A 53,215-nucleotide genomic window follows, 5' to 3' on the forward strand; every position below is an offset into this window, starting at 1 on the left:
CTGCTTTTTAATCGTCAATTCGGCATTTCAGGTGGCAGATCGCGGATCGACGCCGCGGCTTGCGCGATTTTTGCACCGATTGCACCCCACGCAGGCTTGCCCTAAGCCTGTCGCGACAGGACGGAGGCATCATGACGGTTGCGGTCATCATCGTGGCGGCGGGGCGTGGCACGCGCGCGGGCGCGGGGGAACCCAAGCAATGGCGGATGCTGGCCGGGGAGCCGGTGCTCGCCCATACCGTGCGGGCGTTCCGGGGCGTGGGGCGCATCCTCGTCGTGCTGCATCCCGAAGACATGCGGCGGGGGCTCGACCTTTTCGGCGGCACGGTGACGCTGGTCGCGGGGGGTGCTGCGCGCGATGCCTCGGTCCGGGCGGCGCTCGATTGCCTTGAGGGGTCGGATGTGACGCGGGTGCTGATCCATGACGGGGCGCGGCCGTTGGTGCCCGCAGGGGTGATCCGCGATGTGCTGGCCGCGCTCGACGATTCCCCCGCCGCGGCCCCTGCCCTTTCGGTCACCGATGCGCTCTGGCGCGGGGCCGACGGGCTGGTGACCGGCACGCAGGACCGCAGCGGTCTTTACCGTGCGCAGACGCCGCAGGGCTTCCGCCTACCCGAGATCCTCGCGGCCTACCGTGCCCATCCGGGCGGCGCCGCGGATGATGTCGAGGTCGCCCGTGCGGCGGGCCTGCCCGTGCGCATCACCGAAGGCGCCGAGGACAATCTGAAGATCACCTGGCCGCGCGATTTCGCCCGCGCCGGGGCGATCCTGAAGCTCAGAAAGGATCACGAAATGGATATCCGCACCGGCAATGGCTTCGACGTCCATGCCTTCACCGAGGGCGATCACGTCACGCTCTGCGGCGTGAAGGTGCCGCATGCGCACGGCCTGCTCGGCCATTCCGACGCCGATGTGGGGATGCACGCGCTGACCGACGCGATCTATGGCGCGCTGGCCGAGGGCGACATTGGCCGCCATTTCCCGCCCTCGGATCCGCAATGGAAGGGCGCGGCCTCGCGCATCTTCCTCGAACATGCGGTCAGGCTGGCGGCGGAACGCGGCTACCGGATTTCCAACTGCGATGTCACGCTGATCTGCGAGAGGCCCAAGGTGGGTCCCCATGCGCTTGACATGGGGGCGGCGCTTGCGGGCATCATGGGGATCGAAACGGGGCGGGTGTCGGTCAAGGCGACGACCTCGGAACGGCTCGGCTTCACCGGCCGCGAGGAAGGCATCGCCGCCATCGCCACCGTCACCCTGATCGGAGAATGACCATGTCGCCTGCGGTTCTGCGCTTCATCAACACCTTCGGTTATATCGGCACGATCACCCCCGCGCCGGGCACATGGGGCTCGCTCGCGGCGGTGCTGCTGGGCTGGGCGATCTCGCATTTCCTCGGCTTCTGGGTCTTCGTCGCGGCATTGGTGGCGGTGATCGCGCTCGGCTTCTATACGGTGGCCGAGGGGCTGCGCGACACGCCGACCGAGGATCCTTCGGAAATCGTCATCGACGAGGTCGCGGGTCAGTGGATCGCGCTGCTGTTCCCGCTCGTCGGCTTCTGGATGCGCGGCGTGCCGATGGTCTGGCCGGGTCCCGTCGCGGCCTTCCTGCTGTTCCGGCTGTTCGACATCTGGAAGCCATGGCTCGTCGGACGGGCGGACCGCTGGCATACGCCGGCGGGGGTGATGCTCGACGACATCATCGCCGGGATCTTCGCCGGGATCGTGACGATCATCCTCGCCGGGCTCTATCACGGGGTGCTGATGCGATGAGCGCCACCGAGATCCTCGACCGCGCCAAGGCCAGGGGCTGGCGCATCGCCACCGCCGAAAGCTGCACCGGCGGCATGGTCGCCGCCGCGCTGACCGACATCCCGGGATCCTCCGCGGTGTTCGAGCGCGGCTTCGTCACCTATACCAACCTCGCCAAACAGCAGATGATCGGGGTGAGGGCCGAAACCCTCGCCGCCCATGGCGCGGTGTCCGAAGAGGTCGCGCGCGAAATGGCCGAGGGCGCGCTCGCCCATTCCGATACCCATCTGGCGGTCTCGATCACCGGTATCGCCGGCCCCGGCGGGTCCGAATTCAAGCCCGAGGGCCGGGTCTGCTTCGGTCTCGCCGTCACCGGACGACCAACCTTCACCGAAACGCGGGAATTCGGCGCGATCGGCCGGGCGAATGTGCGGGCAGCCTCACGCGACCACGCGCTCACCCTGTTGCTGGGCGCGCTCCGCGACGAATGATCTCCGGGCTGCTGCCGTCGTTTTTCCATAAATATCCCGGGGGTGAATTTGCGCTCTGGCGCAAAGAGGGGGCTGGCCCCCTTGAACCCGCATAGCAAACACTCTGCGGCAGTCATGTGGGCGGCGAACCTGTTCCCAGACCGAGGCGCTTGCGAAGATGGACAGGCGAAGAAGGGGGCCAGCCCCCTCGCGCGTTCCGCGCTCACCCCCGGGATATTTATGGAAACACGAAAGGGAGGAAGGCGCGGAGCTTCGGCCGGGTGAATGAGGAGGCGGCGTCTCAGGTGGCGGCCTTGCCGTAGAGCGCCTCGGCGCGTTCCTCGAAGGCGCGGACGATCTTCTTCATCGCCTGATCGAAGACCACGCCGATCACGCCCTGCAAGAGCGCGTTGCGGAATTCGAAATCGACGAAGAAATCGACGGTGCAGCCGCCTTCGGCGCGGTCGGTGAACTGCCACCAGCTTTTCATGTAACGGAACGGCCCGTCCAGATATTCCGTATCCACCCGGCACAGCATCGGGAACAGCGTCACGCGCGAACCGAATCTTTCGCGGAAGACCTTGAAGGAAATCACCAGATCGGCTTCGAGAATCTCGGACCCTGCCTCCGGCCCCGGCCGGCGCGAGCGGATCCGCGCCGCCGAATTCCACGGCAGGAACTGCGGATATTTCTGCACATCCGCCACAAGATCGTACATCTGCCGCGCCGTATAGGGCATCACGCGCTTTTCGGTATGTGTCGGCATCTGTCCCCCGTATCGGCGCGGTTTGCATCGTCCCTTTGTTGCGCTAAAGCGGAAGGGAAATGCAAGGGCCCGAGACCGCAGGAAAGGCAGATAGATGTTGCAGCACACCACCGATGGGCGGGTCTATGAAATCAGCCAGATGATCTCGGCCAAAAGGATCGCGGCGCGGGTCGAGGCCCTGGGGGCCGAGATCTCGGACAGTTTCGAGGGCACCGACCGGCTGGTGGTGATCGGGCTGCTGCGCGGCTCCTTCGTCTTCATCGCCGATCTGATCCGCGAGATATCGCTGCCCTGCGAGGTGGATTTCCTCGAGGCCTCCAGCTACGGCAACACCACGACCTCCTCGCGCGAGGTGCGCATCCTCAAGGACCTGCGCGGCAATATCGGCGGGCGCGACGTTCTGGTGGTCGAGGATATCGTCGACACCGGGCACACGATCTCGCAGGTGATGGAATTCCTGCGCTCGCGCGGGCCGCGGCGGATCGAATGCTGCGCCATGCTCGACAAGCCCTCGCGGCGCGAGGTGGACGTCCATGCGAAATGGACGGGCTTCGAGATCCCCGACAGGTTCGTGGTGGGCTACGGGCTTGATTTCGCGCAGAATCACCGCAACCTGCCCTATATCGGCACGGTGCGCTTCCTCGATTCGAGCGAAGAGGAGAGGTGATCTGTTCTGGCTGCTGAAGATGGCGGAATGGGTGCGCCATCCGCCCTCGAAGCGGCGGGTGATGATCGCCGCCGTCGTGCTGGCGATCGCGGTGGCGATCGTCGCGGCGGACGGGCTGGGGCTTTGGCCCGACTGGGCGCATATGACGCGCCCGCCAAGGACGCCGGCCGGCTACTGACTATTCGCCGTCGCCGGCGAGCAGCGGCTCGATCTGGTCCTCGGCCACTTCGGGGGTGACGGGACCGGCAAAGCGGAAGATCACCGTGCCCTCTCCGTCGACGACGAAGGTTTCGGGCACGCCGTAGACCCCCCAGTTCAGCGCCATCTGCCCCTTGGGATCGGCCCCCATCCGGGCGAAGGGATTGCCCATGTCGTCAAGGAAGCCCTGCGCCTTGTCGGGATCGTCCTTGTAGTTGACGCCAAGGATCGTGACCCCCTCCTTCGCCAGCGATTCCAGCTGCGGATGTTCCACCCGGCAGGGCGCGCACCACGAGGCCCAGAAGTTCACCAGCTTGATCTTGCCGTCGCGCAGGTCGGCATCGTCGAAGGTCTGCCCCTGCGGCAGCGGTTCCAGCCGCACCGCGGGGGCGGGTTTGCCCTGAAAGGCGGTCGGCAACTGCTCGGGGTTCTGCCGCTGCATCCCCCACCAGAAGGTCGCCGCCAGCCCGGCAAAGATCAGCGGCGGCAAAAACATCAAGGGTCTAGCCATCCTTGCGCATCCGTTCTTCCTGCGCGCCAAGCGCGCGTTTCGCCCGTGCCGCCTGCCACAGCGACACGCCCACCAGCACCGCCAGGAGCACCAGCGTCGCGCCCCATGCGGACAGCACCGTCATCGTGTATCGGCCAAGATCGGGCATCATGCCAGCCGCTCCCTCTGTTCCAGCGCGCGCAGGCGGCGCAGACGGATTTCGGTCCTTGTGCGCAGCAGGACAAGCGCCACGAACAGCAGCACGAAGCCCGCGATGCAGACAAGCAGCGGCACCCAGTAGACATTGGCGATATGCTGCTGCCGGTCGAGGCTGAGTGTCGCGCCCTGATGCAGCCCCTGATTCCAGAAATTCACCGCATAGCGGCTGAGCACGGCGAAGACCGATCCGACAAGGCACAGGACCGAGGTCAGATCGGCCGCCGTCTCTGTATTCTCGATCGCGGGCCAGAGCGCCATGTAACCCAGATAGAACAGGAACAGGATCAGGAACGAGGTCAGCCGCGGGTCCCAGGCCCACCACGTCCCCCACATCGGCTGGCCCCAGATCGCCCCGGTGATCAGCGCGATCAGCGTCATCACCGCGCCGATGGGCGCCGCGGCCTTGGCGGCCAGCGCCGAGACGTGATGGCGCCGCACCAGCCAGATCAGCGAGGCGACCAGCATCATCACCCAGATATTGATCGCCATCATCGCCGCCGGAACATGCACGTAGATCACCTTGACGGTGGAGCCGAAATTCTCGGCGTCAGGGGTGAAGAAAAAGCCCCAGACCAGTCCCACCGCCAGCGAGATCCCCGCGAGGATCGAGGCAACGGGCAACAGCCGGCCGGAAAGCCGCATGAACTTGACGGGGTTGGCGTAATCCCAGAGCGACATGGAAAATGGCTACCTTTCCGCTGGTGGCGCGACAAGTCACGAAAACGTTTCACTAGGTCTGCCGCAGGTTCATCCGGATCGCGGCGGCCGAGGCGAAGGGCATCAGCGCGATGGTCGCGGCGGTGATGCCCGCAAGCATCAGGAGCGGCACCTCGACCGTCCGCCCCTCGGCGCCCCGCCGCACGAGTTCGGCGCCGAAGATCAGCGTCGGCACGTAGAGCGGCAGCACGAGGAGCGAGAGCAGCAATCCTCCCCGCCGCAGCCCCACCGTCAGCGCCGCGCCGAAGGTGCCCAGCACCGACAGCGCCGGCGTGCCGACGAGCAGCGACAGCACCAGCCAGCCATAGGCGCCTTGCGGCAGATGCAGCAGCACCGCCAGCACCGGCGCCGCGATGGTCAGCGGCAGCCCCGTGGTCAGCCAGTGCGCCAGCGCCTTGATGGCGACCACCGCCTCCATCGGGATCGGCGCGGTGGCGAGCAGATCGAGCGATCCGTCCTCCTGATCCAGCGCGAAGATCCGGTCGAGCGACAGCAGGCAGGCGAGCAGCGCCCCGAGCCAGAGGATGCCGGGCGCGATCCGCGCCAGCACCCCGCCCTCGGGCCCGACGCCGAAGGGCACCAGCGTCACCACGATCAGGAAGAAGACAAGGCCGAGGCCAAAGCCGCCGCCCGCCCGCACCGCCAGCCGCAGATCCCGGAGAAGAAGGGCGATCATCCGAAGGCCTCGTCGAAACCATCCAGCCGCCGGATCCGGGCGCGGAACGGCGACAGGTCGAGCGTCCCGGCCGCCAGCCCCGGGTCGATATGCGTGGCGATCAGCGCGCCGCCGCCGCCCGCCAGATGGTCACGCACCACCTGCCCGAAGAGCGCAACCGAGTCAGCATCGAGCGAAACCGTCGGCTCGTCCATCACCCAGAGCGCCGCGCCGGTAACCAGAAGCCGCGCAAGGCCAAGGCGCCGCTTCTGCCCCGCCGAGAGGGTGGCGGCGGGCCTGTCCGCCAGCGCGTCGAGGTTCATTCGGGTGAGCGCCGGGGCAATGCCGGCGGTCCCGTGCAGCCGCGCCCAGAAGGTCAGGTTTTCCCGCACCGTCAGCGCACCCTTCAGCCCGTCCGCATGGGCGGCATAGGCAAGGCCCGCCGGGGCGGACACCGTTCCCGCGACAGGCGGCTGCAACCCGGCGATGGTGCGCAGGAGCGTCGTCTTGCCGATCCCGTTCGGCCCGCGCAGGATAAGCGCCGCGCCGGAGGCCAGCGTGAAATTCACCCCCTCCAGCACCGCCATGCCGCCGCGCGAGACGGTCAGGTCGCGGACGGTCAGCAGATCGGCCATCAGCGGCTCACGCGGCCGGGTCCGGCATCGGCAGAAGCGCCGTGGCGACGGCGCGCCCCTCGGACAGCAGCACGTTGTAGCTGCGCGCGGCGGAAGGCGAAGCCATCGGCTCGCACATCATCCCCACCGCGTCGAGCGCGGCGACGAAGGGCTTCGGCAAGAAGGCGATCTCCGCCCCCGTGCCGACGAACAGCAGGTCCACTTTGTCGGCAAGTTCGACCAGCGGGGCCAGATCGTCATAGCCACCCCATGAGGTGACCCCCTCGGCATGGACCACCACTCCGCCGCGCCAGACCACGCCGCCGACCCGGAAGAACCCCGGGCCGTAGCCGTCGATCGGCAGGGCCGAGCCGAAGTCAGCCTCGGTTATCGGCATCCAGCACCTCGACCTTGTTGCCGAAGATCTTCGCCGTGGGGTCGATCTTCTTCTTGTCGCGGTCGACGCCCAGCATCAGCACGATGTTCTTCGAGATGAAGATCGAGGAATAGGTGCCGACGAACACCCCCCAGATCATCGCGAAGACGAAGCCGCGGATCACGTCGCCGCCCAAAACCAGCAGCGGGATCAGCGCCAGCAGCGTGGTGACGCTGGTGGCCACGGTGCGCGACAGCGTTTCGTTGACCGAGAGGTTCATCACGTCGCGCAGCGGCATCGACTTGAACTTGACCAGATTTTCACGCAGCCGGTCGAAGACCACCACCTTGTCGTTGACCGAATAGCTGAGGATCGTCAGCAGTGCCGCGACGATGCTGAGGTCGAATTTCAGCTGCAGGGCGACGAACAGGCCGATGGTCAGGAACAGGTCATGGATCAGCCCCACCACCGTGCCGATGGCGAACTGCCATTCGAACCGGATCCAGATGTAGATCATGATGCCGATCACCGTGGCGATCGCCGACCACACGGCCGTCCAGATCAGCTCGCCCGAGACCTTGGGTCCGACCGATTCCGTCGAGACGATCCGCACGTCGGGATCGACGGCCTGCAACGCCTCGGCCACCCGGGCGATGCCGGTTTCGCCCATCGCACCGGGATGGTCGTCCTGCGCCTGGATGCGGATCGAGGCGACATGCTGGTCCGCGCGGAAGGCGGGGTCGAACACCTCGGAGATCAGCACGTCGCCGAAGTTCAGCGGTTCCAGCGCCGCGCGATAGGTTTCGATCTGCAACGGCTGCGAGGTTTCGGTGCGGATCGTCGTGCCGCCCTTGAAGTCGATGCCGAAGCTCAGTCCCGGCCAGAACATCGACAGCGCCGACAGCACCGTCACCGCGATGGCCGCCCAGAAGGTCAGCCACTGGTGGCGGAAGAAGTCGAACTCGGTATGGGTGGGAACAAGTTTGAGACGGAATGCCATGATCTTCGCTCCTCACACGACCAGCGTTTTCGGCCGGCGCCAGTGATACCAGTCGGCGATCAGCATGCGCACCAGCCACAGCGCGGTGAAGACCGAGGCGACGATGCCGATCAGCAGCGTCACGGCGAAGCCGCGCACCGGACCCGCCCCCAGCACGAACAGGATCATGCCCACCATGAAATGGGTGACGTTCGCGTCGATGATGGCCGACATCGCCTTGTCGAAGCCCAGCTCGAAGGCGCGCACGGGGTTTCGCCCGCGTCGCAATTCCTCGCGCACACGTTCAAAGATCAGCACGTTGGCATCGACCGCGGTGCCGATGGTCAGCACGATCCCGGCGATGCCCGGCATGGTCAGCGTCGCGCCGATCAGCGACATGAAGGCGATGATGAAGATGATGTTGAACGCCAGCGCAAGCGAGGCGAAGACCCCGAAGAGGCCGTAGGAGGCGACCATGAAGGCCACCACCAGAATGAAGCCCGCGATCGAGGCGTAGATCCCCGCCTGCACCGTATCGGCGCCAAGCTCCGGCCCGATGGTGCGTTCCTCAAGGAAGGTCATTCCGGCGGGCAACGCCCCCGCGCGCAACAGCAGCGCCAGATCCGTCGCCTCCTGCACCGTGAAGCGGCCGGTGATGATCCCCGAGCCGCCCGCGATATGGGTCTGGATCACTGGGGCCGAGATCACCTTGCCGTCGAGCACGATGGCGAAGGGCTCGCCGATATGGTTCGCGGTATAGTCGCCGAAGGTGCGCGCGCCCGTGGTGTTGAAGCGGAAGCCCACGGCGGGCATGCCGTTCTGGTCGGTTTCCGGCCGCGCATCGGTCAGCTCGTCGCCCGAGACGACGGGCAGCGTGTTGAGGATATAGTAAAGCCCCTGCTCGTTCGCGTCGGGCAGCACTTCCTGCCCCGCGCCCGGCGTCTGCTCGGCCGAGGCGGCGCGCCCGACCACCTGATGGAAGGTCAGCTTCGCCGTGGTGCCGATCAGCGCCTTTAGTTCGGCGGCCGAGCCGATGCCGGGCACCTCGATCAGGATCCGGTCGGCGCCCTGCCGCATGATCGTCGGCTCGCGCGTGCCGGCCGCATCGACGCGGCGGCGCACGATTTCCAGCGACTGCTGCATCGTGCGGTCGTCGGCCGTGGCCTTTTCCGCGTCCGAAAGCCGGATGGTGATCGTGTCGCCCTGCCCGCTGACGTCGAGGTCGTTCTGCCCTACGCCGGTCAGCGTCACCACCGGCGTGGCCAGCGTGCGCGCCACCTCGACCGCGCGGGCAAGCCCCGCCGCATTGCCGATCTGGATCTTCAGCTCGCCCGGATCCGACGGCAGCCGCCGGATCGAGCCGATCTGCGCCCGTTCCGCCGCCAGCACCCGGCGCAGTTCCGGCCAGAGCGATTCCATCCGCGCCTTGTAGACATCGCCCAGATGCACCTCGGCCAGCAGATGGGCGCCGCCGCGCAGATCGAGGCCGAGGTTGACCAGCCCCGAGGGCAGCCAGCTCGGCCAGCCATCCACGGCGGCGGCCTGTTCGTCGGTCAGCGTGCCGCTGCGTTCCTGCGCCGCAAGCGCGTCGTTATGCGACTCGACCTTTCCGTAGAACAGGTTCGGCGCGCCGAGGATCAGCCCGATCACGCAAAGACCAAGGATGACGATACGCTTCCAGAGCGGGAACTGCAGCATGTGACTGGCCTTCCTGAGCCTTATTCGGCGGTGGCGGCCGGTTCGGTCTTCGACAGGACCTGGGTGATCGTCGATTTCACCACCCGCACCTTGACGCCCGAGGCGATTTCCACCTCAAGTTCGCCGTTTTCCTTGACCGAGGTCACCTTGCCGATGATGCCGCCCTGGGTCACGACCTGATCGCCGCGGCGCACCGCCTCGATCATCGCGCGGTGTTCCTTGACCTTCTTTTGCTGCGGACGGATCAGCAGGAAATACATGATGACGAAAATCAGGATCAGCGGCAGGAACTGACCGAAGGCGGCCATGCTGGAAGCGGCGCCACCGGCGTCCTGTGCGTAAGCGGGAGAAATGAACATGATATGGTCCTCTTGATTGGGGCCGTGTGGGGGGAATTGCCCCCGGATGGTCGGCGCGCACCCTATCCGCGGCCCCGGGATATGGCAAGGCACGAGCGGGCACCTCGCGGTTGTGTCAGCCGGACGTCATTTCGCCGGCAGCGCGCGCTCGACCAGACGGGCGAAATAGCTGGCGCCGATGGGCGCGGCCTCGTCGTTGAAGTCATAGGCCGGATGGTGCAGCCCCGCCCCCGGCCCGATGCCGAGGAAGACGAAGGCACCCGGCCGCGCCTCCAGCATGTAGGAGAAATCCTCGGCCCCCATGTCACGCTCCACATCGTCGCGCACGAGGTCTGGGCCGGAGATTTCACGCGCGACATCGGCGGCGAAGGCGGCGTTCGAGGCGGTGTTGACCGTGGGCGGGTAGCCGCGTTCGTAGCGGATGTCGACGCTGACGCCGAAGGCCGCCGCCTGCCCGTGAACGATGGTGCGGAAGCGGTCCTCGACCATGTCGCGCACCGCCGGATCGAAAGAGCGGATCGTCGCGCTGAACCAGCCGCTTTCGGGCACGACATTGTTCGCCGTGCCGACGTGGATTTCGTTGATCGAGACGACAAGCTGGTCGATCGCCGAGGTGTTGCGGCTGACGATGGTCTGCAGCGCCTGCACCATGGCGACGATGGACAGCACCGGATCGATGCAGACCTCGGGCGTGGCGCCGTGGCCGCCCTTGCCCGTGACCGTGACCCATGCGGTGTCGACGGCGGCCATCACCGGCCCCGGCCCGGTTTCAAAGGCGCCAAGCGTCAGGTTCGGCGCGTTGTGCATGCCGTAGACCTGACTGATGCCGAACCGTTCCATGATGCCGGCCTTCACCATCACCTCGCCGCCACCGCCCTCTTCCTCGGCGGGCTGGAAGATCAGCGCGACGGAGCCCGCGAAATTCCGCGTCTCGGCCAGATATTTCGCGGCGCCAAGCAGCATGGTCATATGCCCGTCATGACCGCAGGCATGCATTTTGCCGGGGTGTTCCGAAGCCCAGTCCTTGCCGGTCGTTTCCGCCAGCGGCAGCGCATCCATGTCCGACCGCAGCCCGATCACCGGCCCCGGCCCGCGCCCGTGGATCAGCGCCACGATCCCCGATGTGGCGATCCCTTCGTGAATCTCGTCGACGCCGAATTCGCGCAGCTTCCCGGCGACAAAGGCGGCGGTCTGCGGCAGATCGAATTCCAGTTCGGGATGCCGGTGCAGCCAGTGCCGCCACGCGGTCATTTCCGGCGCGAAGGCGGCAATGCGATTGATCACGGGCATGATGGACCTGTCGTAATGGAACGGTTAGACCCTATCTGGCCCCGAAACCGGGCTGGCACAAGAGAGAAGAGGCCCCCCGATGAGCGATCCGACCGATCCGATGCTGTTCGACGATAGCGGCGATGCGGGCGCGCAGATGCGCCGGCTGAAGGCGATCATGGCCTGCCTGCGCGATCCGCAATCGGGCTGCCCCTGGGATCTGGAACAGGATTTCGCCTCGATCGCGCCCTATACGATCGAAGAGGCGCATGAGGTCGCCGATGCGATCGAGCGCGGCGCCTGGGATGAGCTGGAGGGTGAGCTGGGCGATCTGGCGCTTCAGGTCGTCTATCACGCGCAGATGGCGGATGAGGCGGGGCATTTCGACCTGACCGCCGTGCTACGTGCGATCTGCGCCAAGATGATCGCCCGCCATCCGCATGTCTTCGGCAACGAAACCCGCGACAAATCCGCCGCGCAGCAGACCGAGGACTGGGAGAAGATCAAGGCCGCCGAACGCGCGGGCCGCGCGGAAAAGGGTGTCCTCGACGGCGTGGCCTTGGGCCTTCCGGCGCTGACCCGGGCGCTCAAGCTGCAAAAACGCGCGGCGCGGGTGGGCTTCGACTGGCCCACGACGAAAGAGGTGATCGCCAAGATCGCCGAGGAGGCGCGCGAACTCGAAGAGGCGCGCGAAGTCCTCGGCCCGGCCGAGATCGCCGAGGAATACGGCGATCTGCTGTTCGTGATGGTCAACCTCGGCCGGCATCTGGGGCTTGATCCCGAGGCCGCGCTGCGCGCCGCGAACGGCAAGTTCGCCCGCCGCTTCGGCCATATCGAAAGGGAACTCGCCAAGCGCGGCAAGACCCCCGCCGAAAGCGATCTGGCGGAAATGGACGCGCTCTGGGATGCGGCGAAAGCAACCGGGATCAAATGATCCCGCATGGCCCGATCGGCCAGCTTTCCCTGTATCCCCCTCGGCCCCCGAGGAGCGCTTTCCCGTCGGCTTTCCATAAATATCCTCGGGGGTGCGGGGGCAGACGGCCCCCGCCGCGACGGCCCGGCATGAAATCCCGCCGGGCTCCGGGCCGCCCGGCTCAGGCCGCCGCCCGGTCCACCTCGGCCAGCGCGAGATCGTAGAGCGCCAGCCCCGCGCCTTCGCGCGTCGCGCCCTCCGACAGCACCCGGCGCCAACCCCGCGCACCGCCGCGCCCGTGGAACAGGCCCAGCATGTGCCGCGTCACCTGATGCAGCCGCCCGCCGTGGGCCAGATGATCGGCGATATAGGGTTTCATCGCCTCGGCCACCCCAAAAGCCTCCGCCCCCGCGCCCTGCCCCCAGATCTCGCGATCCGCGGGGCCGAGAATATTCATCGGCTCCTGATAAGCCGCGCGGCCGATCATCACCCCGTCGAGCCCGGCGGCAAGCTGCGCCTTCGCCTCATCCAGACTGCGGATGCCGCCGTTGATCGAGATATGCAGATCCGGAAATTCCGCCTTCATCCGATGGACCAGCGGATAGTCGAGCGGCGGGATCTCGCGGTTGTCCTTGGGGCTCAGCCCCTGCAGCCAGGCCTTGCGGGCATGGATTATGACGCGCCGCACCCCCGCATCGCGGATCCGGCGCAGGAAATCGGGCAGCACCACGTCCGGGTCCTGATCGTCCACACCGATACGGCATTTCACCGTCACCTCGACCGGCGCGGCGGCGATCATCGCCGCCACCGCCCGCGCCACCAGATCGGGCGTCTTCATCAGCACCGCACCGAAACAGCCCGACTGCACCCGGTCCGAAGGGCAGCCGCAGTTCAGGTTGATCTCGTCATAGCCCCAGTCGGCGGCGATCCGCACCGCCTCGGCCAGCTCGCCGGGTTCCGATCCGCCGATCTGCAGGGCGACCGGATGCTCGGCGGGCGAGAAATCCAGCAGCCGCGCGCGGGAACCATGGATGATCGCCGGCGCGGTGATCATCTCGGTATACAAAAGCGCGCGCTGGCTGATCTGGCGGTGGAACATGCGGCAATGGCGATCCGTCCAGTCGATCATCGGCGCGACGGACAGGGTCATCGCCTTGCTTTCGCTGATATCCTTGCCACCGTTCCGCATGGGTTCCGCTTTGTTCCTTGCACCGCCATTGGTTCGCCGGTGTTCCAGCCCCGGCGCCAGACCGGCATATGGCCTTGTTCCCGGCATATCTCAAGACCGTCCTTGCGGGCCGTCCTCAGGCAGGACGGCCTCGTCGGCTCCGGTCCAGCTGCTTCAGAACCGCCGCCACGATCGCCTCGGGCCGGTCTTCCTGGACCAGATGCCCCGCGCCGGGAACCGCGATCACATCCCGATCCGAGATCAGCGCCGCAAGAGCCTCGCCCTTTTCAAAGGGAATCCAGTCGTCGTTCCGCCCCCAGAGAACCGTGACTGGACAATCCATCCGGGCGTATCGCCCCTCGACCTCATCCGTGTATCGCTGGTCCATCTGCGCGATCTGGCGATAGAACGCGGGCTGCCCCACCGGGCCGAGCCACGGCACGCTGTAGATCTCCAGCGCCTCTTCGGACAACGGATTCTTTGCGGCGGTTTGCAGATAGGCGCGCAACAGCGCCCGGTGCATATAATCCGGCATGCCCGAGAAGGCGGCTTCATGCAGCCGCACATGTCGGACGAAGGGCGAACCCCACGGCGCCAGCGCAACGGCATCGAAGATCGTCAGCGAGGCATATCGCAAGCCGTTCAGATAATAGGCGCGCAGCGCCGTCGCCCCGCCGAAATCATGCGCAAGGACATCCGGCCGCCCGATGTCCCATTCCGCGAACAGGGCCGCCAGAACCCGGTTCTGCATGGCAAGGGACACATCCTGCCCCGCGCGCATTTCGGACAGCCCGTAACCGACCAGATCGAAGTAATGGATCGTCCGGCGATCGGCGAGTTGCGGCACGATCCTGCGCCAGACCTGCGAGGAAAAGGGTGTGCCGTGAATGGCGACAAGCGGCGGGCCACTGCCGATCCTGCCCCAGCGGACGGCATTGCCTTCGATGATCGTGGTGTTCGGCAGTTCGAGCATTCCGATGCCTCACATCCGGCTGCACGACAATATGTGGAGGGTCGTGAACAGGTCAAACGCCGGGCGCGGTATCGGGATTTTCGGGGAGACAGACCGCAGGGTCATCTGGAGCGGGTAGCGGGAATCGAACCCGCGCCAAGAGCTTGGGAAGCTCGTGTGATACCATTTCACCATACCCGCATCACGAGGCGTTCTCTAACCAAACCCGCCCGGGATGGCAAGACGCCATCTGCCGGAGGTTGTGGCTTTTCTTCGTCCGCTCATCCGATCCGGGCGGCAGATCGGGCAGCAGGCGCCCGCTTTCGCACCGGATGATGGGATAATTGTGCATTATTCAGGCAGACGCGGAACGCCGCCGCGTTATTGCCGCGCTTCCGGCGCGGGCATTTCCAGAGGTTTTCCGGACCGCATAAGCTGGGAATTATCTGGTCCCCGGACCAAAAATCATTCCACGAGGAGGCGTTTCATGCCGCAGGTCCCCGATCCCGTCGAACAGAAGCTCCCGGTGAATCAGCTGATGCCGCTGGCGCTGCAACATGTGCTGGTGATGTATGCCGGCGCGGTGGCGGTGCCGCTGATCGTCGGGCGGGCGCTGAACCTGTCGCCGCAGGAGGTCGCCTTCCTCATCAGCGCCGATCTTTTCGCCTGCGGCATCGCGACGCTCATCCAGTCCTGGGGCTTTCCGGGGGTGGGCATCCGGCTGCCGGTGATGATGGGGGTGACCTTCGCCTCGCTCGGGCCGATGTTGTCGATCGCGGCAAGTTCGGACGCCGGGCTTCTGGGGATCTTCGGCTCGGTGATCGGGGCGGGGATCTTCGGCATCCTGATCGCGCCTTTCGTGTCACGGCTGCTGCCATTGTTTCCGCCGGTGGTGACCGGCACCATCATCCTGATCATCGGGGTGTCGCTGATGCGGGTGGGCATCAACTGGGCGGGCGGCGGACAGCCGACGATCACCCGGGTCGTCGACGGCGTGCCGGGCGCCTTCCCGAACCCGGATTACGCGGCGCCGCAGGGGCTGATGATCGCGGGCTTCGTGCTGCTGTTCATCCTCGCGCTGCTGAAATGGGCAAGGGGCTTCGTGCGCAATGTCGCGGTGCTTCTGGGCATCGTGGCGGGCTGCGTCGTTGCCAGCGTTCTGGGCCTGATGCATTTCGACCGGGTGGGACAGGCCGACTGGATCGGTCTGGTCATGCCCTTCCATTTCGGCATGCCGACCTTCCATCTGGTGCCGATCCTGACCATGTGCATCGTGATGATCGTGGTGATGATCGAATCGCTCGGCATGTTTCTGGCGCTTGGCGAGATGACCGGGCGCAAGGTCGACCGCGCCGCGCTGACCCGGGGGCTGCGCGCCGATGGTCTGGGCACGCTGATCGGCGGCATCTTCAACACCTTCCCCTACACGTCGTTTTCACAAAACGTCGGGCTGGTCGGCGTGACGGGGATCCGCTCGCGGTGGGTGACGGTGGCCGGCGGCGGGATCATGATCCTGCTCGGACTGATGCCCAAGATGTCGGCGCTGGTCGAATCGGTGCCGCAGGTGGTGCTGGGCGGCGCGGGTCTGGTGATGTTCGGGATGGTCGCGGCGACGGGGGCACGCATCCTCGGCACCGTGGATTTCAAGAAGAACCCGAACAACCTGTTCGTCGTGGCGATCTCGGTGGGCTTCGGGATGATCCCCATCGTCGCGCCGAACTTCTTCAGAAGCCTGCCGCACGACCTGCATCCGCTGCTGGAATCCGGCATCCTGCTGGCGGCGATCTCCTCCGTCCTGATGAACCTGTTCTTCAACGGGATCGTCAGCGAGAAAGAGGCGGAAGAAGAGGCAACGAAGGCCGCGACGACGGCCGAGCACGCCTGAAACGGAAAGGGCGGCCCTTGCGGCCGCCCCTGCGCGTTCAGGCCAGATGCGAGAGGAATTCCCCGACCTCTTCCTCGGTCGTCGCCCAGGAACAGACGAGCCGCGCGGCCAGCAATTCGTCATCGTCGCCATCCAGCGATTGCTCGAACGGCCAGAGGTAATATTGCGCCCCGGCATCGCGCAGGCTGCGATGCACCCGGCGCGGGAAGCGGGCAAAGACGGCGTTCGCCTCGGTCGGGTGCAGAAGCTCCGCCCCCGGAACGGCGGCGATCCCGTCCGACAGCCGCGCCGCCATCGCATTCGCATGCCGCGCAAGGCCCATCCAGAGCCCGCCCGCCAGATAGCCCAGCATTTGCGCCGCAAGGAAACGGTTCTTGGAGAACAGATGCCCGGCCCGCTTGCGCCGCAGCTCGAATTCATGGGCGCGGGCGGGATCGAAGATCACCACCGCCTCGACCCCCATGCAGCCGTTCTTGGTGCCGCCGAAGCTGAGCACGTCCACCCCGGATTTCCACGTCATCTCGGCCGGCGTCGCGCCGGTCGCGGCCAGCGCATTGGCAAAGCGCGCGCCGTCCATATGCACCGGCAGATCGTATTCCCGGGCAATCCCGGTCAGGACGCGGACCTCTTCGGGGGTGTAGACGGTGCCCGCCTCGGTCGCATTGGTGATCGAGAGCATGCCGCGCTGCACATGGTGGATGGCGCCGCCCGCATGGGCGATCACCGGGCGCATCAGCTCGGGGTCGATCTTGCCATGCGCGCCTTCCAGCAGCACGAGCTTCGCCCCGTCGGCAAAGAATTCCGGCGCGCCGCATTCGTCTTCCTGAATATGGGCATGCCGGTGGCAGAAGATCGCGCTCCACGGATCGGACAGCAGCGCGCAGGACAGCGCATTCGCCGCCGTGCCCGTCGCCACCAGATAGACCGCCGCCCCGGGCGCCTCGAACAGATCGCGGATCTTCGCCCGCACCGCGTCGCTCAGCGCATCGGCGCCGTAGGAGGGCACATGTCCCTCGTTCGCGGCCTGAAGCGCGGCCATCACCTGCGGCGCGACGCCGGCGGTATTGTCAGAAGCGAAATGCATCAGGGTTCCTCAATGACATATTGATCCCAGTCCTCTTCCGGGACCGCGGTTTCCGAAACGGTCCAGCCGCGCACCGAGGCCCCGGCCTCATGCACCGTCTCGCGCGAGCCGGAGATGAGGTAGTGCCATTCGGGCAGCGGCTTTCCCTCGAACCGCAGCCGGTAGGCGCAGGTCCGCGGCATCCAGTAGGCGATCTCGGCGATCGTCTTCGGCGTGAGCTGCACACATTCCGGCACGTATTTGTGGCGCGTTTCGTATTTCATGCAGCGGCAGGTCTCACCATCCAGTAAACGGCAGGAGACGCGGGTGAATTCCAGCTCGCCCGTATCCTCGTATTCCAGCTTGTTCAGGCAGCATTTGCCGCAGCCGTCGCACAGGGCTTCCCATTCGCCCGGAGTCAGCCGGTCGAGGGGCAGGGTCCAGAAATGCGGGCGCAGCGCGGTCATCGGCACAACCTGACGCATCGCGGGGCGAATGGAAAGCCCGCCCCTGTCACATGTCGGCGCATCACGTGGCGGAGAGGATGTCGCGCGCCCGCGCCACATCCCTGTCCATCTGGGCGATCAGCGCGGGCAGGCCGTCGAACGTCATTTCGGGCCGCAGGTAATCGACCAGCGCGATCGACAGGTGCTGGCCATACAGATCGCCGCGGAAATCCAGGATGAAGGTTTCAAGGTTGGGCGCATTCTCCCCGAACATCGGCCGCACGCCAAGGCTCGCCGCGCCCATGTAGCTGCCGGCATTCGGCCCGGTCAGCACATCGGCCTTGACCGCATAGACGCCGAGCTTCGGCAGATGCAGCCCCTGCAATCCCATGTTCGCCGTCGGAAACCCCAGATCCCGGCCGCGTTTGTCGCCGTGGATCACCGGCCCCTCGATGCGGTGCAGGTGGCCGAGCATCGCCGCCGCATCGCGCGGCCGCCCCTCGGACAGGGCCAGCCGGATCGCGGTCGAGGAAATCTCGATCCCGTCGAGCCGCTTCAGCGGCGCCACGGTGACGTCGAAGCCAAGCTGACGGCCGAGCACGGACAAAAGCTCGCTATCGCCCTGCCGCCGCGCGCCAAAGCGGAAATCGCGTCCGACGGCGACATGGCGGACACCCAGCCCCTCGGCCAGCACCTCGCGGGCGAAGGTCTCGGCGGTCATGCCGGCGAGTTCGCGGTCGAAGGGCAGCTGGAACAGATAGTCGACGCCCAGCTTTTCCAGACGGTTGGCCCGCGATTCGGCGTTCATCAGGCGAAAGGGTGGCCCGCCGGCGGCAAAGACCTCGCGCGGATGGGGCTCGAAGGTGATGATGCCCAAGGGCCCCCTGCCCCGCGCCAGATCGATCACCGACTGATGACCGAGATGCAGCCCGTCGAAATTGCCCATCGCCACCGAAGCGCCCCGCGCCGCCTCGGGGATGTCCCGCCACCGGGTGAATATCCGCATCCGTCCCCGCTTCCGGCCTGCCGGCCGGCTCGTCGTTCTTTGGCGGGCGCGCGAGCGGCGCCTCGCCCCTGACCCCCTATCGCTCAGCAGACCGGCGGTTTCAAGGGGCGGCGGCCCGGCAACCGGCATCCATGGCGCGCGGTTGCCGATCCTTTGGGCACAGGCTCAGCGCAGCATGCCGATCGCGTATTGCGGCGCCTGATCGCGCGTCCGCAGCCAGTCGTTCAGCAGCTCCTCATTCGGGTTTTCCGGATCCGGGCCGAATTGCCCCGTCGCCAGCCCGCCGGTCACGAAAAGCGCGTCGATATCCTCGCCGCGCGCACCGGAGATATCGGTGTTGATCCCGTCGCCGATCGCCAGCAGGTTCGGATCGCGCGGGCCGCCAAGCGCCGCAAGCCGCCGCCGCGCGAGATCGTAGATCGGCGGATGCGGCTTGCCGAAATACAGCGCCTCGCCGCCCATGTCCTGATACAGCGCCGCCAGCGCCCCGGCGCAATAGATCCGCCGCTCGCCCATGTCGACGACGACATCCGGATTGGCGCAGAGCATCTTCAGCCCGCGCCCCTTGGCCAGCAGGAACTGCGGACGGTAATCCTCGGGCACCTCGGTGATCTCGTCAAAGGGGCCTGTGCAGACGATCCCCTCGGCCTCGTCAAAGGGCACCCGCTCGATCGCCGCCTGACCCTGCCATTCGGGCGGGATGTCATCGAAGAAACCATCGTCCTTCGACGGGCCAAGGTGCCAGACCTTCTGCCCGACCGCACCCGCGAACATCGCATCCTGCGCCGCGTCGCCCGAGGTGACGACCAGATCGTAGGCATCCTTCGGCACGCCCATGCGGTCGAGCGAGGCGATCACATAGCGCGAGGGACGCGGCGCATTGGTCAGCAGCACAACCTTGCCGCCCCGCGCGCGGTATTCCTGCAACGCCGCCACGGCAGGGGCGAAGGGCGCGACGCCATTGTGCAGGCAGCCCCACAAATCGCAAAACAACGCATCATAGGGTTGGGAAATCGCGGCGAGCGAAGGAACGATCCGGGTCATGTCTGCCTCAACTGTCTGGAACGGCGGGCCTGAACCCGCGCTTTGCGTCTTGACGCACCGGATGTATGGCACGCTCCGCCCCAAAGGCAAAGCGGACAGACCGCGAAAAAGGCGGGAACCGACCGGCTGGGGAACGATCCGTCAGCCGCCGTTATGGATCGCCTCGTTCGCGATGACACGGGCGATCCCCGCCAGCACCAGCGACAGCACGATCAATCCCGCGACCGTCGCGAGAAAGCCGATGGCCGAGACCACCACGGCCAGCACCGCGATATTCAGAACGACGAGCGGCAGAATCCACCATCCCGGACGAAACTGCATGATTGTCTCCCCAAGCCAATACTCTTTACACAAACCGTCTTCGGCGCGGTGCCTCACCAAAGAATTAACAAAAACGCTTGAACAGGCTCTTACTGATAAGAGTTTGCGACAAAGGTTAACAAACGCAAAGCGAATATAGACGTCAGCCCCTGCGTTTGGCAGTTTCCCTGCATGATCAGGTCCCTCCTCACCCCCGTTTCCGGTTTTTCGATCCTCGCGCTGTGTCTTGGGGCACTGTGTTTCGGCTTTGCGCTGACGCCGGGGCTGGTGCCGCATCCGGGAACGGTGCAGGGCGCGCTGGCGGGGGCGAGTTTCGCGGCGGGTTATGGAATCGGGGTGGGGCTGGTGCTGCTGTGGCAGGCGTTGGGTCTGCGGGTCTGGCTGCGCCCCGGCCCGGCGGCCCGGCAGACGTTTTCGTGGCTGGTCCTCGCGGCGATCCTCGGGGCCACGTGGCTCCATGCCGATGCGCAGGAGGATCTGCGCGGCCTGATGGGGCTTCCGCCCGACGGGCCCTTGCGGATCGTGACGCTGTTGCTGACGGCGGTGCCGGTGGCGGCGGTGCTGCTGATCCTCGGGCGGCTGTTCCGCTCGGCGATGCTGACGGTGGCGCGCGGGCTTTCGCCGCTGCTGCCGGAACGTCTGGCGCTGCTGCTCGGTTTTCTGATCGCGGTGCTGCTGTTCAGCTTCATCGGCAATGACGTGATCGTGCGCCGCATCCTCGAAGCCTTCGACGCGAGCTATCAGGCGCTGGACGAAACCCTGCCCGCCAGCGCCGATCCGCCCTCGGACCCGCTGAAAACCGGCAGCGCCGCCTCGCTCATCCCCTGGGGCGGGATCGGGAACGAGGGGCGGCAGCGCGTGCTAGATCCGCTCGACGCGGCGGCCATCGGCGCGATCACCGGCGCGCCCGCGCGCGAACCGCTGCGGGTCTATGTCGGCCTCGGTTCCGCCGACACGCCCGAGGCGCGGGCGCGGCTGGCGCTGGACGAGGCGATCCGCATCGGCGCCTTCGACCGCAAGGTGCTGGTGATCGCGACGCCCACCGGCACCGGCTGGATCGACCCCTCGGCGATGATGCCGCTCGAGGTGCTGACGGGGGGCGATGTGGCGACGATCTCGGTCCAGTATTCCTACCTGCCCAGCTGGCTGTCGCTGCTGACCGTGCCCGAATACGGCGAGGAAACGGCCAAGGCCGTCTTTGCCGCGATCCACGAGCACTGGCGCGCCCTGCCCGAGGACCGCCGCCCGCAGCTCTACCTCTTCGGGCTGAGCCTCGGCGCGCGCAATTCGGATCTTTCGGCGGATTTCTACGACCTGATCGGCACGCCCTATCAGGGCGCCTTCTGGGCGGGGCCGCCGTTCGGTTCGCGCAGCTGGGTCGACATCACCCGCGCGCGCCTGCCCGACACGCCGCAATGGCTGCCCCGGTTCCGCGACGGTTCGGTGGTGCGGTTCCTGAACCAGTATGAGATGCCCGATCGCGGCAAGCCGTGGGGGCCGCTCAGGATCGTCTATCTGCAATATGCCTCGGACCCGATCACCTTCTTTTCGCCCTCGATCCTGTGGCAGGAGCCGGACTGGATGAAGCCGCCGCGCGGGCCGGACGTGAGCCCGGACCTGCGCTGGATCCCCGTCATCACCTTCCTGCAGATCGGCTTCGACGTGATGACCGCAACCACCACGCCGCGCGGCTTCGGCCATGTCTATGCCGGGACCGATTACCTGAACGGCTGGCTCGCGCTCCTGTCGCCCGAGGGGCTCAGCGGCACCTGGGACGATGCGGCGCTCACGCGGCTCCGGGCGGCGATCGCGGCACGCGGATTGTAGAACACCACCCGCCGCCGCCTCCCTTTCGTGTTTCCATAAATATCCCGGGGGTGAGCGGCAAAGCCGCGAGGGGGCTGGCCCCCTGCCGCCCTCTCAGCCCATGCCGGCGGTTTCGGTTTTGAAGCGCGTCTCCCGTCCAACCCGCAAAACCCGCCCGGCCAATATGGCAATGACCGAAGCGCCAAGGCTGAACAGCGCCCCCATCTTCGCCGCATCCTGCACCGCACCCGGCGCGAAGGCGACCGAGGCCACGAACAGCGCCACGGTGAACCCGATCGCCGCGACGCAGCCCAGAACGAACAGATCGCGCAGCGTCATCCCCTCGGGCAGGCCAAGCCGCAATCCCCGCGCGGCAAAGGTGCCCATCGCGAAGATGCCCATCGGCTTGCCGATCACCAGCGCCGCCAGCACGATCCATGTCGGCGCGGAAATCGCGCCGAATTCCACCCCGGCGTTGAGCAGACCGAACAGGAACAGCACCCCCTCGACCGGCGGCTTCAGCGCATGCTCGATGCGGTTGAGCAGATCCGGCCGATGGCTCTCCCCCGCCGCGAAAACGCCGAAGTCGGTATCGGCATGGGGAATCGTCGGCACGATCGGCAACAGGCCGAGCGCGGGATGGATGCCCGCCTGCTGGAAGCCATACCAGCTGATCGCCCCGGCGATCAGATAGGGCCAGAAGCCAAGCCGGTCGCGCACCCAGCTCGACACCGGCCGGTCCGCCCGCCCGGCGTCGAGCCGCCGCGGCAGCCGGTTCGCCAGCCCCCAGACCCCAAAGGCCGCGACCAGCGACAGCAGCAGCCACGCGGGCGCAAGATCACCCGACGGGTAGAAGATCGCCAGAATGATCAGCCCGCCCGCGTCATCGGCGATCGCCAGCAGCAGCAGAAACCCGATCGCCGGATGCCCCGCGCCAAAGACGATCCGCCCCACCAGATAGCTGAAGGCGATATCGGTCGCCGTCGGAATCGCCCAGCCATGCGCGATCTGCCCGAACAGCCCGAAGGCCGCCGCCAGCCCCAGATAGACCGCCACCGGCCCAGCCATGCCGCCAAGCGTGGCGATCAGCGGCGTCAGCGCCTTTTTCCCGCGCAGCGGGCCGCCCTTCAGGGCCACCGCCTCCCAGACCTCTTTCCCCGCCAGCGCGAAGAAAAAGGCCATGGCCATGTCGTTGACCAGATAATGCAGCGTCAGCACCCGCTGCCCCGTAGCCGCATCCATCGCGCCGATGGGCGATCCCGTCAGCAGCGGCAGATGCACCAGATGGTGGTAGCTTTCGGGCGCCACATTCGCCCAGACCAGCGCGACCCCGGCCCCGGCGATCAGCAGAACGGAATAGCGCGAAACGAAGGACCAGACTTTGTGCATGCGGCGTTCCCTTGGGTTTCCGACGAACCTAGCCGGAACCGCCCCGGCCGCAACCCGGAACTGAAACGGGGCTGGACAGTTGTCGCACGACGCCCGATCCTTGGGCGTCAATACGATACTGGAGAGTTCAAGATGAAAACTGCATGGATGGCGATGACCGCAAGTCTGGCCGGGGCCGCAAGTCTGGCGGGAGCCCCCGCGATGGCGGCCCTGTCCGGTTTTCACGACAGCGCCGCGCAGATCGCCGTCATCACCACCAGCACCCCTGTCGCCGACGCGATGAAGCAACTGCCGATCGAGGGGCTGAAGGCCACCGGCAAGCGCGGCGACGGCGGGATCGAGTGGCGGGTCTGGAGCAAGGGCTGCTCGATCAAGGTCGTGCTCACCCCGGTCGCGCCGCAAGGCATCGGGCGGACGGATTACCGGGTCGGCGAACTCACCCGTTGCCGCTGAACGGCTCTTTCACCGCGCCGTCCGCTCGGCTAAGGGTGCGGTATCTTTAACCGAAGGAGGGCCGGATGGCCGAAATCAAACGCATCGAAACGGGCGCGCGGATGAGCGGCGCCGTCGTCTTCAACGGGCTGATCTGGCTGGCCGGTCAGGTCGGCACCCCGGGGGCGAGCGTCGCCGATCAGACCAGGGCCGCGCTGGCCGAGGTGGACCGCCTGCTGGCCGAGGCCGGATCGGACAAGGAGCATATCCTGTCGGCGCAGATCTGGCTCGCCGACATGGCGGATTTCGCGGAAATGAACGCCGTCTGGGATGCCTGGGTGCCCGCGGGTCACACCCCCGCCCGTGCGACCGGCGAAGCCAAGCTCGCCGCGCCGGACTATCTGGTGGAAGTGATCGTCACCGCCGCGGTGAAGTGATCCCGCTGCGCCCGCCTTCGGGCGGGCGCGCTATTCCGCCGCCGCTTCCGCCGCCAGATGGCGGATGCGCCCGACCATCGCGCGCAGTCCGTTGGACCGCTGCTGCGACAGATGTTCATCCAGCCCCAGCCGCCCGAGTTCGGCGCCGGCATCGACCTTCAGCACATCCTCGACCGACAGCCCGGAATAGAGCGCATGCAGGATGGCGATCAGCCCGCGCACGATCAGCGCGTCGGATTCGCCCTCGAAGCTGAACACCGCCTGCGGACCGCTGCCCGCGATCCGCGGCAGAAGCCAGACCTGCGAGGCGCAGCCCTCGACCTTGGTCGCCGGGACCTTCAGCGCCTCGTCGAGCGGGGCCATCGCCTTGCCCAGTTCAATCACATGCCGGTAACGGTCTTCCCAATCGTCGAGGAAGTCGAAGGTGTCGGCGATATCTTCGAAGGCTTCGGTGGCCATCTGCCTCTCCTGTCGCTGTCTGGCGGTTGTCGTCCTAGCGCCGCTGCACGCGCGGGTCCAGTGGCAGAGGCGCTTTTCAAAGGCCGCGCGATCGGCTACCCAAGGGCTGCGCGCCAGATCGCGCCAGACAGGAAGACGCCATGACCCGTTCCGCCCGCACCCCGCTGCCGTTTCGCATGATCCTCGTGCCGATCGCGTTTTCGGTCGCGCTTGCCGGCTGCGGCTGGATGAATCCGATGAACTGGTTCGGCCCGTCGGAGCGGGTGCAGACGCTGGAACCCAAGGGCGGCTACGCCGCCGCGCTGCAGGACGACCGGCCCTTGGTGCCGCAGGTGACCGACCTGCGGATCGACCGGACGCTGACCGGGGCGATCGTCTCGGCCACCGGCCTGCCGCCGACGCAGGGCTGGTGGAACGCCGCGCTGGTGGCCGAGAATGGCGGGCTGCCGGTCGACGGGGTCATCACCTATCGCTTCGTCGCCGCGCCGCCGCCCACCGTATCGCCCGATGCGCATCGCGCCCTCAGCCCCGAATCGCGCGAACTGACCGCCGCGGCCAGCATCAATGCCACGCGGCTTGCGCAGACCCGCCGGGTGGTGGTGATCGGCGCCGAAAACAGCCGCGCCGTCACCCGCTGACCCCGCGCGGCACGATCAGACCATCACCAGCCGGACCGAGGCCCCCGCCGCCGTCAGCGCCACCTCGCCCTTGGCCAGACGCAGCGCATCCTTGCCGAAGACGTCGAGCCGCCAGCCGGTCAGCGCCGGCACGTCGCGCTTGCCCGCCGCGATCCGGTCGAGGTCCGAGGAACTGGCGATCAGCTTCGCCGCCACGCCGGTTTCCTCGGATTTCGCCTTGAGCAGCACCCGCAGCAGATCGGCCAGCGCGGTGTTGACCTGCAACTGCGCGCTTTCCTCGGACACATGCGGCACATCCTCGGGTCTGCAGTCGAGCCCCGCCCGCACGGCGGTGATGATCCCTTCGGCGATGTCGCCCCGGCGCGCCTCGCGCAGCAGCAGGCGCGACTTGTTCAGCTCATCCAGCGTCGCGGGCTTGGTCGAGGCCAGTTCCAGCAGCGCGTCATCCTTGAAGATGCGCGAGCGCGGGATGTTCTTGTTCTGCGCATAACCCTCGCGGAACCGCGCCAGTTCGCGCACGATCGCCAGAAACCGGCCCGAGGTGGTGCGCGTCTTGACCCGCTCCCACGCATCTTCCGGCCGGGTGATGTAGGTTTCCGGGTTGAGCAGGATGCCGAGTTCCTCCTGCACCCATTCCGCGCGGCCGGACTTTTCCAGCTCGCGCGACAGGAATTCGTAGATCACCCGCAGATGGGTGACATCGGCGATGGCATAGGTCTTCTGCGCCTCGGTCAGCGGACGGCGCGACCAGTCGGTGAAGCGCGAGGTCTTGTCCAGCGCCTGCCGCGCGATCTTGCGCACCAGCGTTTCATAGCCCACCTGTTCGCCAAAGCCGCAGACCATCGCCGCGACCTGCGTGTCGAACAGGGGCTTGGGGAACAGGTTCGCCTCGGTGAAGAAAATCTCAAGATCCTGCCGCGCGGCGTGGAACACCTTCACCGTCGCCTCGTGCCGGAACAGATCGTAGAGCGGTTCGAGCGACAGCCCCTCGGCCAGCGGATCGACCAGCACCGCCTCGCCGTCCTTCGCGGGCGGGATCGCAAGCTGCACGAGGCAGAGCTTGGACCAATAGGTCCTCTCGCGCAGGAACTCGGTATCGACGGTGACGTAGGGCTGGGTCTTCGCCCGGGCGCAGAATTCGGCCAAGGCTTCGGTGGTGGTAATGGTCTGCATCGCAATTCCTTGCCGCGGGCTGTCCCGCAATCACATTTTCTTTAGGCAGTCGCGTGCCGAAAGAAAAGCGGATGCAGGGCGGCGTGGGGCCGGAAATTCCCGGGTGATGCCGAAATCATCACAAAAGAACGGGGGTGCGGTCGCCTGCCGCGTAGCGGCGCAGCACCGCGGGGTAAAGCCGATGTTCCACGTTCAGCACCCGCGCGGCCAGACTGTCGGCGTCGTCGCCCGGTTCGATGGACACCCGCCCCTGTCCGAGGATCGGCCCGGCGTCGAGTTCGGCCGTGACCTCATGCACGGTGCAGCCGGCCTCGGCATCGCCCGCCGCGATCGCCCGCGCATGGGTGTGCAGGCCCGGATATTTCGGCAGGAGCGAAGGATGGATGTTCAGCATCCGCCCATCGAACCGGCGGACGAAATCGGGCGTCAGCACCCGCATGAAGCCGGCAAGGCAGAGGATATCCGGCTCGGCGGCCAGAAGCGGTTCCAGCAGCGCGGCCTCAAAGGCGGCGCGATCCTTGCCGAAGGCGCGATGATCGACGGCCGCCGCCGCGACGCCAAGCGCCCGCGCCTTCGCGAGCCCGCCCGCCGCCGGATCGTTCGAGGCGACCAGCACCGGCGCGGCATAGCCTTCGGCCTGCATCGTCTCGACCAGACGGACCATGTTCGACCCGCCGCCCGAGATCAGGATCGCGACCCGTTTCAAAGAAGGCTGCCCCGGTAGCTGACCCCCTGCCCCGCGGTCACGGTGCCGATCTGGGTAACCGTCTCGCCCGCCTCGCGCAGCAGCGCCGCAAGCGCGTCCGCCCGATCCGGCGCGACGACAAGGATCATCCCGATCCCGCAGTTGAAGGTCTTCAGCAGTTCCGGCTCGGCCATCTTCGCCGTCGTGGCGAGCCAGCCGAACACCCCCGGCAGCGTCCACGCATCGAGGTCGATCGTCGCGCCAAGCCCTTCGGGCAGGACGCGAGGCAGGTTCTCGGTCAGGCCGCCGCCGGTGATATGGGCCAGCGCATGGACGCCACCCGCCCGCACCGCCGCCAGCGCCTGTTTCACATAAAGCCGCGTCGGCGCCAGCAGCGCCGCGCCGAGCGTGCCCTCCGAGAACGGCGAGGCCGCATCCCAGCCGAGGCCCGAGACCTCCACCACCTTGCGCACGAAGCTGTAGCCGTTGGAATGCACGCCGTTCGAGCCGAGGCCCAGCAGCACGTCGCCTTCGCTCACCCCTGCGGGCAGGTCCGCGCCGCGCTCCATCGCGCCCACGGCAAAGCCCGCAAGGTCGAAATCGTCCTTCGCATACATGCCCGGCATCTCGGCCGTCTCGCCGCCGATCAGCGCGCAGCCCGATTGCGCGCAGCCCTCGGCGATGCCGTTGATGATCCGCGTGGCCTGATCGACATCGAGCTTGCCGGTGGCGAAATAGTCGAGGAAGAACAGCGGCTCCGCCCCCTGACACACGAGGTCGTTGACGCACATGGCCACGAGGTCGATGCCGATCGTATCGACATTGCCGGTGTCGATGGCGATGCGCAGCTTGGTGCCCACCCCATCGGTCGCGGCGACAAGGATCGGGTCGGTGTAGCCCGCGGCCTTCAGGTCGAACAGCGCGCCGAACCCGCCAAGCCCCGACACCGTGCCCGAACGCCCGGTGCGCTTCGCCGCCGGCTTGATGCGTTCGACCAGCGCATTGCCCGCGTCGATATCCACGCCCGCGTCGGCATAGGTCAGTCCGTTCCCGCCACTTTCGCCCTTGCCCTGCCCGGTGGTCATCGCCCCATCTCCGCCGTTGGAATCCTTCGACGGGCCTTAGCGCAAAGGCCGGACGGGAGCAACGGCAAGGGCCGCCGGCAGATGATTTCTTGACCCCGAACGGTTTCCTGCATAATCCAGAGAACGACGTTGAGGGCCTGTAGCTCAATGGTCAGAGCAGGGCGCTCATAACGCCTTGGTTGGGGGTTCAAGTCCCTCCGGGCCTACCAGTCACCATATATTTTCCTTATAAACCATCATATTACGGGAAATGTGTCCCATGTTAAATTGTGCCGTGGGACACTTGCCTTGAGAACGGACGATTCTGCTCGTCGTCTGGTCCCGATGGCTCACCGGACCATGGGCGGAGGCGCGGGATCTGCAACTCCCTTTGCCGGATGATGATCTGGCATTGATCGAGGACGCCTGAACCCCAAAAAACACCCCCGGCCACCACAAGGCGACCGGGGGCTTGATAAGACCTCAGGGACCGGCAAAGCCGCCGCCCGACTGCCTCCCGCCGAGCGGCTGCCCTACTCGTTAACCACAGCACTCTTAACGATTCGACTGTAGCCTCGGGCACGATGCGTGTCCTTGATATCGGGCAAGTCCGACGGAAGGCACGTAACGTCAGGCTGCGGCTGTGAGCGGGCGCATCACCCATATGGGGTATGAAAGACGCGGAAAGTCGCTTTGCTGAAACGGGCCATCCGCGACTAAACTCCGACCGGCCGAGGCCAGCCGGGGCAGAAGACGCATCGGGTCGTAAAACAGCCGCCCGGCCCCCTCAGGCTGGGCGGCTTTCACTCGCACATACGCCTGTAAAACGCTCATGACGGATGTGGGTTCCCAATCGCCCGCCACCGGTCCCGCACGGCGCGCTCGCTGCGTTCTAGTTCGTCGGCGATCGCCCACCAAGCGGAGCCGCTGGCGCACATCTCGGCAAGGGTTGCGTCGTCTTCCGGCGTCCAGCGCTGACCGGTTCGGCCGAAGGTGGGGATCTCGCGCCGGATGTCGGCGGGGATCTGGACCGGCGGGGTCTTGACCGGCTTTGGGAACTCGCCCTCGATCCGGTAGCCCTCGCCCCAGACGGTGACGACCCTGATGGCAGGCGGTAGCTTGCGGCGCAGGTTGTGGACGTGCGTCTTCGCGGTATCCGGAAACATCGGATCGGATGCGATGCCACCTGCCACCAGCGTGATGGCGTCGAACGGGACAACGCCGGGGCTTTTCCGCGTCAGGTAGGCCGCGATGCGCGCTTGGGTCGGCGAGAGTCCCAGTTCGCGATAGGCCGCGGCCATGCCGTTCTCCTCGCCCGTCAGGTCGCCGATCACCGCAAGCGCGGCGGGCAGGCGATCCTGCGGCGGCAGGGCCATGATGTCGGCGCGAATGGTCATCAATAGCCGCCTGCGCGCAGCGGGTAGCCTTTTTCCAAGGGGGTCATGTCGGTATCCATTACGATGGTGGCCCCCGGCTGGCTTTGGCCAGCCGGGGAACGGGTCATGCCAGCGGGTTAATGACCAGCCGCACAATGTTGGAACTCCACACCTTGCGCCCCACCGCGTCGATGGTTTCCGCCCCCAGTGGCCCGTCTGGGTATTCAAAGCCCATCTGGAATAGCTGCCCCGAGATTTGCACCGCTGTCAGATCCTGCGAATTTGGCGTGGTCACCATACGCTCTGGTTTGGACCACCACTGCATGCGAAGGTTACTGGACGCGAACGTGTAACCACGGCCAACACCGCCCCCCACCATCGTCAGAACGAGACTTCCGCTTTGGGCATCCGGCGCGGCGGGCACGGTCATGCTCGCATAGCTCGCTTCCGGGTCTGTGCCATCTTGGGCCTGCGATGCAGAGACAAAGCTGACGGTCGCGTCTCCCTTGACCACTACCGTCACCAGTAGCCCTGAAAGAGTATTGGTGGCTATGGTCTTCCCGATATTGTCCTCGGTGGCCGTAACCTGCACCATCGTGAAGGACCGGCGGTCATTGCCCCCGCTCGGCGTTAGGCCGCTGCGAACGGCCATGTTGACCTGACTGCTACCCCAGAAGGTTTTCCTGGCAACCTCGGCTTCCGCTTGAGAAGCGGCGTTATAGAACGGTGCGGTAGAATTTGCTGCCGTTACAGCAACCAAGACAACCCGGTCGCCCACCACAGTTTCAGGAGGAAACGCAAATGTGTAGGCGGCATTTACGGATTCATCCACCCGGAAGGCCCGCAGTTTATTCGCCCCAGTCCCGAGCCCGAGCACATTGAGGGCATCGGTGACGGCGGAAGCGTTGTCGGTTCCCACGGTAACGCTCCCCGCCGGGACGCCTGTGATGGCGTCGGGCATACTGAGCGCCGAGGCTGCCAATCCATTGGATGTCCTGACCTCGACGCTACCCGGGGTGCTTACGCCCACCCTGATGGTCTGCGCCGCAGGGGTGGCAGCCGCGATAGCCGGGTATGTCCACGTGTCGGTTAGGCCGGTATCCGTCCGCGCGGTGATGATGTCCCATACGAGGTCTACCAGCCACGCGCTGGTTTCCTCGCCGACCGAACCAGTGGTGCTGTTGGAATAGAAATCCGTGAACCGCATCCCAGTCGGCTTGCGTCGCCACACCGTGGCATAGTGCGCCAGAGTGATGAGATAAAGGCCGAGGTCTTTCATGTGCCCGTCATTGGGCGAACTACGCAAGAAAAATTGGCCCATCGACGTGATTTCGGCAGGGGCAGTTCCAGCCTCGATTGCGTCATAAATCGCCAGATACATGGGGAGGACGGGAATCACCCAGAGCGGCTTTGTCCCCGGAACACGATTCGCGTTGTAGTGCGCGAGCCATTCTTCCTTCTTTCTGAGGTTTTTCCGTGCATTATCGACCCAGAATGCGCGGAAGGTGTCCTGCGCCCCCGACACGGACCCGATGCTGGCGATCTCCGTATTGGTGGGCATGGTCGAATAGTGGATCATGTAAAAGTAGCGATCCGTAACGCCATTGCGAGTTGCGAGTTCATCCCACTGATACATCGCCTCGACCGTATCGAAGTCGTAGTATCCGCCGCTTTTGTCGCCGGTAATCAGCACTTTCCTGTCACCAACAGCAAGCGCGGTCTTGAGCGACGGTGCGCCACCGGGGCCAGCGGGGGCCGTTCCGGTGGTGTCGATGCCGTCATTATCCCAGATTTCCCGCAGCCCACTGGCCGAGCGGAACATATAGGTGAAATTGGTGCCGTCACCGCCTGCCAACGAAATGGCCCGGGGGATATTGAAATCGAGATTATTCGTCATGGAAGCGCCGAAATAGCACCACGGCTCATTAAGGTCACGTGACGTTGCCCCGGTATTCCCGACGAGGGCCTTTGCCTTGACTTCTTCGGTTCCTTTCTTGGCGGTAATCGTAAGTCCGCCCGGCGCAAGGTTGGAGATGGTCCAGTTTCTGCCAGACCCTGTGACAGCCTGAGCAGCCCCGTTGACAGTCGCCGTCAGGCTATCCACGGCAGTGGCGGTTGTTACCGTTACATTGTCCCCACGGTTCAGCGAAGTCCGGGACATGGTGAGTGGGGTAACTTCGGCGTCTTCCGCCCCACTCGTCGCACTTTTCGTCGCACTCGCCGCGCCCGGGCCCACCGCGTTCACCGCGCGCAGGGCGAAGGTGTAGCTGGTCCCCGCCGCGGGCATGGTCAGCGTCCGCGATCCGGTGCCGGCGCCGGTCAGCGCGGTCCACGTGCTGCCGCCGTCGACGGTGTACTGCAGCGCGGTGATCGTGCTGCCGCCGTCCGAGGGCAGAGCCGAGACGTTGAGCACGACCTGCGAAGCCGCGAGGCCGGTCGTGACGGACCAGTCGGAGGTGGAGAATTGGCCGGGCGCGGTGGGGGCAACCGGTTCCTCACGCACCTGCACCGTCCGGTTTGCCGTCAGCGGGTTGCCATCCGCATCCGCGCCGGTCGCGGTCACCACCAGCGGGCCAGCCTCGGCCGGGGCCGTGCCGGTGCGCGTGTTGCCAGAACCGGTCAGGGCGATGGGCGTGCCGCCGTCGGTCGCGGTGACCGTGGACAGGGTGCCGCCTGCGGGGACGGTCACCGTGATGGTGAACGCGCCGCCGACGTAGAGGGCCGAGGGGCTGACGGAGATGGAGATGCCGGCAATGAGGGTGCCGCCACCGGGGCGCCGACGGGGCCGGGGACGGCCGAAGGGCATGCGTGCCATTGGTATGTTCCTTGTTACTGGCAGATTGCGGAGGTTATTCCTGCTCCGCGACCGATCGGACCGCGGCGAGCTTGGAGTTGGCGCAGAGCCGCCCGGCCTGTTCGGCAGCGGCGGCTCTTGCGAAGGTACGTTCGGATGTCGGGGTGCCGCCGGTCCAGCCGGGGCAATCGCTCAGATCGAGCAGCGCCAGCGCCGGCGGATCACGGCCACAGCTTGCGAGCAGCATCAGACAGATAATCGCTGAGCGGCACATCTCCGCCTCCTGCTGTTATGAGGTAGGTATCGACCTCGGCCGCCTCACGGCGCAGCCGGGCGAGGTCGGCATCCTGCTTGGCGCGGATCTGCGCGGCCTCGACATAGGCGGCGACTTTGGCCTCGGCCGCATCGAGGCGGCTTTCGGCCTGCGACAGGCGCCACGATTGCAAAAGTGCGAACGCGGTGGCGAGGGCACCGAAGAACAGAAGGGCGCGGATCATTTCAGGGCCCTCTCGAACGACCAGGCGTACCCGGCGATCATCTCCGCCCGGTCGGTGCCGTTGATGACCCGGCGCGCACTGCGGTAATCCGGCGGGCGGCTCAGCAGGTAATCATCGAGCTTGCGCGTGGTGAACCAACCCTCGCAACTGCCCAGAACCATGATCCGCGCAGCGATCGGCCGGCGCAGCGCCGCGTCAGGATTGGCGATCAGGTCGATGCCGAGGGCCGCGCCGGCCTTGGCATAGTTCGTGCGTCCGGTGATCTGGACATAGCCGCGGCCGCGGAACAGGTATCCGTCCCCTGCCCGCGTGTTGCCAAGCCGGCGGCCGATCGCCGTGCCCGGCTCGTATTTGTCGAAATATGCCCGTGCGCCGCGTTCGGTGATCGGCTGCATGGTCTGCGCCGTCTCATGGAAGGCCGTCGCCAGCAGATAGGCCCGGTGCGCCAGCGGCAGGCCATCGACGGCGGCAAGGATGGCATTGATCCCTTCCACCTGTGACGATGTGAGCCGCCCCCCGAATAGGGGCCGGATGCGATCGAAATCCATGTCATTTCCCATGAAAAAGCCCGCGCGAGGCGGGCGTAGTTGTCGTCAGATCATCGAGGGTGTCAGCCGTCGGATTTCGGCGGGTCGTCGGCCTCGATCCGCGCGCGGACGAAGCAATCCTTCGCTTCGAGGAGTTTGCGCATTCCGGCAGTCTTCTCCGCGCTTTCGGGGAGAAGATCGTCCATCTGCTGCGCGAGATCGCCGAAATGCGCGCTGACCTCCTTCAGGCGGTCGGGAAGGTGCTTGAACTCGAACCATTTCAGCATGCGATTTGCCATGGTCGGTCTCCTCTATGTGGGGTGGCGGAACATCAGAAGGCCAGGTGCGCAGCGAGGAAGACCCCCACGGCGAAACCGATGCGCAGCCACATTGCCACTACGGGACATGTCGACTGCGGGCGCGGATCACGGATTGGTATCATGGGGCAGCCTCCCCGCGCGGATGCGCTGGATCACGACCTCAAAGATGGCAGCTCCGATCGAGCCGGTGAGATAGGCAACAGAGCCGCCGGCGGCGCCTCCGGTCATGGTCAGGGTCTCGGGCGGCATGCCGAGCCAGTAGCCGACGATCGGCGCACCGAGGCCACCGATCCCCGCGGCGAAAAGCGCGCCCAAGGCAATGTGCCGGACGGCCTCCCGGATCGTGGTGCGGATCACGAGCGCATTGGTAGCACCTCCGAGGGCGCCCCAGAGCGCCGCGGCAAACGCGCCAGACGCCAGCATCGCCGTCACAACTTCGCGCCAGAAGGGTTGAGGATCTTCAGTCAATCGCGCCTCCTGCGCATGAAAAAGCCCCGCCGGAGCGGGGCCGTGTCGTCGGATTTCAGGATGCGTCAGACCGGGAGTGGCACAGCGCCGGCACTGACGCTGACGGGCAACGGGAACCGCTGCGCCTCCGAGGCTTCTGGGCCGACCGGCAGGATCAGGGTCACATGAAGCTCCCCATCGACGCGCGTTGCCTGCCCGACGATCCAGTCAGAGCCCTCGAAATCCCGCGGATCCTCTGCGGTCACACTGGTCAGGTCGATCACCTCGTCATTGAGAGTGAGGATGTTGCCGTCGACGCTGGCGGACAGCATGTCGTCGCGGCGCTGCGGGCTGAATGTGATCTGCATCTTGATTCTCCTCAATACCAACGGCCGATGGCGGTAATTGCTACCATGATCGTTGCCCCCTCTGGGATGCTAGGTGCGCTGTTCCCCTTGTAGAGGTCCACAAGGCCACTTCCTGCGCCCATGAGATTTGGTGTTCCGATTGTCCCCCAATACCCTCGCGTGACAGAGGTGTCAGCATATCCAACGGCAGTCGTAAAGATGGGGGTCGCGGTGAGGGTCGGATTGCTTCCGGCCAAAAATGACGCGGGATGTGTCCAGATGCCGCGACACGAGATATCGAGGTTCCGGGTGAGCGTGAGCGTGCCGGTGCAGATCTGCGTGCCATCCGCCCACCGGGTGTAGTTGCCGTTGCTGTTGCTGCCGCGCTCGATGATAGCCCCGGTCGGCAATCCCCCCGACTGCGACACCGTACCGACAACCGGCCGCGTCCACTGCATCACGAGCGTCGCGGTGCCGCTGACATTTTGGTAAAGATTGCTGGCCCCGGTCGACGTGCTGATGACCAGAAAATAATCTCCGTTCGAAGTGCCTGCGATCCCACCTGCGGTCGTGCCATACGGACCCTTGATGCCGGACACACCCGCCGCCGTCATTGCGTTGATCTGACCCTGCAACAGGCCAAGAGCCGCCGCCATGGTGGCAGGCGAAACACCGCCGACCGGCAGAGCACCAGCAGCAAACGCCAGAAGGTTCGATTTGTCGAAAATGGTGCTCATTGGGTGATACCCCTCTCCACGATGATGGTCCCGGTCTTGCTGCGCCTGGTGACAGTGCCGACGGTCGCCTTGATATCGATTTGATGCTCGCCGAGGGGCAGGAGTGCGGTCTGCGTGGATGGCATCGCCACCTCAAACGTCCCCGCGGGCCGAGACACAAAGGCGACGGTCAGGGTCCGCATGGCTGCATCGGGCCCAAGCAGGGATGACGTGATCGTCACCCCCGTGAGATCGATGGGATGATAGTTCTCGTCTATCCACTGCATGCCGAGCGACAGCGTGTCGCCCCGCTTGATCCGGTGTGCCTTTGAAACGTCGGACGGCAGGCGCACTGGCAGCAGGTCAGCCAATGTATAAGGGCCGGCGCCGTTGATCGCGACGGGTCCAACTCTTTGCTCTACGGCCCGATCTGGGCCGACGGGGTTCAGGATCGAATACCTGTAGCTCACATCATAAACGGTGCCGATGGAACCGCTTGATGTTGTGAACAGCTCGACATCGATCACCCCCGCGGAAACCTGCGCGATAACGGGACCGCGCATAACGAGCGCGGTGTCCGTCTTGTCCCACGAACGCAGCTGGAAGATCACCAGCGTTCCGTCCATTGCGGGTGAGCCGTCCGGCAGGACAACGGGTCCGGTCACCCGGCTTCTCAAAACACTCATGTGTCACCTCAAATTGCCGCAGCGGCGTAGAAGGATAGATAATCAGGCCTTGAGCGCCGCGAGTTCGGCCTTCAGCGTTTCGACCTGCCCGGCCATCTGCTGGAGGGCGGCATAAAGCAGGGCCACAGGCGCACCCCAGTCACCAGCCTTGACATCCTTGATGACCGAGCCATCCGCCAGCGTCACCTCGGGAATGATCGATGCCGATCCGGGGATCGCTGCATCAATGTCATCCATCACGACCGACACGCGGAACTGTCCGTCACGTGCGTCGTGATAGGTCCCTGACCGCACCGTCAGCGCCTTGCTCAGGGCATCGCTGATGGGCTCCAGATCGGGCTTGAGCCTGATGTCCGAGCCGCTTGTCCATGCCCCTTTGAGGGCAAAACCGTTCCCGCTGACTGGATTGAAGAGCCATGCCGCATTTTGGCCTGAACCGTTGTCTGCGGTAATCACCGCATCCACTGCGCCATTGACGGTGGACTGAATGAAGAAATCGGCGATAACCCCTACGATCCCGGAACGCAGTCTCCCGCCGTAGTTGATCTCACCAGGGGTCGTGGTTTGGCTTGATCTTTGCCCCCTGAAACCGACCTCCGCAGATGAGGTCTGCATCGCGCTCCAGGTATTCGTCCCGGAAAGCAGGGGCACGGATCCGCCAGAGGATCCGATCGGATAGCCTGCCGCAACTGTGATCCAGGCCGTATTCGCTGAATTTCGCAGCTTTACCAGCCCGGTTGTCGTGTCTGCCCACAACATGTAAGGCCACGTCGTCGGCGGCGCAGATGGACCGCTGTTGAGCGTGGCCGTCGCGGAAATCGAATTGTTGAACCCCTGCCGGACGGCTGAGCCCGTGCCGTTCGGAACACTCAGGCTTGTCACCTGCGTCATGCTGCTACCTCGTCTGCTATCACCCGCAGCACGCTCACCACAGGTGCCACGTCCGCGCTTTTTGATGTGAGAATGGCGCGGGCCTGCACGCCCCGCGCCCGGTATTCGCCGGCATCCAGTCTCGACCAGTTACCCCAGATCGGCGAGCCTGCAGGATTGTCCGTTGTCGTGCGGACCTGCATCTCGACATCGGCTTCGCCCTGCGCATCGCCATCCCAGTCCTGAAAGGAATCGACGGTTTCGATGCGCCCGTCCCAGTCGTCGCTCAGAACAAGTGAGCTCATCTCGATCAGCGCCCGGAGGCGCACGAGCTTTGCCGCCCCCAAGTTCATTGTCGAACCGAAGGTATACATTCCCTCGGAAACCGGTCCCTCTGGAAAGTCCCAGTTCGGCAGGCTGTCCACATTGCCCGGAAGCGCGTCCCACAGCGTTGGCGAAGACAGCGTCAACTCGCCGTTTACCGCGACCGTTTTGTCATGCGTCCCGGCAAAGCTGGCGTCCGCCTGGAGGATTCCGGCATTCACGAACGCCACCACCTGCGCGCCCGACGCCGTCAGCTTTGTGATCGGCCCGAGTGTGCCAGAGCTATCGACCGCACGCACGAAATAGGTGCCCGGCATCAGCGGCACGACGGCGATCGTGCTGTTGCCAGGCACCTCGTCCAGCGAGACGCTGTTCGACCAGCCCGCATTCGGCACAGCCGAGTGCCGGATGACAATCCGCCCGCCATAACGCACGTCGAGATCCGACGGCAGCGCCCATTTGATGACGGCCAGACCGCCCGCGGTTTGCAGCGTGACATTCTGCAATTCCGATGGCTCACCGGCCATGCCATAGATCTCGGCTTGGTAATACGACCATTCGGACGTTGCGCCGAGGCGGGTGATGGCCTGAACCCGGAACTGCCAGAATCCTGGCATCGCGTCTTCGAAATAGGCCTGCGTATCGCGCGTGTCGGCAATCGTCACCCAGTTCTCGCCATCGGACGACCCCTGAAGGACATACCGATCGACATTGACGCTCTCGCTTTCCGACCAGACGATCAGCGCGCGGGACTTCACGCCGTCGCCCGTGCGGGTGACATAAAGCTCCTCGGACACCGACTGAATGCCGGACGGAGAAACCTGCCAGGCGTTTGGCAGATTGGTCCGCGGCGCCGCAGCGTAGATCTGCATCTCGCTGGCGTTGTGGTCGTAGACCAGCGGCGAGGTTTCCGACAGCGATAGCATCGGCATCAGGCCCAGACCATCCGCAACGGGCTGAAGCGACATGCCGGTCACGACGAACGGCTTGTTCGCCGCGCCCCACCGCGCCCGGGTAAGGGACACGGTATCGCCACAGGCCGCCTGAAGACAGCGCAGCCGACCCGGCCACGAAATCGACATCTGCCGCCGCGCCAGTTCCAGCTGGATCTTGGCGATCCGCTGCGCCGCATAAGCCGACGTGGTGAAAGGCAGCGTCAGATCCTTCCACGCCTCCCGGCCCCTGTCCTCAGCCAGATAGACCGCCGATTGAAAGGCCGGAAAGTCATCCGCCTGCCAGTCATTTTCCGGGCTGATGAACACGCCCCTCACGCCGTTGAAATTGTCCGACCGGCTCATCCGCGTCGTCAGCGTTACATTGCCCGCGGCGTCATCGTCGTTCAGCGCGAGCGACGGGATGCGGTAGGCGCCGGCATGGATGTTCCACGCCCCACCGGAATAGATCGCCTGCCCGCACATCGCGGTGAGCATCGCCTGAATGATCGTCTGCGGCGTCTGCGAAGTGTCGACAATACCATCGCAGCGATAGCGCTGTTCCGATCCGCCGTCTGGACGGGAAACCCATTCATCGCAGACATTCGCCGCCTCGATCAGGCGCCCTTGGCGAATTCCGGTCTCGACGCCCACAGTTGCGCCAAGCCCATATCGGCTGTCGGCCACATAGTCCGCGATACATAGCGCCGCGTTGTTCGTATAGCTTCGCTGTCCCGTGCGCGGATCGAGGATGTCGTTCTTGCCCCGAACGGTGACCGTGACGTTGGGCACGCCATTCGGAAACACCTCGTTCGAGCCGTACAGCATGATGTGGATGTAGGCCACGCCGCGCAGCCGATGATCCGCGGTCCATTTTCCGGGGAAATGATCCATCAGGCTTTGCATCGCGGGCTGATCCGACCCGCCCAGATGCTTCCACGCCCATGCGACAGTGCCACCTTTTTTTGTCAGCACACGGTCCGCCGGACTACCGTCGGCATTGAATGCGAGTTCGCCGTCGAAATAGATCTCGTCGATCCCCTCGACCTGGTGCCCCGCAAGCGCGATCACCAGATGCAGGCGCTTGTCGTCTGTGCTCAGAACCATCGACCCAAATCGATTCTCAAACCCGCCGGAGGTTCCCATGAACACGATGGTGCCCGCCTTGCGAACGCGGCCATAGACCAGCTCGCGCGCCGCAACCGGTTCTTTTGACGACACCTGCCGGGACCTGAGGGCATTGTCCGTTCCGGCCTGCTTCCCCATGAGCGCCGTTGAGACGCCGGACAGCAGCAGGGACGCGCCAAAGTTCGCGACAACGCCCACCCATGTGGTCGCAGCCAGCGCGGCGGCCACGCCGCCAGCCGACAGCGCGGCGCCGCCAAGGGCGATCGCACCGATGACTACCTGAGGCATCTCAAGCCCTCCACGCCGTCTGGCAGTCCGCCAACGGCACCAGCACAAATCCTTCCGGCCCGGCGAAAGCGGCAAGCTCGCCGATGCAGATCCCCATGGCGCCACGGAACATCACCACGTCACCGCGACGCGCCGCGAGGACGCGGGGCAGCGGATCACCCATGATGCCCGCCGCCAGCGCATCCAGATCGCGCCAGCCGTGCCGCTTCAGCCAGCGCCGTGCGCCGCGCGCCGTCGAATACTGGCCGCGCCATGCCTCTGCTGCACTCGGAAGGCCGGTCAGTGCAGCGCGCACGTCCATCGCCCAGGTGGCGCAGTCATGCGCACCCCATGAAAAAGGGCGCCGCCGGGCGCCCTCGATCTTCTCCACAAGGATGGTTTCCCATCCGTCGATCCGTGTCATGACATCTCCCAATCGAGATCCATGTCCTGAATGGTCGTGACGAACTCGAAGCCCCGGTCTCCGGGATAGAGCGTCTTCTGGCTTTCATCCGTGTAGCGCCACTCCCGCGCACGCTGGAGATCGATCAGCTGGTTCTCGTAGCTGATCGTCACCGTGCAGGTATCGGCCCCCTCTTCGATCTGCGGAACATCCAGCAGCCCGGCAAAGATCAGTTCTGGATCGGCCAGCAGCTGCCAGTCCTCGGACATGAAGCCGAGGTAAAGCCGTCCCGGCGCGCCCTGCTGCGCCTCGTCGATGGCGATCTGCACCAGATCCAGCGGCACGCCAGATAACGAGATCGAGGCACCGTTCGCGGTCACCTCATTCGTTTCCTCGATCGAGCCGATTCCCATCAGCGTTCCGGCACCCGCCCAGGTCCGTCCGCCCCAGACGAGACTACCCAGACCGGACCAGAGCCGCACCGTGCCGGACGCGAACTCTCCCTCGAACAGCGCGATGATGCGGACGCGATCAGCAGCCAGAGCCGCGGCATTGGCGGGAGAGAGATCGCGGCTCATAGTGCCTCCACGGCGGAGATGTCAAAAATCGTGACGACGAAACCGACGGGCGCAGAGACCTTGGACGAGGCCCGCAATGTTACTGCAGGAGCCTTGATTTCGACGAAAGTTCCATTCGATGGTGATGCCCGAAGACGCGGGACAAAGCGCAGAACGGCAGCCCCACCGGAAGTGGGAACCGCGTCCTCAGTCAGTTGATGGAGACGGTGATATCCTCCGATCTCGACCGAGAAGAAATCACCAGCGCGCAGGCTGATATCTCCCCATGCGCCCGCCACGTTCAGGCTGTTCCCGGATTGGTTCGCCCCAGACACGATGAGCGCGCCGGAACCGACACCCTCCTGCCAGTCGCGAAAGGTGAACGGGAGTTTCTTGTTCAGGATCGAATTCGCGAACACTTCGAATTCGCGGCCCCGGGCCTTTGCCTCGATCGTGAAGGACCAACGCTCCCCGCCGAAATCCTGCACCTGTTCGGCATAGGAAAAAGGCGAGGAAGTCGACACGATCGCACTGTCCAGAGCGCGCGTGACACCCGTCACATAGGACTTCGGAAACTCGGCAACCATCAGGCCCCCCTTTTCTGCGCCATTTTCATGGCCGAGACCGACTGGGCGATGAGTGTTGGCGCTACCTCATTCAGCTTTCGCGCGATCAGATCAGCCGTTCCTTCGGTGGCGCCACGGGCGTCAACAGAGATACTGATCCCGCCTGATCCAGTCCCATCCATCATCCGTTTCGAAACGTCGTGTGGAATGATTCGCGAGCCGGAAGGAAGATCCACGATCTCACCGCCCCGCTCATTGATCGCCGTCAGTCCGCCGCGCCAGTTGTTGGTGCCATTCGCATTCGCGCCGATCCCGAAGCCCTTGAGGACGCTTCCCATCCATCCAGAGTTTTGCGTGAACATGTTCTGGAACGCGGCGTTCATCACCATCTCAGCGAGTTTGCCGATGATCTGCCCCACCATGTCCTTGAACGACGAAGCGCCGGTAAGAAACGACGAGAACGCCGACGAAATCGACGACTGCCATTCCTTCGTCGCATCCTTGAGGGACTGCATCCCGGCATTCATCTTTGTGATGGCGGCGATCTGCTTCCCGTCATTGCTGTCCGCCGAAACCCCCGCGTCACGCTGATTGCGCCACACGTCAGCATCGACATCCGACATGCTCATGGTCGCCTTCAGCTCGGCGTTCTGCTCTTTGAGCCGCTTCATCACCTCCTGAAGGCTGGAAAGCTTTGCCTTCGCCTTGTCGGAGGCGGAAGAGACCTGATCGAGGCCGCCGCCCAGACGATTGAAGCCACCCGCTGCGTCATCGGCAGCTTGTGCCGCCGCTCGTGCCGCCGCCGCTTGCTCCTCGGCGGCCAATTGCGCCGCGCCCAGCTCCTGCGTGATTACCGCACTTTGACCGGCGAAATCCGTGCCAAAGAGAGAGTTCATTCCGTCGGCTATGGTCCAGGTGAAATCGACCCACCGGCCAGCCATATCGCGCAAGACCTCGAAAAACTTCGCCTTGAACGTATACCACGCGGCAGACAGCCCACCGACGCTCCGCGTCCATTCCATAACCCGATAGGTTATTTCCCCAATTGCAACTGCGATCAGACCAATACCTGTAGCCGCAATTGCCCCCTTCATCGCGGCCAGCGCGCCGACAAGAGAAAACGTAGCCACGCGCGCCGCTGCGAACGCCGCGACCCATTTCGCCCCAATCACCGCGAGAAATGCTGTCACATAGGCCGTCATGTGCGGGATCTGCGCTGCTATCGCGCGCACCGTGTCACCGATAATGTTCCCCTCTTTCGACGCCTCAACGAAGGCATTGGCAAGGGCAGTCATCGCCGGAACAACCTGTTGCGCGATGATGTTTCGGAACCCGGAAAACGCCATCTGGACATCACTAAACGACTGCTTCGCACGAGCAAAAGCCGCGATAGTCTTATTGTCCAGAACGGCCCCGAGCGAAGCCGCCTTGGCGGCATACTCGGCCATGCCCTTTCCGCCATCCCTCAGGAGCGGCAGCAGCGCGGTGCTGTCGGACGCCATCGCCTCCATATAGAAGGTGAAATCCTGCTGGTTCACGTTCGCCTTTTTCAGGCTGTCCACGTAGAGTTGCAGCGCCTGTGGACCGGACAGATTGCGGAACTGCTCCGCCGTGACGCCGACTTTGGGGCCGATTACGTCGAAGAAATCCTTCATCGGGCCGCCTCCGGTCGAGATGAAATCCCCCACCCGGTCATTCACGTCCTTGAGGATATCCGCCAGCTTCTCCTGCTCGATGCCGACAGACTTGGCACCCGCAGACCAACCCTGGAACTCAACAGCCGACGCGTTGGAAAGCTGCGCGGCGCGCTGGATCTCCGCGCCCATATTCGCTGCCGCAACGCCAATCGCCGCCATAGCAGGGGCTGCGGCAGCAATGGCCCCACCCATGATCTTGCCAACCTGACCCGCGAAGGCCTTCGCCTGTGTCTGCGCCTGCTTGACGCCAGCGGTGAACGCCGCGCTGTCCAGTCCGAGCGAGACATAGAGGGCACCGATTGCGTCTGCCATACCGTATCTCCCAAAAGAAAGACCCACAGCAATCGCCATGGGTCTCTGATCGCACGCCTAATCAGTCAGGCTACTTTATTCGCATCATGTCCGGGGCGAATACGACTTCAAGCTGCTGCCACCAGCCGTATTTCTCAGCAGGAAGTGGAAAGCCGTCCGCTCCCGCTCGAATGACGGCGCGCCGCGCGGCCTCAAATGCCTGCATCGCCGCCGCGCCAGATCCGCCCGAATGTGCCGTCATTCTGATCGAGCTATTCACCGGACTGCCGTTCATCTGCATATCGAACTGCACCGTTATCGAGACTTTCATCGCCTCTGTGCTTAGCGATCCAACGTTCCACTGCCTCCGCAGGTCAACCAAAATGGCCTCTTTTTCGCCAGCAGTTAAGGGCGGCCCGCTGCGATCAGACCTCGGAACATGTAAACGCCAATCTCCCGTCGCGGTTTCCTTCGGGACAGCAGACACCGAAAACACCAGATCCCGACCTGCCGCTCTGTCCGGTAATTCTGGCAGCGGAAAGTCGAGATCAACGGCTTCACCTGGCTCTATGCCGCCAGCAACAGAAAAACTGCCGCCACTTCTTGCCCACGGGATTGAGCGCCCATCCTCTCCGACGACGACCACATACGTTAACGATCCGACAGCCTTATCTTCATTATTTGTCACGCTGCACTTTATAGACCGAGTTTCACGCCGACATTGTTCGGCACTCACGCCATCGGCTAGTGCCGGTAGAGAAATAGTAGCAGATACAACCAGTGCAATTGTCCTAAGCATCGTGACCTCCAATACAAAAGCATCAGAGGTGCAAACACTGGCATCGTCAAGTTGATGATCGCCGGGGCCACCACAGCCCCGGCTCGTGTTATGCGGCTTGCCCGACCAGCGCACGCACATTGACGATCCTGTGGAACCTTACTGCCGCCCCAACGCCCGATCGATCCGATCCCACGCCGCGTGGAAAGCCTTGACCCTCGCCGCGCGGGATTTCGGAGCTTCTTTCCGTCCAACGAAAGCCTTCAGCGTCACCGGCCTTTCGAGATAGGGGAGCATGGCACTGAACCAGACCATTTCCCGCTCGCGCTCCAGACGGATCGCCGCGCCCTCCATCTCGACGGCCATCAGGCGCGGCGTGATCGACCAGAACCGCTCCGGGGCCAGCCCGGCGCCGATGTAGAGAGCGCAGGCACGGGCGAGGTTCAGCGCTTCCGCTTCCCCGCCCCCACCGCGTTTCCCGATGCGTCCGGGAGTGCCGCCACCATGAGCCGCCCGATCAGTTCCGGATCGGCCGTCAGCATATCGTCGGCCAGATCGGAGGCCTCGATGGCCGGCATCTTTTCACCCTTGGCGAGCGCCTTCGCCGCGATGTCAATCATGAGCGCGAAGGGCGGCGTCTTGCCGTCCTGATTGCTCAGGCGATCAAGGAAGTCGTCCCCATGCGCGGCTTGGATCTCCGCGAGGACGCCCCACGTCAGCCGCAGGGTGTATTCCTTGCCGCCAAAGGTATGGTGCAATGCACCGGTCACATCAGCCATGGTTCACCTCACGGGGTCACGGGTCGCGGGTTCGTCGCCCGTCGCTCGAAGATCTTCAGGTTCAGCGTCACCATGCGTTTCTCGCCGACGGACGCCTGCGGGATGAAGGTGTTGACGTAACCGCGATAGGTGCGTCGGATGCCGCCCACGACGAACTCGATCAGGACGTTCTCATATTCGCCCGTCTCGGTCAGGGTGGCGAGGTTGTCGAGCAGGACCTGTGACGCATGCGTCGGCCAGAATTGCAGATCCTGCGACCAGTCTGCCGATCCCATCATGCCGGGAATCGTCTCGCGCGCGCGGCCCGGAGACTGCATGTGCGTCACGTCGATATCGTCGGGCGTGCGCTCGGGCGTGTTCAGCGTTTCGATCCCGTAGATCTGGGTCCATTCGGTGACCGTGGCGCCGGCCGGGCTCGTGGGCCCGATCCACAGTTCGTCATCCCAAGCCACCTCGGCTTGCGAAGCAAGTTCAGCCATGATCAGGCCTCCATGTTACAATGAAATCCTGCGAGAACCGGAAGGGGCGCCCCGCGGCGCCGTCCTCATAGATCTCGCGCTCTGCGTCGATCAGGATCAGCCGGATTTCCCCGGCGCGCTTCCCGTTCAATGCACCTAGAACCGCCCGCGACAACGCACGAGCTGCGGGACGGTCCGTGCCGTAGCTGTCCACCTGGACACGGTATTGCCAGAAGCCCCCTGCCCCCTGCATGTGCGGATTGTCGGTGGCGCTGATGACGGTCACGACCAGATATGACGGCACCGCATCCTGCGGCGCTACGCCCCAGAATACGCCAGCGGCCACGATCTCTTGCACCGCCGACGAACCAGTCAGCATCGCCCAGAAGGCCTCATCCATTTTCTCAGCCTTTCGCCCTGCGTTTCGCCTGCCGTTTCACGGCCTTATCGATCAGCACACGCATTTCCGTGCTGATGATGCGCAGAGCCTCATCCTTGTTGCCGTCCCATGCGGGCCGGATAAACGGCTGCGGCGCAGTTCCGGGATGATCCGCGCCCTTGAACATACCGCCCGCCTTGTGTGGGGCCGTGCCGAACTCTACCAGATGAGCATACGGTGCCTTCACGGATGGCCCGACGAACATCATCACCGGCGGCATGGTTCCCTTCGCAGCCCGCCTCGCATCGCGCATTTGCCGAACAGCCGCTGCTTTATCAAAACCTGCGCGCATCGCAGCAGCGTATGCTGCCTTGCCTGCCTCGCCCTTGATCTTAGTGCCAACCGTGATGCTGCGCTTAAGGCGGCCGCCGCCTTTGGCCCTCTCTGGCGCCTTCTGCTGCATGGCTTCCGCGATCGGTTGCCCTGCCTTCTTAAGCGCGTTTCGCACGACGGTCTTGCGTGTGACGGTTTTTTCGAGCTGCATCAACGCTGCCTCAAGATCTCTAAGCCCTTCGACCTTGACCGTCGCCATCAGTCCAGCCTCGCTTCTGCCGTGATCTCAAGATAGTCACGCCGACCCCTTTGCTTTACGCCCACAATGGAAAACGTCAGGCCCTCCGTCACAAATCGATCCTTCGGCTTGATGTCCCGCGAGAGCGTTGTTGATCTGACGACGAAACGGGAAACGACCGTCCCCTGAACCGTCCCGGCCGCGGCCTTTTCCGCATCCGAGATGTCCGACCGACCCGCCCATATCCGCCCGATCGGCTGCCAATCGGGTTTCCAGCCTGACGGCGTATTCTCGCCGGCGTCGCGCTCTATGGTGATGCGGCGGTCCAGCGCGCCGGCGGTCATATCCGCACCCACCGGATCGGCGCCAGCAGAGCGTTCACGGCCATCGGTAGCTCCGCGAAGCTCCCTTGGGTCACCGCTTCCCGATTCTCATACCAGTGGGCGACCATCAGCTTCACGATCATCTGCACGCTGGCGAGAATATCCTCCGGCGCTTGAGCGGTCAGCGTGACCGTCGCCGCTTCGGTCATCGTCACCAGAGAGCCGAGCGCGTCATGAGACAGTGTCGCTGTCCCTGCGTCGGCCCCGACCGTCTGCACGCCGGGAAACGGCAGCCGATAGGTGCCGGGCGCGTCATAGGTCACCTGCCACGTCTGCGGCATGATGCAGCGCCCCAAAACGCCGCGATACCCATCCAGCCACCCCACGGCAGCGGCCTGATAGGCGGTGATCAGCATGTCATCATCATCGCTGTCCACGCGCAGATGCGCCTTTAGGTCTTCCAAAGAAACAACGGGGTCGGCCGGGGCGACCGTGCGAACAGGGGTCATATCAGAACCTCAAATCGGCTTAATAAAGGGGCGGCTTCCCGCCCCTCAGGAAACCGATCACACGGCAATGTCGCCGTAGACGAAGGCTTCCGGGCGATACACGGCCAGCGCGAGACGCTCTTCGGCGAGGATCGTCACGAGGTTTTTCGTGAAGTCGTCGTTCTCGTAGCCCACCTCAATGCGCGCATCCCACCGATCGAACAGCTGGGCGCCAAGCTTGAAGGCGCCGGTCAGGAACTTGCCCGTGGCGATCGCATGCGTCTCGACGACCGGCAGGCCCCAGAGCGTCGGCTGGATGGAGCCCTGCGGATTCGCGATCAGATACCAGCCCGCCGTATCCTTCAGCCGCTCGATGTTCGACCAGTCGATCGGGTGCAGGACGTGGCCGGTCGCCGGGTATTCGGCAAGAACCGCCTGAAGCATGGCGATCCGCAGGACATCCAGCGTGGTTTCCGCAGCATCCGCACCGGCGGGCGGCGCATAGGCCGTCGCCTGAGGGATGATGCCATGCAGGTTCTGGCCGGTGCCGTCGCCGTTCAGGATCTGGGCTTCTTCCTTGAACCGAAGGCCGAAGATCAGGTGCTGGTCGATCAGGGATTGCAGCTGAGAAAAGTCCGACAGCGCCTGCTTGGGCGCCTTCATCCAGTGGGCGATGACCCTGGCCGTAGTGGTGACCAGGTCCAGCTGGATATCCGAGGACGGCTTCGCCGCGCCCTCGGCGACGGGGGCGGCATTGTTGTTGAACCCCTTCTCGATCACGTACTCCAGCGCATTCCCATCCATACGACCCGACGAGATCAGATCGCGAATGGTCAGCTTGCGCTGCGGGATTTCGAGGATGCCCGGCAGTCGGGTCGTGGGAATGGCGGCGCCGATGGACCCAGCGGCATCGGTGGTCGAGCTGGTCAGCGTCGCCTTGATGCGCACATCCGCACGGCCGACCGATTTCGCGAAGCCCGCTTCCGCGAAGGCCTTGAACCCGTCGCCCTCGACGAGCTGTTCGCCGATGGACTTGACCTGGCTGCGCGTGTCATCGCCGTCGCGCGCAAGTTTCTGTTCCAGCTCATCGAGCGCGGTCTTGAGTCCGTTCATCTTGAGGAGCGCCTCATCGGCCTTTTCCTTCACGCCGGAAGCCAGAGCTTCACCGGCCTTGGCTTTGCCAAGCGCCTCCTCGGCGATGCCCTTGACCTCGTTCAGGGACGCATCGAACGCAGCTTTCGTTTCGGCGGCAAGCTGCTCCGCCGTTTTGGTTTCCGCCATGGGAACCTCCAGTAATGTGTGGATGGGGCGTCAGCCCCGCATGGCCGCCCAGAACCGGGCCGCCTCGTCTTCCGCCTTGGCAGGTTCCCCCTGCCCCTTCAGGTGGACGCGCGCGGCACGCTCCGCCTGCGAATTCGAGAGGCCAAGACCCTTGGCCAGTCGCTCGAACTCTCGCTCAGTCAGCCGATCCCCGGCTGATAGCTTTTCGATAAGATCCTCGCATCCCTCGGACTTGGCCGAGGTGATCTTCGCCCGCTCATTCATCGGGAACGTGACCGGCGAGACCTCGTAGAGATCCACCGTCTTCAGCAGGCGGTAATTTCCGTCCGGCTCCGAGGATTTGGTGATGTAGCCGATCGACAGGCCACCGACGGCGCCAGCCTTCATCAGGGCGAGGGTCTCGCGGGCCTTCGGAACATCCATCACCAGACGCCCTTTGCCCCACAACCCCTTCGCATCCTCGGCCAGATCATCCCAGACCCCGATGGGCTGGCTCGGATCGTGATTCCAGAGCATCTTGACCGTCCGCCCGGTCTGCCGCGCCTTCGCGAGGCTCTCGACGAACGCGCCCGGCATCACCTTGTCACCGCCCTTGTCCACGTTGCCGAACGTCGAAGCGTAACCCTCGATCACGCCCTCATCCGACAGCGTCTTGATCTCAAGGCTAAAGTCCTTGGTTTCCATCGCTGGACCCTTCCGTTTGCGAGATCGGGATATTCTGCATCTGCATCCGAACCTCATCGCCTCCCGCTACCGGGGACAGATTTTCGAGTGCGCGAACCTCATTGATCGTCATCGCCCCGATCTGTGTCATGGTCTGGTAGAACGATGACCGGGCAACGCTGTCGCCGCGCAGGAGCCCCTCCAGGTTGAACTTGACGAACAGGCCAGCAGCCTTGTCATCGGCCGTCAGCAGCTGCTGCGCGATCGCCATCTCGATCCGCTTCAACCGACGACGAAGCGTGAACTTCTGGAACATCAGGACCTGCTGTTCCACGCTCGTCGGCCAGGCTGTCGATCCGCCCGAATGTCCGATCATCACCGGCGGGACGCCGAAGAACCGGCAGATCTCCTCAACGGAAAACTGACGGGTCTCCAACATCTGCGCATCTTCTGGCGTCAGCGAAAGCGGCGTGAAGGTCATGCCCCCTTCCGCAATCCACGGACGCCCCGCGTTCACAGCCCCGGCGTAACTTTCGGCCAGCGCCCGCGTCTGCTTTCGAAGATCCTCGGACAGCCACTCTTTGGTGGTGATGATGCCGCTCGGGCGCATGCCATTCCTGAATGTCGCCGACGCCGTCTTTTCGGCCGCCAGCGCGGCCGACAGGGTGTTGCGCGCGACGGTCAGCGTCGACATGCCTCCGAGAGGATCGCCGCCCGGCCCACGGACATGCAGGATATCGCGGTCGCGCAAGCGATAGGATTTCCCCTCATACGACCAGCTGTATTCCAGCGCGCCAGTATCGAGGCGGCGCACGAACACAAGATCCGGGCGCACCGGATAAAGCGCCACAACCTTCGCGCCGCTGCGCACAACGCGGGCATAGGCATTGCCCCACAGCTCCAACGACAGGCACATGAAGTCCCAGAAATCGAGCGCCGTCTGGTCGTAGTTCGGCGCATTGTGCAGTACCGCGTAAAGCGGATGGTCCGTCACTGCCGCAGGAACCCGGCCGGACTGCCGATATACCTCGCATGGCAACGAGGAAATCGTGCCGGAGATCAGGTTCGAACAGGCCCACGCCGCCGAAAGGCCGAGGGTCGATGTCGCACTGACCGGAATACCGGCATCGCCCATACCACCGCCAAGCACGTCGCGTCCGTCCGTCCACCGAACATTGCTCTCCGCTTTTCTTTGCAGGCCGATCAAAGACAAGGCCCGGTCCATCAGTGCCATAGGTCAAGCCTCCAGGCTGGCGAAGAAACCGGCCATCTTTACGTTGTTGTCGTTCGGTTGCGGGTTCAGAAACATCAGCATGGCGGCGTCGAAGGCGGCCATAAGGGGGTCGATCTTCGCCGCCCCGGACGCCTCTTTGGTCACCATGTAATTGTTCCTCACAAGCTCCTGCTTGGCATTGCCAACCGCCCAGTTCAGGAGCGGCTGATTACCGTGCAGGAGGCGTTTCGATTCCAGCTTCAGCGGCATCGTCGTGATCGCCGTCTGAAGCGCCCACCCCTGCTTGACGGCCTGCACGAGCGGTTCGCCCATCCCGAGATCGTTCAGGGCGTCGAACAGCAAGGCGATGCCCGCGCTGTCCAGACCGATGCCCGACGCCTCGGGCAGCAAGCCCGCCGACCAGATCTGAGCGCAGATGGCGGCGGCCTCGGCCGCCTGATCCTCGCCCGTCTGAACCACGCTCAGATGTCCGTCGGCCTCGAAATCGCGAAGGCGCGGCGCGATCTGCTCGCGCTGCGTGAAAACGCTCGGTCTCGCCCACGCCTTGGCCCAGAGAAGCCATGCCTTGTCCGACCGGCGCCGGCCGATCACCGCGAGTGCGGCGAGGTCATCAGCCCCGCCCCAGTCCACGCCGATCGTGCAGACCTCGCTCTCCTCCATCAGCGAATCGAGCGTCAGCCCCTCGCAGACGGCTCCTTCCCAGTGGATTGCCCCAGACCATGCGGCGCTGCCCAGGCCGACGCCAATTTCGATGTTCAGATGCTGGCTGGCCCAGATCTGTTCCGTCTCTTTCGACACCCGGCCGTTGTTGTCGTAATCGTCCTGCAGCGCCTGCTCGTCGATCGACAGGCCGAGGTTCGGAAGCACGAGGCGCCAGTTTTCGCGATCCTGCCAGAAGGCCTTGTTGCGCTGAAGCTCATCCGGGAACTCGTAGAGAACAGGCAGCATGATCGGGGACTTCCCGCCCTTGCCGTCGCGAATGTCCCGTGCCTTTTTCAGTTCCGATTTCCAGATGCCCGCCGGCGCCTCGTCGGACTGCGTCGTGATGAACAGCACCTTGCCGCGCTGCATGGTGATGCCGCCACCGCGGATCTGCTGCATCACCTTGGCCGCCTTGGCCTTCTTGCCCAACTCGTGCAGCTCATCGATGATCGTCAGCACGGGAATTTCGCCCGTGACGATCGAGGTGTCGAACGTCTTCACATCGAGCGCCGTGCCGGTCTTGCGCCGGGTGATCGTCTTCAGATGCTCCTGAACCTTGAAGATATCCTTCAACTGCTGATCCAGGTTGATCATGCCCTGCGCCTGACTGAACAGACGCTCGGAAATGTTCTGGCTCGGACCGACCAGCAGCATCTGCCTGTTCGGGGCTTCCTCCATGTAAAGAGCCGTCAGGGCCAGCGCCGCGACATAGGTCGACTTCGAGTTCTTCTTCGGGATCATGCAAAGCAGTTCCCAGACGATCTCCCGGCCGGTCTGCGGGTCCTCGCTCGCCATGAAGGCGCACAGCAGATCCTTGAACCAGTCCCCGCAGGCAACAGCCATCTTCGGATTCCCGGAGACGTCCGGGAGCCGCAGCCGGTTGAAGAACGCCAGAACCTTCGCTGCCTTCTCCTCATTGAGAGGAACCTCAGCCATCGGTGTTTCGCCGTTCTGGATTTTCCCCCACCAGTCCGGGCAGGCGAAGCGTGGCAGCGGGTCAGTTTGGCCGGACATTGTGCGTTGCCTCGAATTCGAGTTCGGCCATCAACGCCTCGTCGGCGTCGAGCGCCTTCTGTTCGTCGACCACCTTCTTGCCGACCTTCGGCGGCGGCTTCTCTTTGGCTTTCGCCGCGAAGGCCCGCTCGGCTTCCATGCGGTCGTTCTTTTCGAGCAGTTGGACGAACAGCCGCTCCGCACCGACATTGCCGGACTGCGCCTGCGTCCAGACGCGCATCAGGCGTTCAGCCTCAAGGCGGTCGCGAGCAGCATCCCGGATTTGCAGCTCGGATCTAAAATGCCGCTTCAGCGTCGGAACGGAAATCGCCTTCCCGGTCCTTGGGTCAAGGATCACCCCGGCGATCCTGTCGTTCGACCAGCCAGCCGCCAGCAACATGCTGACTTTGTTGGAGTTTTCCATAGTCCATTCGAAGGCGGGGCGGCCCCGCCTCTTGTTGGCAGCCGACCAGACCTCACCGAACAGGTTCCGGAACTGATCCGGGTCCGAATTTTCGTCGGTCATGAGAAAAAAATCCCTCGCTGAGGGGGACGCGGGTCCCTACGCGGGCGACCCCCAGACTTTCGATGCCCCCCCTTCGTCAGAGCCAGTACATCGTCACACCCTTGGTTGGCACGAATGTGAGCGTGATGGTCTTTTCGGCATCTGTCGCATCCGCATTGAGCGCGTCGAGCACCACCCTCATGACACGTACGCTGTCCGCGACATTCATCGACTCAACGCTTACCCGGGCGACCTCGCGACCGCGCCGATCAACGATGGCGCCACCCGGGGCCTCCACGAATTTAGGCTTGTCAGTCATTCCTCATCATCCTCCGATGTGCCTGAACGTATCTGATCACCCTTCGGCCTTGGCCCCTGGATCCAGCACCGTCATGCAGACGGCATCTGCATCGTCGATGCGCCGACCCGAGCTGCTCTCGACCCAGCCGAACTCGATCTCACCACGGCTATAGTGCTGATCGACCTCAATACGGCGGTCAAAACCGCGAAGGGTGAGGCGTCTGTCTTTACCGATACGATCCCACATTGCGCGGCATCGATCACGCGCATCGACCTGACTCTTGCATACGACCATGATGCGATCGCCCGACAATGCGCGTCGCACCAGATCAACAATATCCATTTCAGCTTTGATGTTACTCATGTCGATCCATTCCTTTCCTCCGCCTGCTTGACCCGGTCATGGCATTCCTTGCACAGGCATTGCAGGTTGCCCCGATCCCAAAACAGCGCGGGGTCACCGCGATGCGGGATCTTGTGGTCGGCCACCAGCTTGAAGGTGTTCCCCTCAAGCCTGCCGCAATAGGCGCAGGTGAACCGCGCATCTTCGAGCACTGACCAGCGCAGGTCCTTCCAGCGCGCCGTCTTGTACCAAGCCCGCCATGGCGTTCGAACGATCCGTTGCGCTGAACGCTCACGCTCATCACGCGGCGCATTGCCAAGGCGCACGGGCGCGGACCCGAAGCGCGACGGGATCTGTCGCAATCTGGTCATGGGATACCAACGCTAAGGGGAATGGACATGACAACGCCCGGCAGAGGGGTTCCTCTCCGGGCGCAATTATCGATGATGACAATTTATTGGCATGCGGAAGGGATAAGCGTCAATCCCCTTTTTACTCCGCGATCCACATACGATCCAGCGCGGCACCCAGTTGCGATTGAAGGGCTGGTCGGGTGACCTTGTCT

The 53,215-nt window shown here is 64.7% G+C and carries 66 protein-coding genes and 2 tRNA genes (1 of these 68 running past the window's edge); 12 read left to right on the forward strand and 56 right to left on the reverse strand.

What is annotated here, in order from left to right; all coding sequences use genetic code 11:
- Positions 1–131: 131 nt before the first annotated feature.
- From D2T30_RS15405 to D2T30_RS15415, 3 genes are read left to right on the forward strand one after another with little or no spacing between them, the layout of a single operon-like run.
- Positions 132–1,271, forward strand: a complete 1,140-nt coding sequence (locus tag D2T30_RS15405; protein ID WP_128209607.1) for a bifunctional 2-C-methyl-D-erythritol 4-phosphate cytidylyltransferase/2-C-methyl-D-erythritol 2,4-cyclodiphosphate synthase — start codon at positions 132–134, stop codon at positions 1,269–1,271.
- Positions 1,268–1,771, forward strand: a complete 504-nt coding sequence (locus D2T30_RS15410; RefSeq protein WP_380728828.1) for a phosphatidylglycerophosphatase A family protein — start codon at positions 1,268–1,270, stop codon at positions 1,769–1,771. Before D2T30_RS15405 ends, D2T30_RS15410 begins: the two co-directional genes overlap by 4 nt.
- Positions 1,768–2,241 carry a CinA family protein gene (locus tag D2T30_RS15415; protein WP_128209608.1) on the forward strand — a complete coding sequence of 158 codons (474 nt, stop codon included), beginning with the start codon at positions 1,768–1,770 and terminating at the stop codon, positions 2,239–2,241. Before D2T30_RS15410 ends, D2T30_RS15415 begins: the two co-directional genes overlap by 4 nt.
- Before the next feature lie 280 nt (positions 2,242–2,521).
- On the opposite strand, the gene D2T30_RS15420 is transcribed toward D2T30_RS15415, so the two are convergent.
- Positions 2,522–2,986, reverse strand: a complete 465-nt coding sequence (locus D2T30_RS15420; RefSeq protein WP_128209609.1) for a type II toxin-antitoxin system RatA family toxin — start codon at positions 2,984–2,986, stop codon at positions 2,522–2,524.
- Positions 2,987–3,080: 94 nt separating this feature from the next.
- Here D2T30_RS15420 and hpt point away from each other — a divergent pair, with 94 nt between their 5' ends.
- Together hpt and D2T30_RS23120 are read left to right on the forward strand one after the other, a co-directional pair.
- Positions 3,081–3,653 (forward strand): hypoxanthine phosphoribosyltransferase, encoded by a 573-nt coding sequence (hpt, locus tag D2T30_RS15425; protein WP_128209610.1) that lies wholly within the window; start codon positions 3,081–3,083, stop codon positions 3,651–3,653.
- A 19-nt stretch (positions 3,654–3,672) separates the two neighbouring features.
- Positions 3,673–3,831, forward strand: a complete 159-nt coding sequence (locus D2T30_RS23120; RefSeq protein ID WP_164884320.1) for a hypothetical protein — start codon at positions 3,673–3,675, stop codon at positions 3,829–3,831.
- On the opposite strand, the gene D2T30_RS15430 is transcribed toward D2T30_RS23120, so the two are convergent.
- The 10 genes from D2T30_RS15430 to D2T30_RS15475 all read right to left on the reverse strand — a co-directional run bounded on the left by D2T30_RS15430 (position 3,832) and on the right by D2T30_RS15475 (position 11,248).
- Positions 3,832–4,362: a DsbE family thiol:disulfide interchange protein gene (locus D2T30_RS15430; RefSeq protein WP_128209611.1), complete on the reverse strand. Its 531-nt coding sequence runs from the start codon at positions 4,360–4,362 to the stop codon at positions 3,832–3,834. It lies immediately after the preceding gene.
- Positions 4,355–4,513, reverse strand: a complete 159-nt coding sequence (gene ccmD / locus D2T30_RS15435; RefSeq protein WP_128209612.1) for a heme exporter protein CcmD — start codon at positions 4,511–4,513, stop codon at positions 4,355–4,357. The genes D2T30_RS15430 and ccmD overlap by 8 nt, the downstream gene beginning before the upstream one ends.
- On the reverse strand, positions 4,510–5,238 hold the full coding sequence (locus tag D2T30_RS15440) for a heme ABC transporter permease (RefSeq protein ID WP_128185660.1): 729 nt from the start codon (positions 5,236–5,238) through the stop codon (positions 4,510–4,512). Before D2T30_RS15440 ends, ccmD begins: the two co-directional genes overlap by 4 nt.
- A 52-nt stretch (positions 5,239–5,290) precedes the next feature.
- Positions 5,291–5,953: a heme exporter protein CcmB gene (gene ccmB, locus D2T30_RS15445; protein ID WP_128209613.1), complete on the reverse strand. Its 663-nt coding sequence runs from the start codon at positions 5,951–5,953 to the stop codon at positions 5,291–5,293.
- Positions 5,950–6,567, reverse strand: coding sequence for a heme ABC exporter ATP-binding protein CcmA (ccmA, locus tag D2T30_RS15450; RefSeq protein ID WP_128209614.1), 618 nt, complete (start codon positions 6,565–6,567; stop codon positions 5,950–5,952). Before ccmA ends, ccmB begins: the two co-directional genes overlap by 4 nt.
- Before the next feature lie 7 nt (positions 6,568–6,574).
- On the reverse strand, positions 6,575–6,943 hold the full coding sequence (locus D2T30_RS15455) for an Mth938-like domain-containing protein (protein WP_128209615.1): 369 nt from the start codon (positions 6,941–6,943) through the stop codon (positions 6,575–6,577).
- Positions 6,924–7,922, reverse strand: coding sequence for a protein translocase subunit SecF (gene secF, locus D2T30_RS15460; RefSeq protein WP_128209616.1), 999 nt, complete (start codon positions 7,920–7,922; stop codon positions 6,924–6,926). Before secF ends, D2T30_RS15455 begins: the two co-directional genes overlap by 20 nt.
- Positions 7,923–7,934: 12 nt before the next feature.
- Positions 7,935–9,599: a protein translocase subunit SecD gene (gene secD, locus D2T30_RS15465; protein WP_128209617.1), complete on the reverse strand. Its 1,665-nt coding sequence runs from the start codon at positions 9,597–9,599 to the stop codon at positions 7,935–7,937.
- 20 nt (positions 9,600–9,619) lie between these two features.
- Positions 9,620–9,958: a preprotein translocase subunit YajC gene (yajC, locus tag D2T30_RS15470; RefSeq protein ID WP_206612746.1), complete on the reverse strand. Its 339-nt coding sequence runs from the start codon at positions 9,956–9,958 to the stop codon at positions 9,620–9,622.
- 126 nt (positions 9,959–10,084) lie between these two features.
- Positions 10,085–11,248, reverse strand: coding sequence for a M20 aminoacylase family protein (locus D2T30_RS15475; protein ID WP_128209618.1), 1,164 nt, complete (start codon positions 11,246–11,248; stop codon positions 10,085–10,087).
- A gap of 100 nt (positions 11,249–11,348) precedes the next feature.
- On the opposite strand from D2T30_RS15475, the gene mazG reads away from it, so the two are divergent.
- Positions 11,349–12,161 carry a nucleoside triphosphate pyrophosphohydrolase gene (mazG, locus tag D2T30_RS15480; RefSeq protein WP_380728876.1) on the forward strand — a complete coding sequence of 271 codons (813 nt, stop codon included), beginning with the start codon at positions 11,349–11,351 and terminating at the stop codon, positions 12,159–12,161.
- A gap of 160 nt (positions 12,162–12,321) precedes the next feature.
- Here the strand turns inward: mazG and dusA are convergent, their stop codons facing one another.
- The 3 genes from dusA to D2T30_RS15495 all read right to left on the reverse strand — a co-directional run bounded on the left by dusA (position 12,322) and on the right by D2T30_RS15495 (position 14,461).
- Complete coding sequence (dusA, locus tag D2T30_RS15485; protein WP_128209620.1) at positions 12,322–13,329, reverse strand: tRNA dihydrouridine(20/20a) synthase DusA; 1,008 nt, start codon at positions 13,327–13,329, stop codon at positions 12,322–12,324.
- Positions 13,330–13,444: 115 nt separating this feature from the next.
- Positions 13,445–14,281, reverse strand: a complete 837-nt coding sequence (locus tag D2T30_RS15490) for an alpha/beta fold hydrolase (protein ID WP_128209621.1) — start codon at positions 14,279–14,281, stop codon at positions 13,445–13,447.
- A gap of 106 nt (positions 14,282–14,387) precedes the next feature.
- Positions 14,388–14,461: transfer RNA gene (locus D2T30_RS15495), tRNA-Gly, on the reverse strand.
- A 286-nt stretch (positions 14,462–14,747) separates the two neighbouring features.
- On the opposite strand from D2T30_RS15495, the gene D2T30_RS15500 reads away from it, so the two are divergent.
- Positions 14,748–16,145, forward strand: coding sequence for a nucleobase:cation symporter-2 family protein (locus tag D2T30_RS15500; protein ID WP_128209622.1), 1,398 nt, complete (start codon positions 14,748–14,750; stop codon positions 16,143–16,145).
- 37 nt (positions 16,146–16,182) lie between these two features.
- On the opposite strand, the gene D2T30_RS15505 is transcribed toward D2T30_RS15500, so the two are convergent.
- The 5 genes from D2T30_RS15505 to D2T30_RS15525 all read right to left on the reverse strand — a co-directional run bounded on the left by D2T30_RS15505 (position 16,183) and on the right by D2T30_RS15525 (position 20,025).
- Positions 16,183–17,229, reverse strand: a complete 1,047-nt coding sequence (locus D2T30_RS15505) for a threonine aldolase family protein (protein ID WP_128209623.1) — start codon at positions 17,227–17,229, stop codon at positions 16,183–16,185.
- Positions 17,229–17,675, reverse strand: a complete 447-nt coding sequence (locus D2T30_RS15510; protein WP_128209624.1) for a YcgN family cysteine cluster protein — start codon at positions 17,673–17,675, stop codon at positions 17,229–17,231. The genes D2T30_RS15505 and D2T30_RS15510 overlap by 1 nt, the downstream gene beginning before the upstream one ends.
- A 61-nt stretch (positions 17,676–17,736) precedes the next feature.
- Positions 17,737–18,660: a bifunctional riboflavin kinase/FAD synthetase gene (locus tag D2T30_RS15515; protein ID WP_128209625.1), complete on the reverse strand. Its 924-nt coding sequence runs from the start codon at positions 18,658–18,660 to the stop codon at positions 17,737–17,739.
- A gap of 165 nt (positions 18,661–18,825) precedes the next feature.
- A complete protein-coding gene (locus D2T30_RS15520; protein WP_128185632.1) occupies positions 18,826–19,704 on the reverse strand; it encodes a TIGR01459 family HAD-type hydrolase in 879 nt (292 codons plus the stop codon).
- Positions 19,705–19,845: 141 nt separating this feature from the next.
- Positions 19,846–20,025: a hypothetical protein gene (locus D2T30_RS15525; protein ID WP_128209626.1), complete on the reverse strand. Its 180-nt coding sequence runs from the start codon at positions 20,023–20,025 to the stop codon at positions 19,846–19,848.
- Positions 20,026–20,196: 171 nt separating this feature from the next.
- On the opposite strand from D2T30_RS15525, the gene D2T30_RS15530 reads away from it, so the two are divergent.
- Positions 20,197–21,852: an alpha/beta hydrolase gene (locus tag D2T30_RS15530; RefSeq protein WP_128209627.1), complete on the forward strand. Its 1,656-nt coding sequence runs from the start codon at positions 20,197–20,199 to the stop codon at positions 21,850–21,852.
- 93 nt (positions 21,853–21,945) lie between these two features.
- On the opposite strand, the gene D2T30_RS15535 is transcribed toward D2T30_RS15530, so the two are convergent.
- On the reverse strand, positions 21,946–23,220 hold the full coding sequence (locus D2T30_RS15535) for a Na+/H+ antiporter NhaA (RefSeq protein ID WP_128209628.1): 1,275 nt from the start codon (positions 23,218–23,220) through the stop codon (positions 21,946–21,948).
- Between the two features lie 132 nt (positions 23,221–23,352).
- Here D2T30_RS15535 and D2T30_RS15540 point away from each other — a divergent pair, with 132 nt between their 5' ends.
- Together D2T30_RS15540 and D2T30_RS15545 are read left to right on the forward strand one after the other, a co-directional pair.
- Positions 23,353–23,673, forward strand: coding sequence for a hypothetical protein (locus tag D2T30_RS15540; protein WP_128209629.1), 321 nt, complete (start codon positions 23,353–23,355; stop codon positions 23,671–23,673).
- Positions 23,674–23,738: 65 nt separating this feature from the next.
- Complete coding sequence (locus D2T30_RS15545) at positions 23,739–24,089, forward strand: RidA family protein (protein ID WP_128209630.1); 351 nt, start codon at positions 23,739–23,741, stop codon at positions 24,087–24,089.
- 30 nt (positions 24,090–24,119) lie between these two features.
- Here D2T30_RS15545 and D2T30_RS15550 read toward each other — a convergent pair whose 3' ends face one another.
- Positions 24,120–24,548, reverse strand: coding sequence for a SufE family protein (locus D2T30_RS15550; RefSeq protein ID WP_128185620.1), 429 nt, complete (start codon positions 24,546–24,548; stop codon positions 24,120–24,122).
- Positions 24,549–24,688: 140 nt separating this feature from the next.
- Between D2T30_RS15550 and D2T30_RS15555 the strand changes: the two genes are divergently transcribed.
- Complete coding sequence (locus D2T30_RS15555) at positions 24,689–25,186, forward strand: hypothetical protein (RefSeq protein WP_128209631.1); 498 nt, start codon at positions 24,689–24,691, stop codon at positions 25,184–25,186.
- Between the two features lie 15 nt (positions 25,187–25,201).
- Here D2T30_RS15555 and rnd read toward each other — a convergent pair whose 3' ends face one another.
- From rnd to purM, 3 genes are all read right to left on the reverse strand, one after another.
- Positions 25,202–26,359, reverse strand: coding sequence for a ribonuclease D (rnd, locus tag D2T30_RS15560; RefSeq protein WP_128209632.1), 1,158 nt, complete (start codon positions 26,357–26,359; stop codon positions 25,202–25,204).
- A gap of 118 nt (positions 26,360–26,477) precedes the next feature.
- Positions 26,478–27,065: a phosphoribosylglycinamide formyltransferase gene (purN, locus tag D2T30_RS15565; RefSeq protein WP_128209633.1), complete on the reverse strand. Its 588-nt coding sequence runs from the start codon at positions 27,063–27,065 to the stop codon at positions 26,478–26,480.
- On the reverse strand, positions 27,062–28,129 hold the full coding sequence (purM, locus tag D2T30_RS15570) for a phosphoribosylformylglycinamidine cyclo-ligase (RefSeq protein WP_128185612.1): 1,068 nt from the start codon (positions 28,127–28,129) through the stop codon (positions 27,062–27,064). The genes purN and purM overlap by 4 nt, the downstream gene beginning before the upstream one ends.
- A gap of 133 nt (positions 28,130–28,262) precedes the next feature.
- On the opposite strand from purM, the gene D2T30_RS15575 reads away from it, so the two are divergent.
- Positions 28,263–28,338: transfer RNA gene (locus D2T30_RS15575), tRNA-Ile, on the forward strand.
- Between the two features lie 600 nt (positions 28,339–28,938).
- Here D2T30_RS15575 and D2T30_RS15580 read toward each other — a convergent pair.
- The 32 genes from D2T30_RS15580 to D2T30_RS15740 all read right to left on the reverse strand — a co-directional run.
- Entirely contained in the window at positions 28,939–29,505 is a 567-nt protein-coding gene (locus D2T30_RS15580; protein ID WP_128209634.1) for a winged helix-turn-helix domain-containing protein, read from the reverse strand.
- A gap of 103 nt (positions 29,506–29,608) precedes the next feature.
- Complete coding sequence (locus D2T30_RS15585; protein ID WP_128209635.1) at positions 29,609–32,299, reverse strand: phage tail protein; 2,691 nt, start codon at positions 32,297–32,299, stop codon at positions 29,609–29,611.
- 200 nt (positions 32,300–32,499) lie between these two features.
- Positions 32,500–32,775, reverse strand: coding sequence for a hypothetical protein (locus D2T30_RS15595; protein ID WP_128209637.1), 276 nt, complete (start codon positions 32,773–32,775; stop codon positions 32,500–32,502).
- Positions 32,772–33,323 carry a glycoside hydrolase family 19 protein gene (locus tag D2T30_RS15600; protein ID WP_206612982.1) on the reverse strand — a complete coding sequence of 184 codons (552 nt, stop codon included), beginning with the start codon at positions 33,321–33,323 and terminating at the stop codon, positions 32,772–32,774. The genes D2T30_RS15595 and D2T30_RS15600 overlap by 4 nt, the downstream gene beginning before the upstream one ends.
- A gap of 62 nt (positions 33,324–33,385) precedes the next feature.
- A complete protein-coding gene (locus D2T30_RS15605; protein ID WP_128209639.1) occupies positions 33,386–33,601 on the reverse strand; it encodes a hypothetical protein in 216 nt (71 codons plus the stop codon).
- Between the two features lie 126 nt (positions 33,602–33,727).
- Positions 33,728–34,090: a hypothetical protein gene (locus D2T30_RS15610; RefSeq protein ID WP_241651305.1), complete on the reverse strand. Its 363-nt coding sequence runs from the start codon at positions 34,088–34,090 to the stop codon at positions 33,728–33,730.
- 65 nt (positions 34,091–34,155) lie between these two features.
- Positions 34,156–34,437, reverse strand: a complete 282-nt coding sequence (locus D2T30_RS15615) for a hypothetical protein (RefSeq protein WP_128209640.1) — start codon at positions 34,435–34,437, stop codon at positions 34,156–34,158.
- Positions 34,438–34,448: 11 nt separating this feature from the next.
- Positions 34,449–35,153: a hypothetical protein gene (locus tag D2T30_RS15620; RefSeq protein WP_128209641.1), complete on the reverse strand. Its 705-nt coding sequence runs from the start codon at positions 35,151–35,153 to the stop codon at positions 34,449–34,451.
- Complete coding sequence (locus D2T30_RS15625; protein WP_164884321.1) at positions 35,150–35,797, reverse strand: hypothetical protein; 648 nt, start codon at positions 35,795–35,797, stop codon at positions 35,150–35,152. The genes D2T30_RS15620 and D2T30_RS15625 overlap by 4 nt, the downstream gene beginning before the upstream one ends.
- 63 nt (positions 35,798–35,860) lie before the next feature.
- Positions 35,861–36,709 (reverse strand): hypothetical protein, encoded by an 849-nt coding sequence (locus D2T30_RS15630; protein WP_128209643.1) that lies wholly within the window; start codon positions 36,707–36,709, stop codon positions 35,861–35,863.
- Positions 36,706–39,300 carry a phage tail protein gene (locus tag D2T30_RS15635; RefSeq protein WP_241651306.1) on the reverse strand — a complete coding sequence of 865 codons (2,595 nt, stop codon included), beginning with the start codon at positions 39,298–39,300 and terminating at the stop codon, positions 36,706–36,708. Before D2T30_RS15635 ends, D2T30_RS15630 begins: the two co-directional genes overlap by 4 nt.
- 61 nt (positions 39,301–39,361) lie before the next feature.
- On the reverse strand, positions 39,362–39,763 hold the full coding sequence (locus D2T30_RS15640; RefSeq protein WP_128209644.1) for a DUF6950 family protein: 402 nt from the start codon (positions 39,761–39,763) through the stop codon (positions 39,362–39,364).
- Positions 39,760–40,320, reverse strand: a complete 561-nt coding sequence (locus tag D2T30_RS15645; RefSeq protein WP_128209645.1) for a hypothetical protein — start codon at positions 40,318–40,320, stop codon at positions 39,760–39,762. Before D2T30_RS15645 ends, D2T30_RS15640 begins: the two co-directional genes overlap by 4 nt.
- The gene (locus D2T30_RS15650) at positions 40,317–40,886 is read right to left on the reverse strand and encodes a hypothetical protein (protein WP_128209646.1); all 570 of its coding nucleotides are present in this window, start codon (positions 40,884–40,886) and stop codon (positions 40,317–40,319) included. The genes D2T30_RS15645 and D2T30_RS15650 overlap by 4 nt, the downstream gene beginning before the upstream one ends.
- Positions 40,886–42,874, reverse strand: a complete 1,989-nt coding sequence (locus tag D2T30_RS15655; RefSeq protein WP_128209647.1) for a hypothetical protein — start codon at positions 42,872–42,874, stop codon at positions 40,886–40,888. The genes D2T30_RS15650 and D2T30_RS15655 overlap by 1 nt, the downstream gene beginning before the upstream one ends.
- Before the next feature lie 70 nt (positions 42,875–42,944).
- Positions 42,945–43,772 (reverse strand): hypothetical protein, encoded by an 828-nt coding sequence (locus D2T30_RS15660; RefSeq protein ID WP_128209648.1) that lies wholly within the window; start codon positions 43,770–43,772, stop codon positions 42,945–42,947.
- Between the two features lie 18 nt (positions 43,773–43,790).
- On the reverse strand, positions 43,791–43,997 hold the full coding sequence (locus D2T30_RS15665) for a hypothetical protein (protein WP_128209649.1): 207 nt from the start codon (positions 43,995–43,997) through the stop codon (positions 43,791–43,793).
- A gap of 77 nt (positions 43,998–44,074) precedes the next feature.
- Positions 44,075–44,410, reverse strand: a complete 336-nt coding sequence (locus D2T30_RS15670) for a hypothetical protein (RefSeq protein WP_128209650.1) — start codon at positions 44,408–44,410, stop codon at positions 44,075–44,077.
- 8 nt (positions 44,411–44,418) lie between these two features.
- Positions 44,419–44,889, reverse strand: coding sequence for a phage tail tube protein (locus tag D2T30_RS15675; protein WP_128209651.1), 471 nt, complete (start codon positions 44,887–44,889; stop codon positions 44,419–44,421).
- Entirely contained in the window at positions 44,882–45,268 is a 387-nt protein-coding gene (gene gp17 / locus D2T30_RS15680) for a tail completion protein gp17 (protein ID WP_128209652.1), read from the reverse strand. The genes D2T30_RS15675 and gp17 overlap by 8 nt, the downstream gene beginning before the upstream one ends.
- A gap of 4 nt (positions 45,269–45,272) precedes the next feature.
- A complete protein-coding gene (locus D2T30_RS15685; protein ID WP_128209653.1) occupies positions 45,273–45,839 on the reverse strand; it encodes an HK97-gp10 family putative phage morphogenesis protein in 567 nt (188 codons plus the stop codon).
- Complete coding sequence (locus D2T30_RS15690) at positions 45,839–46,162, reverse strand: head-tail adaptor protein (RefSeq protein ID WP_128209654.1); 324 nt, start codon at positions 46,160–46,162, stop codon at positions 45,839–45,841. Before D2T30_RS15690 ends, D2T30_RS15685 begins: the two co-directional genes overlap by 1 nt.
- A complete protein-coding gene (locus tag D2T30_RS15695) occupies positions 46,159–46,650 on the reverse strand; it encodes a head-tail connector protein (RefSeq protein ID WP_128209655.1) in 492 nt (163 codons plus the stop codon). Before D2T30_RS15695 ends, D2T30_RS15690 begins: the two co-directional genes overlap by 4 nt.
- A 57-nt stretch (positions 46,651–46,707) precedes the next feature.
- Positions 46,708–47,910, reverse strand: coding sequence for a phage major capsid protein (locus tag D2T30_RS15700; protein ID WP_128209656.1), 1,203 nt, complete (start codon positions 47,908–47,910; stop codon positions 46,708–46,710).
- A 30-nt stretch (positions 47,911–47,940) separates the two neighbouring features.
- Positions 47,941–48,594 carry an HK97 family phage prohead protease gene (locus D2T30_RS15705; protein ID WP_128209657.1) on the reverse strand — a complete coding sequence of 218 codons (654 nt, stop codon included), beginning with the start codon at positions 48,592–48,594 and terminating at the stop codon, positions 47,941–47,943.
- Entirely contained in the window at positions 48,575–49,807 is a 1,233-nt protein-coding gene (locus tag D2T30_RS15710; RefSeq protein WP_128209658.1) for a phage portal protein, read from the reverse strand. The genes D2T30_RS15705 and D2T30_RS15710 overlap by 20 nt, the downstream gene beginning before the upstream one ends.
- 3 nt (positions 49,808–49,810) lie before the next feature.
- The gene (locus D2T30_RS15715; protein WP_338325446.1) at positions 49,811–51,523 is read right to left on the reverse strand and encodes a terminase large subunit domain-containing protein; all 1,713 of its coding nucleotides are present in this window, start codon (positions 51,521–51,523) and stop codon (positions 49,811–49,813) included.
- Complete coding sequence (locus D2T30_RS15720) at positions 51,507–52,028, reverse strand: hypothetical protein (RefSeq protein WP_241651307.1); 522 nt, start codon at positions 52,026–52,028, stop codon at positions 51,507–51,509. Before D2T30_RS15720 ends, D2T30_RS15715 begins: the two co-directional genes overlap by 17 nt.
- A 76-nt stretch (positions 52,029–52,104) precedes the next feature.
- The gene (locus tag D2T30_RS15725; protein ID WP_128209660.1) at positions 52,105–52,326 is read right to left on the reverse strand and encodes a hypothetical protein; all 222 of its coding nucleotides are present in this window, start codon (positions 52,324–52,326) and stop codon (positions 52,105–52,107) included.
- A gap of 36 nt (positions 52,327–52,362) precedes the next feature.
- On the reverse strand, positions 52,363–52,671 hold the full coding sequence (locus D2T30_RS15730) for a hypothetical protein (protein ID WP_128209661.1): 309 nt from the start codon (positions 52,669–52,671) through the stop codon (positions 52,363–52,365).
- Entirely contained in the window at positions 52,668–53,021 is a 354-nt protein-coding gene (locus tag D2T30_RS15735) for an HNH endonuclease (protein WP_128209662.1), read from the reverse strand. Before D2T30_RS15735 ends, D2T30_RS15730 begins: the two co-directional genes overlap by 4 nt.
- Positions 53,022–53,142: 121 nt before the next feature.
- Positions 53,143–53,215 carry the final stretch of a hypothetical protein gene (locus tag D2T30_RS15740; RefSeq protein WP_128209663.1) on the reverse strand. The gene runs 710 nt beyond the window's last position, so only the last 73 of its 783 coding nucleotides appear in the window; its start codon lies off the right edge, out of view; its stop codon occupies positions 53,143–53,145.

The sequence above is a fragment of the Paenirhodobacter populi genome, from assembly GCF_004022215.1.
Taxonomy (GTDB): domain Bacteria; phylum Pseudomonadota; class Alphaproteobacteria; order Rhodobacterales; family Rhodobacteraceae; genus Rhodobacter; species Rhodobacter populi.

Excerpts from the sequence above, each read along its gene's own strand:
- D2T30_RS15405 (WP_128209607.1), top strand. The coding sequence starts at position 132 with ATGACGGTTGCGGTCATCATCGTGGCGGCGGGGCGTGGCACGCGCGCG.
- D2T30_RS15410 (WP_380728828.1), top strand. The coding sequence starts at position 1,268 with ATGACCATGTCGCCTGCGGTTCTGCGCTTCATCAACACCTTCGGTTAT.
- D2T30_RS15415 (WP_128209608.1), top strand. The coding sequence starts at position 1,768 with ATGAGCGCCACCGAGATCCTCGACCGCGCCAAGGCCAGGGGCTGGCGC.
- D2T30_RS15420 (WP_128209609.1), bottom strand. The coding sequence starts at position 2,986 with ATGCCGACACATACCGAAAAGCGCGTGATGCCCTATACGGCGCGGCAG.
- hpt (WP_128209610.1), top strand. The coding sequence starts at position 3,081 with ATGTTGCAGCACACCACCGATGGGCGGGTCTATGAAATCAGCCAGATG.
- D2T30_RS23120 (WP_164884320.1), top strand. The coding sequence starts at position 3,673 with ATGGCGGAATGGGTGCGCCATCCGCCCTCGAAGCGGCGGGTGATGATC.
- D2T30_RS15430 (WP_128209611.1), bottom strand. The coding sequence starts at position 4,362 with ATGGCTAGACCCTTGATGTTTTTGCCGCCGCTGATCTTTGCCGGGCTG.
- ccmD (WP_128209612.1), bottom strand. The coding sequence starts at position 4,513 with ATGATGCCCGATCTTGGCCGATACACGATGACGGTGCTGTCCGCATGG.
- D2T30_RS15440 (WP_128185660.1), bottom strand. The coding sequence starts at position 5,238 with ATGTCGCTCTGGGATTACGCCAACCCCGTCAAGTTCATGCGGCTTTCC.
- ccmB (WP_128209613.1), bottom strand. The coding sequence starts at position 5,953 with ATGATCGCCCTTCTTCTCCGGGATCTGCGGCTGGCGGTGCGGGCGGGC.
- ccmA (WP_128209614.1), bottom strand. The coding sequence starts at position 6,567 with ATGGCCGATCTGCTGACCGTCCGCGACCTGACCGTCTCGCGCGGCGGC.
- D2T30_RS15455 (WP_128209615.1), bottom strand. The coding sequence starts at position 6,943 with ATGCCGATAACCGAGGCTGACTTCGGCTCGGCCCTGCCGATCGACGGC.
- secF (WP_128209616.1), bottom strand. The coding sequence starts at position 7,922 with ATGGCATTCCGTCTCAAACTTGTTCCCACCCATACCGAGTTCGACTTC.
- secD (WP_128209617.1), bottom strand. The coding sequence starts at position 9,599 with ATGCTGCAGTTCCCGCTCTGGAAGCGTATCGTCATCCTTGGTCTTTGC.
- yajC (WP_206612746.1), bottom strand. The coding sequence starts at position 9,958 with ATGTTCATTTCTCCCGCTTACGCACAGGACGCCGGTGGCGCCGCTTCC.
- D2T30_RS15475 (WP_128209618.1), bottom strand. The coding sequence starts at position 11,248 with ATGCCCGTGATCAATCGCATTGCCGCCTTCGCGCCGGAAATGACCGCG.
- mazG (WP_380728876.1), top strand. The coding sequence starts at position 11,349 with ATGCTGTTCGACGATAGCGGCGATGCGGGCGCGCAGATGCGCCGGCTG.
- dusA (WP_128209620.1), bottom strand. The coding sequence starts at position 13,329 with ATGCGGAACGGTGGCAAGGATATCAGCGAAAGCAAGGCGATGACCCTG.
- D2T30_RS15490 (WP_128209621.1), bottom strand. The coding sequence starts at position 14,281 with ATGCTCGAACTGCCGAACACCACGATCATCGAAGGCAATGCCGTCCGC.
- D2T30_RS15500 (WP_128209622.1), top strand. The coding sequence starts at position 14,748 with ATGCCGCAGGTCCCCGATCCCGTCGAACAGAAGCTCCCGGTGAATCAG.
- D2T30_RS15505 (WP_128209623.1), bottom strand. The coding sequence starts at position 17,229 with ATGCATTTCGCTTCTGACAATACCGCCGGCGTCGCGCCGCAGGTGATG.
- D2T30_RS15510 (WP_128209624.1), bottom strand. The coding sequence starts at position 17,675 with ATGACCGCGCTGCGCCCGCATTTCTGGACCCTGCCCCTCGACCGGCTG.
- D2T30_RS15515 (WP_128209625.1), bottom strand. The coding sequence starts at position 18,660 with ATGCGGATATTCACCCGGTGGCGGGACATCCCCGAGGCGGCGCGGGGC.
- D2T30_RS15520 (WP_128185632.1), bottom strand. The coding sequence starts at position 19,704 with ATGACCCGGATCGTTCCTTCGCTCGCCGCGATTTCCCAACCCTATGAT.
- D2T30_RS15525 (WP_128209626.1), bottom strand. The coding sequence starts at position 20,025 with ATGCAGTTTCGTCCGGGATGGTGGATTCTGCCGCTCGTCGTTCTGAAT.
- D2T30_RS15530 (WP_128209627.1), top strand. The coding sequence starts at position 20,197 with ATGATCAGGTCCCTCCTCACCCCCGTTTCCGGTTTTTCGATCCTCGCG.
- D2T30_RS15535 (WP_128209628.1), bottom strand. The coding sequence starts at position 23,220 with ATGCACAAAGTCTGGTCCTTCGTTTCGCGCTATTCCGTTCTGCTGATC.
- D2T30_RS15540 (WP_128209629.1), top strand. The coding sequence starts at position 23,353 with ATGAAAACTGCATGGATGGCGATGACCGCAAGTCTGGCCGGGGCCGCA.
- D2T30_RS15545 (WP_128209630.1), top strand. The coding sequence starts at position 23,739 with ATGGCCGAAATCAAACGCATCGAAACGGGCGCGCGGATGAGCGGCGCC.
- D2T30_RS15550 (WP_128185620.1), bottom strand. The coding sequence starts at position 24,548 with ATGGCCACCGAAGCCTTCGAAGATATCGCCGACACCTTCGACTTCCTC.
- D2T30_RS15555 (WP_128209631.1), top strand. The coding sequence starts at position 24,689 with ATGACCCGTTCCGCCCGCACCCCGCTGCCGTTTCGCATGATCCTCGTG.
- rnd (WP_128209632.1), bottom strand. The coding sequence starts at position 26,359 with ATGCAGACCATTACCACCACCGAAGCCTTGGCCGAATTCTGCGCCCGG.
- purM (WP_128185612.1), bottom strand. The coding sequence starts at position 28,129 with ATGACCACCGGGCAGGGCAAGGGCGAAAGTGGCGGGAACGGACTGACC.
- D2T30_RS15580 (WP_128209634.1), bottom strand. The coding sequence starts at position 29,505 with ATGACCATTCGCGCCGACATCATGGCCCTGCCGCCGCAGGATCGCCTG.
- D2T30_RS15585 (WP_128209635.1), bottom strand. The coding sequence starts at position 32,299 with ATGGCACGCATGCCCTTCGGCCGTCCCCGGCCCCGTCGGCGCCCCGGT.
- D2T30_RS15595 (WP_128209637.1), bottom strand. The coding sequence starts at position 32,775 with ATGATCCGCGCCCTTCTGTTCTTCGGTGCCCTCGCCACCGCGTTCGCA.
- D2T30_RS15600 (WP_206612982.1), bottom strand. The coding sequence starts at position 33,323 with ATGGATTTCGATCGCATCCGGCCCCTATTCGGGGGGCGGCTCACATCG.
- D2T30_RS15605 (WP_128209639.1), bottom strand. The coding sequence starts at position 33,601 with ATGGCAAATCGCATGCTGAAATGGTTCGAGTTCAAGCACCTTCCCGAC.
- D2T30_RS15615 (WP_128209640.1), bottom strand. The coding sequence starts at position 34,437 with ATGCAGATCACATTCAGCCCGCAGCGCCGCGACGACATGCTGTCCGCC.
- D2T30_RS15620 (WP_128209641.1), bottom strand. The coding sequence starts at position 35,153 with ATGAGCACCATTTTCGACAAATCGAACCTTCTGGCGTTTGCTGCTGGT.
- D2T30_RS15630 (WP_128209643.1), bottom strand. The coding sequence starts at position 36,709 with ATGACGCAGGTGACAAGCCTGAGTGTTCCGAACGGCACGGGCTCAGCC.
- D2T30_RS15640 (WP_128209644.1), bottom strand. The coding sequence starts at position 39,763 with ATGACACGGATCGACGGATGGGAAACCATCCTTGTGGAGAAGATCGAG.
- D2T30_RS15645 (WP_128209645.1), bottom strand. The coding sequence starts at position 40,320 with ATGAGCCGCGATCTCTCTCCCGCCAATGCCGCGGCTCTGGCTGCTGAT.
- D2T30_RS15650 (WP_128209646.1), bottom strand. The coding sequence starts at position 40,886 with ATGGTTGCCGAGTTTCCGAAGTCCTATGTGACGGGTGTCACGCGCGCT.
- D2T30_RS15655 (WP_128209647.1), bottom strand. The coding sequence starts at position 42,874 with ATGGCAGACGCAATCGGTGCCCTCTATGTCTCGCTCGGACTGGACAGC.
- D2T30_RS15660 (WP_128209648.1), bottom strand. The coding sequence starts at position 43,772 with ATGTGCGTGCGCTGGTCGGGCAAGCCGCATAACACGAGCCGGGGCTGT.
- D2T30_RS15665 (WP_128209649.1), bottom strand. The coding sequence starts at position 43,997 with ATGGCCGTCGAGATGGAGGGCGCGGCGATCCGTCTGGAGCGCGAGCGG.
- D2T30_RS15670 (WP_128209650.1), bottom strand. The coding sequence starts at position 44,410 with ATGGCTGATGTGACCGGTGCATTGCACCATACCTTTGGCGGCAAGGAA.
- D2T30_RS15675 (WP_128209651.1), bottom strand. The coding sequence starts at position 44,889 with ATGGCTGAACTTGCTTCGCAAGCCGAGGTGGCTTGGGATGACGAACTG.
- gp17 (WP_128209652.1), bottom strand. The coding sequence starts at position 45,268 with ATGGATGAGGCCTTCTGGGCGATGCTGACTGGTTCGTCGGCGGTGCAA.
- D2T30_RS15685 (WP_128209653.1), bottom strand. The coding sequence starts at position 45,839 with ATGGCGACGGTCAAGGTCGAAGGGCTTAGAGATCTTGAGGCAGCGTTG.
- D2T30_RS15690 (WP_128209654.1), bottom strand. The coding sequence starts at position 46,162 with ATGACCGCCGGCGCGCTGGACCGCCGCATCACCATAGAGCGCGACGCC.
- D2T30_RS15695 (WP_128209655.1), bottom strand. The coding sequence starts at position 46,650 with ATGACCCCTGTTCGCACGGTCGCCCCGGCCGACCCCGTTGTTTCTTTG.
- D2T30_RS15700 (WP_128209656.1), bottom strand. The coding sequence starts at position 47,910 with ATGGCGGAAACCAAAACGGCGGAGCAGCTTGCCGCCGAAACGAAAGCT.
- D2T30_RS15705 (WP_128209657.1), bottom strand. The coding sequence starts at position 48,594 with ATGGAAACCAAGGACTTTAGCCTTGAGATCAAGACGCTGTCGGATGAG.
- D2T30_RS15710 (WP_128209658.1), bottom strand. The coding sequence starts at position 49,807 with ATGGCACTGATGGACCGGGCCTTGTCTTTGATCGGCCTGCAAAGAAAA.
- D2T30_RS15715 (WP_338325446.1), bottom strand. The coding sequence starts at position 51,523 with ATGTCCGGCCAAACTGACCCGCTGCCACGCTTCGCCTGCCCGGACTGG.
- D2T30_RS15720 (WP_241651307.1), bottom strand. The coding sequence starts at position 52,028 with ATGACCGACGAAAATTCGGACCCGGATCAGTTCCGGAACCTGTTCGGT.
- D2T30_RS15725 (WP_128209660.1), bottom strand. The coding sequence starts at position 52,326 with ATGACTGACAAGCCTAAATTCGTGGAGGCCCCGGGTGGCGCCATCGTT.
- D2T30_RS15730 (WP_128209661.1), bottom strand. The coding sequence starts at position 52,671 with ATGAGTAACATCAAAGCTGAAATGGATATTGTTGATCTGGTGCGACGC.
- D2T30_RS15735 (WP_128209662.1), bottom strand. The coding sequence starts at position 53,021 with ATGACCAGATTGCGACAGATCCCGTCGCGCTTCGGGTCCGCGCCCGTG.